Here is a 55,925-nt window from a genome sequence, read left to right as displayed (position 1 = left end):
CTAGGGGGCGCTCAGAGCCCGAGCAGCTTCTTGAGGTTCTTGGTGTCGGCCGGGGAGATGACCTGGTCCTGGTCGAGCCGGCGCTTGCGACGCGAGGACTTGTGCTCGAACTTGTGCTGGTTGTTGGCCTGCTCGCGCATGAGCTTCCCGCTGCCCGTCACGCGCACTCGCTTGACGGTGCCCTTGTGCGTCTTCTGCTTCGGCATGTCCTCGGTCCTCGTTCGTGTGGGGCGGCGTCGGGGCACGTCGACGCCGCGGCAGCCTGGGAGCTGCCGCGACGTCCTCCGGTCACGGCGCCGGTGCGTCTGGTGGTGCGGTCCTCGGCCCTCCTGCAGGGCCCCGCCGCGAGCTGGCGAGTGGTGGGGGCAGGAAGGTCCTCCTTCAGGCCTGCGGGGCCTGTCCCTCGGCGGCCCTGTCGGCCTTGGCCTGCCGGCGGGCGCCGTCGGTCGCGGCCTGGTTCCGGTGCGGGGCGATCACCATGACCATGTTGCGGCCGTCCTGCTTGGGGTTGGACTCCACGACGCCGAGCTCGGAGACGTCCTGGGCCAGCCGCTGCAGCAGCCGGTAGCCCATCTCCGGCCGGGACTGCTCGCGGCCGCGGAACATCACGGTGATCTTGACCTTGTCGCCGCTCCGCAGGAAGCGCTCGACGTGGCCCTTCTTGGTCGCGTAGTCGTGCGGGTCGATCTTCAGGCGCAGCCGCATCTCCTTGATGACGGTGAGCGCCTGGTTCCGCCGGGCCTCGCGGGCCTTCTGGGCGGACTCGTACTTGAACTTCCCGTAGTCCATGAGCTTGGCGACGGGCGGCCGGGCCATGGGCGCGACCTCGACCAGGTCCAGTTCGGAGTCCTGGGCCAGGCGCAGCGCCTCGCCGATCGGCACGATGCCGACCTGCTCGCCCTCGGGACCGACCAGGCGGACCTCCGGGACGCGGATACGGTCGTTGATACGGGGCTCGGTGATGGCCTCTCCTCTGCTGCTGCATGGGGAGGGGCTCGCTCGGTCACCGGACGCCGACACGAGAGAGGCCCCACGAGCGGCTGCTCGCGGGGCCCACTCGCCGGGGCACGACGGGCCCGGGGGCTCGTCGCACGCCGCGGGCCCGGCCGGTGGGCCGGGCTCCGCGATCCGGGACCTGGACGCCTCGACGGCGCCAGGTGGGAGCGGGCTCCTCTTGGTCGAGCGGCCCGGGGCGGGGCCGCTCAGTGGTTCGCGCGCCTCGTGTAGCGGGGAGGCACGCCCATGCTACAGCGTCACGGCGGTCGAGGTCATTCCCCCCGGTGAGGTGCTGGAACGGCCGCCCTGCAGGTACAAGGAACCCCCTGCTCCCCACCCCTCGCAAGCTCGGGGCGGGGCCCTGCAGGGGGCCGGAACGAGGCGTGGGCGAGGGGGGTCCTCCCTCAGTCGTCGTAGAGCAGCGGCGGCGACGGCGGAGGCGGGGGCTGCTGCGCGCGGTCGGCCGCGAGCAGCGCCCGCAGTCCCTCGACGGCCTCGACCGCCCGCTCGCCGTCGGCCCCCTGGACGGCCAGCACCGCGAACTCGTCGTCGTTGGTGAGCAGCAGCGTGGCCCACCGGAACCGGCGGTCGAACCGGATGGCCTGCACCGCCGTCCAGGGCAGCGTGCGCTCGCCGAGGATGTTGCGCACCCGGATGCCCCGGTGGTCGGCGTCCACCCGCGGCCGGCCCAGCGCCAGCAGCCCGGCGCCGAGCACCAGGCCCAGGCCGACGATGGCGACCTGGTCGGCCACGGTGAACCGCGCCACGCCGGTCGCGTTCTGCGGCAGCGTCACGCCCACGTAGGTGAGGACGGCGGCGACGACGACGGCGGCCGCGGCGCAGAGCAGCCGCCACCGGCGGGGGACGGCGGAGACGGCGGGAGGCACGGCCCCATGGTCCCAGGCCGGCCCGGTCCGGCCGCACTGTGCGGCTGCCGACCCCGGGACGACACATCCTCGCAACGGAGACGACGCACCATGGTCGCCAGCGCCGTCGACGAGGGGGAACCGTGACCGATGCCCAGCCCGAGGGGGCCGAGGCGCCGCTGCCCCTGGCCGGCTACACCGTCGCGGTGACCGCGGCCCGGCGGCGGGAGGAGCTCGGGGCGCTGCTGGCCCGCCGCGGCGCCCGGGTGGTCTACGCGCCGGCCATCCGCATCGTGCCGCTGGCCGACGACGCCGAGCTGGTCGCGGCTACCCGGGAGGTGCTCGCGCGGCCGGTGGACCTCGTCGTGGCCACCACCGGCGTGGGCTTCCGCGGGTGGCTGGAGGCGGCCGAGGCGTGGGACCTGCCGCTGGTCGAGCACCTGCACGACGCCCGGGTGCTGGCGCGCGGGCCGAAGGCGCGCGGCGCGATCCGCGGCGGCGGGCTGGTGGACGCCTGGTCGCCGGCGTCGGAGTCCTCGGCCGAGGTGCTCGAGCACCTGCTGTCGGGTGCCGAGGGACCGCTGCAGGGACGCCGCATCGCCGTCCAGCTGCACGGGGACCCGCTGCCGGACTTCGTCGCGGCGCTGCGGGCGAGCGGGGCCGACGTGCTCACCGTGCCGGTCTACCGCTGGGTGCTGCCCGAGGACGTCACGCCGGTGCACCGGCTGGTGCGCTCGGTGGTGGCGGGCACGGTCGACGCGGTGACCTTCACCAGCGCCCCGGCCGCGGCGAGCGTGCTCACCGTCGCCGAGGAGCTGGGGCTGCGCACCGAGCTGGTGGCCGCGCTCACCTCCGGCGTCCTCCCGGTGGCGGTGGGCCCGGTGACCGCCGGACCGCTCGACGCCGCCGGCGTCCCGTCGGTGCAGCCAGAGCGCGCCCGGCTGGGCGCCCTGGCCCGCGAGGTCGTCGCCCGGCTGCCCGAGCGCGACCCGGTGCTGCGAGTCGGGGGGCGGGAGCTGCAGGCGCGCGGCCACGCCGCGCTGCTCGACGGCCGCCTGGTGGAGCTGGCTCCGGGCCCGATGGCGGTGCTGCGGGCGCTGGCGGCGCGGCCGGGCGCCGTCGTCCCCAAGACCGACCTGGGGACCGGGCTGCCCGGCGGCGGGGACGGGCACGCCGCCGAGATGGCCGTGACCCGGCTGCGGGCCGCGCTGGGCCCCGGCGTCGTGGAGACCGTGGTGAAGCGGGGCTACCGCCTCGCGGTGTAGCGGCGAGATCGGCGATCTCGCACGGTTCGGATGCTCCGTCCGTGCGAGACCGCCGATCTCGCCGGGTCACACCCCGGACATGCGGGCCTGGGGCCGCAGGTAGACCGCCCAGGTGAGGGCGAGGCAGATCACGTAGAAGGCGATGAACACCAGGTAGGCCGAGTCGCCGGTGCCGGTGGTCAGGAACGACTGCCGGAAGGCGAGGTTGACCAGCACACCGCCGAAGGCCCCGACCGCGCCGGCGATGCCGATGAGCGCCCCGGACATGCGCAGCGCGTGCCGGTCGGCGGCGGCGCTGTCCTCGCCGGCGGCCACCCGTTGCTGGGCCTGGGTGCGGAAGATCGCCGGGATCATCTTGTAGGTCGAGCCGTTGCCGATGCCGCTGAGCACGAACAGCGCCACGAAGCCGACGACGAACAGCGGCAGCGACCCGACCTGACTGGCGGTCCACACGATCGCCGCGCCCCCGGCCATCGCCGCGAAGTTCCAGAACGTGATGCGGGCGCCGCCGAAGCGGTCGGCCAGCGAGCCGCCGAGGGGGCGGATCAGTGAGCCGAGCAGCGGGCCGAGCCAGGTGAGCGACGCCGCGGCGAGGGGCGTGGCGAACTCGGAGGTGAACTGGTTCTGCAGCACCTGGCCGAAGGCGAACCCGAACCCGATGAACGAGCCGAAGGTGCCGATGTAGAGGAACGACATGATCCAGGTGTGCGGCTCGCGGGTGGCCTCGCGCATGGCCCGCGGCTGGTTGCGGGCGGTCGTCAGGTTGTCCATGAGCAGCGCGGCGCCGACGGCGGCGGCGACTATCAGCGGGACGTAGACGAGCAGCACCAGGCGGGGGTGCTCGGCTCCCGCGGTGGCCAGCACGAGCAGCCCGACCAGCTGGACGACGGGGACGCCGAGGTTGCCGCCGCCGGCGTTGAGGCCCAGCGCCCAGCCCTTGAGCCGGTTCGGGTAGAAGGCGTTGATGTTGGCCATGGAGCTGGCGAAGTTGCCGCCGCCGACGCCGGCCAGGCAGCTGACGACGAGCAGGGTCGTGTAGTCGACGCCGGGCTCCAGGACGACGGCCGTCGCGATCGTGGGCACCAGCAGCAGGGCGGCACTGACGATGGTCCAGTTGCGCCCGCCGAACTTCGCGACGGCGAACGTGTAGGGCAGCCGCACGAACGCGCCCAGCGCCGTCGGCAGCGTGGTGAGCAGGAACTTCCCGGCCGGGTCGATGCCGTACACCGCCTCGGGCAGGAACAGCACGAGCACCGACCACAGGCTCCAGACCGAGAAGCCGATGTGCTCGGAGAAGACCGAGAAGAACAGGTTGCGGCGGGCGACCGGCTTGCCCGTGGACGCCCAGAAGGCGGGGTCCTCCGGGCGCCAGTCGTCGATCCAGCGACCGGGTCGCGTCGCGACGGCGACCGGCGCGGCCGGCTGGCGGGTGGTGGGGGTGGGGGCGGCCATGGGCCAGAACGGTGACGCGCCGTCGTTCCCCCGCCGTTGCTGCCGGGCAGACCTCGTGTTCCGTTGTGCTCACCGCCGCACCTCCGCTGTGGTGAGGCCGCCGGAGACCGGCGTGCGCACCGGCCCGGCCAGCGACGAGGATCGGTGCGTGACCGTGACCGAGGACCCCGCGGCTGCCGGCCGTGCCCTGTTCGACGACGGTGCCGCGGTCGCGGGTTCGATGAGCCGCAGCGCCGCCGCCCTGGTCTGGCCCGACCCGGCCGGCCGCGCGGCGGTGCGGCTCGAGGACCGGCTGGCGCGCTGCCTGCGGACGGCGGCCGACGACGCGGCGGGGATCGCCGTCCTCCGGGAGCGGGCCCGCGCCGGCGCCGTCCTCGCCTTCACCGTCGAGCACGCCGTGACCCTCGCCCACGGCGGGCGCCCGGTGCGCACCGACGGCCTCTTCTCCCCGCGGTCCGGCGGGCGCTCGGCCGCCGACGCGGTCACCGAGGCCGTGGTCGCCGCCGCCCGGGGCTCGCACGACGAGCGGCGGGTGCGGCACCTGGGGTACCTGCTGGCCGAGGTGGCGTCCTCCCCCGAGCTGGACGCCGCGCTGGTCGAGCGGGCGCTGACACTGGCCGCCGGGCTGACCTGGCGGCACCTGGTGCTCCTGGCCGGCGTAGGCCGCCGCGACCGCTCGCCGCTGCCGATGACGCCGCTGGCCGACGACCCCCGCGGCTGGGCGGCGTGGGGCGCCCGGGAGGACGTCGCCGACCTGCAGCGCGCCGGTCTGCTCGACCCGCCGCCGGCGCAGCCTCGGCCCGGCGGCGCGGCCCTCCCCCGGCTGCGCCCTGCCGACCTGCGGCTGACCCGCCGCGGCGTGCTGGTGCACCGGCTGCTGGCGCTGGGCTTCGTGCGGGACGACGACGTCGCCACCGCGCTGGCCGAGCTCGCCCCGCCCGGCTGACCCTCCCCGCTGCTCCTCCCCGGTGGGATCGTGACCTGCCCGTGATCCCCGTTGTGGGTCCGCGGCGCGGCTCGGGGCGTGTAGAGAGCAGGAGCCGGCAGAGGAGGCACGGTGGGCGACGGGGACCGGGGCTTCGCGGACTTCGTGTCCGCGGAGCAGGCCGGTCTGCTCCGCCTGGCCGTGCTCCTCTCCGGCGACCGCGGACACGCGGAGGACCTCGTGCAGACCGCCCTGCTCAAGACCTATCGGCACTGGGACCGGATCAGCCGGTCCGGGCCCCCCTCGGCGTACGTGCGCCGCGTGCTGGTCACCACGCACGCCAGCTGGCGGCGCCGGCTGGCCACAACCGAGCAGGTGGTGGAGTCGGTGCCCGACCGGGCGGCGGCACCGCACGAGGACGGCGACGAGCAGCTGCGGGCCGCGCTGCGCGAGCTGCCGGTCCGGATGCGGACGGCGGTGGTGCTGCGCTACTTCGAGGACCTTTCCGAGCAGCAGACCGCTGCCCTGATGGGGTGCTCGCCCAGCGCGGTCAGCACCCAGACCGCCCGGGGCCTGGCCCGGCTGCGCGCCGCGCTGACCGCACTGCAGCCGGCCGGTGGGGAGGAGCGGTGAGGGACGACGAGCTGCGGGCGCGGCTGACCGCGCTCGCCGACGCGACCGCGCCGCCGCCGCGCGCCGACCTGGCCGCCGTGGTCGAGCACCGGCACCGGGCCCGCCGCCGGACGCAGCTGCGGCTGGGTGCGGTCGGCGCGGTGGTCGTGGCCGCGGTGGCGATGGGCCAGGTGCTGGTGCCGGACGGACCGTCGGCGGAGCCGGCGACCGCGGCCGTGGCGCCGGACGTGCCGGACCTCCCGGCCTCGGACAGCGGGCCGACCCGCGGCTCGCTGGCCGGCGACGCGCAGTTCCTCGAGGCGGTGCGGCGGCTGTCCTGGAGCAACCCGGGGACCGGCGCGGCCGGGCCCGCGCCGGCGGGGTCGCAGGTGCTGTTCGCCGGCGACGTCCCCGGCGGGCGCTGGGCACTGGTGGCGCGCCCGCTGACCGTGCCGCCGCCGCTGATGGACGACGACGAGCTGGAGCGCGAGTTGGGCACCGGCTCGATGGCGCTGGCCTGGTTCGCCGGTCCACGGGGCGCGGCGCCGGAGGAGCTGCGGCTGCACCGCGCGCCGGTCGTCACCGGGCCCGGGCTGCCGGTTGCGCTGTGGGACCGGGCCACCGAGACGCTGGCCGTCGTCGCGGCGGACCCGGCCGCCACCGCCCGGCTGCTCGACGGGGGCGGCGCGCCGCTGGCCGAGCTGCCCGTTACCGACGGGCTCGCGGTGGACGCCGCACCCGAGGCGACGGCGACCGTCGAGGTCCGGGCCGCGGACGGCACGGTGCTGGCGTCGGTCGAGCCGCTCCCGAGCCGGGACCGGTGAGCGGCCCGCGGACCCTCGCGTGGGTCGCCGCCGTCCTCGCGCTGACCGGCTGCGACGGCGGCGGAACCCGGGCCTGCCCGGCGATCGCCTGGGGCAACGGCCTCACGGTCGAGCTGGCCGGCGCCCGGCCGCCCGAGGAGGGACGGTCGGTGCAGGTGAGCTGCCCAGGGGCGTGTCGTCCCGAGGCGTTGGAGGGAACGCCGTCCGGCTCGATCCGGGAGGGCGTCGCGCCGCTGGTCGGGGACCGCGCCACGGTGTCGTTCCTGATGGAGACCCCGGACGAGGTGCACGTCGCCGTCCTGGACCCGGACGGAGCCGTCCTGGCGGAGCTGACCGCCGACCCGGAGTGGGTGCTCGTCGGCGGCAGCGCGGAGTGCGGCGGTCCGCACGAGGCCACGGTGACCGTCCCGGCGCCCTGACCCGTCATGCGCGGCGGCGGGCCCGCAGCACGGTGTCGGCGACCGGCAGCTCGTGCCCGGCGGGGCCGCTCGCCGTCCGCGGGCGGTCCTCGCAGACGACGACCTCCCAGGCCGCCGGGTCGAGGGTGGCGGCGACCTGCCCGGCCGTGAAGAACATCTCCGGCAGGCCGGTGTGCAGCTCGCTGGGCCGGTGCCCGACGACGAGCAGGTTGCCGCCCGGCGCGACGGCGGCGGCCAGCCGGGCGAGCGCCGGGTCGCGGTCCTGCGGCGGCAGGTGGAAGTACTGGGCCGAGACCAGGTCGAAGGCGCCCGCCGGCGGCGTCCAGCGGGTCAGGTCGGCGTGCACCCAGTCGACCTCGACGCCCAGTCGCTCCGCCTCCGCGGCAGCGCGGCCCAGCGCGACGGTGGAGAAGTCGACCGCGGTCACCCGCCAACCGCGGCCGGCCAGCCACAGCGCGTCGCCGCCCTCACCGCTGCCGGCGTCCAGCGCCCGGCCCGGCGTCAGCCCGGCGGCCTCGGCCACCAGCTGCGGGTTGGCGCGGCCGCTCCACAGCGCCGGCGCCGCTCGGTACCGCTCCTCCCAGGAGGCCTCGTCGAACTGCATCTCACCGTGTGCACCGTGCTGCGCGTCCATGCCGGGCAGCCTCCCCAGGGGGACACCGACTTGACAAACGACGTTGCCGGAGCGGCAAATGACGGGCGTGGCGGAGGACGAGACGACCGATGCCGTGCTCACCGCCGTCGGCCCGCGGCTGCGCGCACTGCGCGTCAGGCGCGGGAACACGCTGGCGCAGCTGTCGGAGGAGACCGGCATCTCTGTGAGCACGCTGTCCCGGCTGGAGTCCGGGCAGCGCCGGCCGACCCTCGAGCTGCTGCTCCCGCTGGCCCGCGCCCACCAGGTGCCGCTCGACGAGCTGGTCGGCGCTCCGGAGACCGGGGACCCGCGCATCCACCCGCGGCCGGTGGTGCACCACGGCGTCACGTCGCTGCCGCTGACCCGCCGTCCGGGCGGGGTGCAGGCCTTCAAGCAGGTCTACCCGCCCGGCTGGCCCGGCGGCGAGCCCGAGCAGCGGACCCACGAGGGGTACGACTGGGTCTACGTGTTGTCCGGGCGGCTGCGGCTGGTGCTCGCAGAGCACGACCTGGTGCTCGGGCCGGGCGAGGTGGCCGAGTTCGACACCCGCACCCCGCACTGGTTCGGCAACCCCGGGCCGGAGCCCGCCGAGGTGCTCGCGCTGTTCGGCCCGCAGGGCGAGCGGATGCACGTGCGCGCCCGCCCCCGCCGCTGAGCGCGTTGTCCGCCCGCTGAGGGCGGTGCCACCATGCCGTCGTGCCCGGTTCCGCAGCCGACCGGCTGGCCCGGCTGGCCGACGGCTACCTGGTCACCCAGCTGTTGCACGTCGCCGTCGCGCTGGGGGTGCCCGACGCCCTGGCCGCCGGTCCGCGCAGCGCCGCCGACCTGGCGCGGGAGCTCGGCGCCGTGCCCGACGCCCTGCGCCGGGTGCTGCGGGGGCTGGCCGCCGAGGAGGTGCTCGACGAACTGCCCGACGGCCGCTTCGGGCTGACCCCGGTCGGCGAGCTGTTGCGGCCCGGGGTGCCGGGGGCGCTGCCCGGTGCGGTGTCCGCCCGGGGCGGGCTCTACTACCGGCCGGCCGCCGGTCTGCTCGCCGCCGTGCGGGACGGCGGGACGCCGTTCGAGGTCGTCGAGGGGCGGCCCTTCTTCGACGCGCTCGCGGCCGACCCCGCGCGGCTGGCGGCGTTCCGCGCGTCGATGGCCGACCGCTCGGCACGGGAGGCCCGTGCCGTGGTGGCCGCCTACGACGTGTCCGGCTTCGCGTCGGTGGTCGACGTGGGCGGCGGGCCCGGCGTGCTGCTGCGGGTGGTCCGGGAGCGGGCGCCGTCCGCCGACGTGCTGCTCGTGGACCGCCCGGAGGTCGTCGCCGGCTCGGACCTGCCCGCGGTCGGCGGGGACTTCTTCGAGCAGGTGCCGGCCGGCGCGGACGCCTACCTGCTGTCCCGCGTTCTGCACGACTGGGACGACGAGGCCGCCCGGCAGGTGCTGCGGGTGTGCCGGGCGGCGATGCGGCCGGACTCGGTGCTGCTCGTCGTGGAGGCGGTGCTGCCGGAGCGTGCCGTCGACGACCCGGCCGCGGTGCGGATGGACCTGCACGTGCTGGTGTTGCTGTCCGGCCGCGAGCGCACCGCCGCGGAGTACGCCGCCCTGTGCGAGGCGGCCGGGCTGCGGCTCACCCGCGACGTCCCGACCGACGCCGGGGTGCACGTGCTGGAGGTGCGTCCGGCGTAGCCCGCACCCACCGAGTTGATCATGGGGTTGTTGACGGCGACACGCGGGGACACGCCGCGGACACCGGCAACAACCCCATGATCCACGCCGTGGTGCGGTGCTGGAACGGCCATCCTTCGGGGGCCTGCGCCGAGCCTGCGAGGCGTGGGGTGCAGGGTGGTTCTTCGTCACACCTCGACGACGATCTCGCCCCCGGACTCGTGCACCGGGTACACGCGGATCGGCGCCGCTCCTGACGTGGCGGCGCCGTCGCTCCACCGGTAGGCGTAGAGGTGCAGCGGGCAGACGAGCACGTCGACGTCGGTCTGCCCGTCGGCGAGCGGCCCCCCGGCGTGCGGGCAGGCGGCCTGGGTGGCGTGCAGCGAGCCGTCCCGCAGCCGGAAGACCGCGACCTGCACGCCCCCGGCGACGAACGCCCGCCCCTCGCCGAGCGGGACGTCGTCCACCCGGCAGACGGCGTACGCCTCGCCCCGGACCGGGGCCGCCTGACCCGGGACGGCGACCCCGCTGGCCGACGTGCCTCGCTCGGTGCCCGGGGTGGTCGGCAGCTCGGCCTCGGTGGTGTGGTCCAGCCTCGTGGCGGTGCTCATCGGACCGGCACCTTCGGCAGCGCGACCAGCGGCAGCGAGGTGCGGAACTGGCCGGGGGTGGCCGGTTCCTTCCCGTCCTGGCCCCAGGGGTCGGTGTAGGCGTCCACCGACCGCTGCATGTTGGCGTCCAGGTCGGCCACGATCCCCTCGCTGTCCTCCAGCAGCACCGACCGGATCCGCTCCAGGCCGACCCGCGGCACGAAGTCGTAGGTGCGCTCCAGCCAATTGGCGTTCTCCCGGTAGTACTGGAGGAACCGGCCGGTCAGCCGGAGGACCTCCTGCGGCGAGTCGACCGTGGCCAGCAGGTCACCCTTGCGGACGGTGGCCCCGGCGGCGCCGCCGACGTAGACCTCCCATTTGCCGTTGCCGACGGCCACGACGCCGACGTCCTTCACGTAGGCCTCGGCGCAGTTGCGGGGGCAGCCGACGACGGCGAGCTTCATCTTGGCCGGGCTCTCGATGCCCTGGAACCGGGTCTCCAGGTCGATGCCGAGCTGGGTCGAGTCGCCGAGCCCGAAGCGGCAGAAGTCGCTGCCGACGCAGGTCTTCACGGTGCGGAAGCTCTTGCCGTAGGCGTACCCGGACGGCATGCCCAGGTCGTCCCACATCGCGGGTAGGTCCTCCTTGCGCACGCCCAGCAGGTCGATGCGCTGCCCGCCGGTCACCTTGACCATCGGGACCTCGTACTTCTCGGCGACCTCGGCGATCCGGCGCAGCTGGGCCGGGGTGGTGACGCCGCCCTTCATCTGCGGGACGACGGAGAAGGTGCCGTCGCGCTGGATGTTGGCGTGCACCCGGTCGTTGATGAACTCGCCGTCCTTCTCCGGGACGAAGTCCACGCCCCAGAGCATCTTCAGCAGCGAGGTCAGGCCCATCTTGGACTTCGCGTCCTCCTGCCCGCCGGGGGCGAGCGCGGTGAAGACGGCGGAGACGCTGCGCAGGTCCTGCGCGCGGATGGCGGCCATGAGCTCGGGCTTGGCCATCGGGATGCCCGGCACGTAGTAGGAGGCGGCCGGGTCCTCGGCGAGGTCGCCGTCGGCGGCCCACTCGACGATCTGCTTGACGAGCGACTTGCACGAGCCGCAGCCCTTGCCGGCGCGGGTGGCGTCCATGACCGCGCCGACGCTGCCGCAGCCGCCCGCGACGGCGCCGCAGATGTCCCCCTTGGACACCCCGTTGCAGTTGCACACCTGCGAGTCGGCCGGCATCTCGGCGACGCCCACCTCCGCGGCGCCGTCGGAGAGGTCGACCAGCAGCCGGATCCGCTCCTCCGGCAGCGGCGCGCCGCGGTCGAAGGCCTGGGTCAGGAAGGCGACCTTGCGGGTGTCGCCGAGCAGCGTGGCGCCGACGAGCACGTCGTCGCGGATGACCACCGACAGGTGCACCCCGCGCTTCGGCTCCGAGATCACCAGGAACTCGTCGTCGTCCCGCTCGGGGGTGTTCACGCCCATCGTGGCGACGTCGACGCCGGCGACCTTGAGCTTGGTCGCCGTCCGGCTGCCGTGGTACTCGGCGGCCGGGTCGGCGCCGGTGAGGACGTCGGCGAGCACGCGGGCGTGCTCCCAGGCCGGCTGCACCAGGCCGTAGACCGAGCCGCGGTGCTGGGCGCACTCGCCGATGGCGTAGACGTCGGGGTCCTCGGTGCGCAGCTGGTCGTCGACGACGATGCCGCGCTCGACCTCCAGCCCCGAGCGGACGGCGATGTCGCTGTTGGGCCGCACCCCGGCGGCGACGACGAGCAGGTCGGCATCCAGCCGGCGGCCGTCCTTGAGGACGACGCCCTCGACGTGCTCGCTGCCGAGGACCTCGGTGGCCAGGACGTCGCAGTGCACCGTGATGCCCAGCGACTCGACGCTCCGCTTGAGGATCGCGCCGGCCTCGGCGTCCAGCTGCACGTTCATCAACCACGGCATGGCGTGCACCAGGTCGACCTGCAGCCCGTGGCCCTGCAGCGCGCGGGCCGCCTCCAGGCCGAGCAGGCCACCGCCCATGACCACCGCGCGCCGGCAGCGGCCGGTGGCCTCGAGCAGGGCGCGGGTCTCGTCGATGGTCCGGAAGCCGTACACCCCGGGCAGGAGCTCGCCGTCGTCGCCGCGGACGCCGGTCATCGGCGGGATGAACGAGTAGCTGCCGGTGGCCAGCACGAGGTGGTCGTAGGGGACGACGCTCCCGTCGTCGGCGTGCACCTGCTTGGCCGCCGTGTCGATCCGCGTCGCCCGGACGCCGGCGCGCAGGTGCACGCCGTTGTCGGCGTACCAGTCGTGGCTGTTGAGGACGATGTCGTCCTCGTGCGACTCCCCGGCCAGCACCGGCGAGAGCATGATCCGGTTGTAGTTGCCGTGCGGCTCGTCGCCGAGGACGGTGATGCGGAACTGCTCGCCGCCGCCGCGCTCGAGCACCTCCTCGACCAGCCGGGCGCCGGCCATGCCGTTGCCGACGACGACCAGCCGGCCGCGCCGGTCGAGTTCGTCGTCGAGGTGCAGTGAGGTCAGCCCCTCGGGGCGACCACCGAGGACGAGGGTCATCAGACCTCCACCAACCCGAGGTCGACGACCAGCTCGCCGGTCACGCCGATCGGCGCGGCCGCCTGCAGCTCGACGACGGTGCCGCCGGGCAGGTCCTCGACGACGCGCAGCGGGACGTGCACGTCGCCCTTGGCCCCGATCGGGAACCAGCGCACCGGCACCCCGTCGCGGACCAGCAGCACGTACACCAGGTGGTCTATGGAGTTGCCGCCGCGGAAGTACAGGGCCTGCGCGGTGGCACCGGAGGGCACGGTGTAGCGCAGCGCGGGGTCGACCGGGCCGGGCTTGTCCAGGCCCTCCCCGGTGACCGGGTACACGCCTTGCAGGAAGCGGGGTGTGCTCTTCACGCGGGGGGTCCTCCTCGGGACGGGGCGGGACGGCGGGAGCGGGGTGCGCGCCGCGGGCTGCTCGTGGGGGCGGGTCTCGGGCTGGGTGGCGGCGTCGGGGGCGGGCAGCAGCTCGACCGGGCCGGCGACGCGGGTGACGGCGACCGCGCAGACCTTGAAGGCCGGCATCCTCGACGTGGGGTCCAGCGCCGGGTCGGTCAGCGCGTTGGCCGACGAGCCGCCGCCCCAGTGGAAGGGGGCGAAGACGACGTCGGGCCGGATGTCGGCGGTCAGGTGCGCCGAGAAGCGGGCGCGGCCGCGGCGGGTGGCGAGCTCGACGACGTCGTCCGGGCCGATGCCGAGGTGCCGCGCGAGGTCGGGGTGCAGCTCGGCGCGCGGCAGCGGGGCGACCAGCTGGAGGCTGCGGGTGCGGCGGGTCTGGGTGCCCGACTGGTACTGCGCCAGCACCCGGCCGGTGGTGAGCACGTAGGGGTACTCCGCGTCGGGCCGCTCATGGGCCTCGACGTGCTCGACGCGCAGGAAGCGGGCCCGCCCGTCGGGGGTGGCGAAGCGGTCCAGGAACAGCCGCGGGGTGCCCGGGTGGTCGGGCGCCGGGCAGGGCCAGAACACGCCCTGCTCGTCGTCGATGCGCCGGTAGCTGATGCCGGCGTAGTCGGCCGCTCCCCCGGCGCTGGCCCGGCCGAGCTCGGCGAAGACGGTCTCGGCGTCCCCGCTGAAGCCCGGCGCGCCCAGCCGCTCCGCCAGCTCGGCGAGCAGCTGCAGGTCGTCGCGGACTCCCTCGGGCGGGTCCAGCGCGCGCCGGCGGCGGATGACCCGCCCCTCGACGTTGGTCATCGTGCCGTCCTCCTCGGCCCACATCGCGCTGGGCAGGACGACGTCGGCGAGCTCGGCGGTCTCGGAGAGGAAGAAGTCGCTGACCGCGAGGAAGTCCAGGTCGGCCAGTCGCCTGATCACCCGGCGGGCGTCGGGGGCGGAGACCGCGACGTTGGAGGCGAGCACCAGCAGGGTCCGCACGCCGCCGTCGGTGCCGAGCGCGTCGAGCAGCTCGAACGCCGACGAGCCCGGCTGCGGCAGGTCGTCCGGGTCGACGCCCCAGACCGCGGCCACGTGCGCGCGGGCGGCAGGGTCGGCGAGCCGCCGGTAGCCGGGCAGCTGGTCGGCCTTCTGCCCGTGCTCGCGGCCGCCCTGCCCATTGCCCTGGCCGGTGACCGTGGCCCAGCCGCTCCCCTCCCGGCCGGGCAGGCCGAGGGCCAGCGCCAGGTTGATCCACGCCTGCGCGGTGTCGGTGCCGCTGCGGTGCTGCTCGGCGCCGCGGGCGGTCAGCACGATCGCCCGCTCGGCGCGGGCGAGGGCGAATACGGTGCGCCGCTGGTCGGCGACGGGGACGCCGGTCAGCCGCTCGACCCGGTCGGGCCAGTAGCCGGCGACCCCCTCCCGCACCTGCTCGAACCCGGTGGTGCGCGCCGCGACGTAGTCCTCGTTGACGAGGCCCTCGGCGACCGCGATGTGCAGCAGCCCGTTGGCCAGCGCCAGGTCGGTGCCCGGCAGCGGCTGCAGGTGCAGTGCGGCGTTGCGGGCGGTCGCCGTCCGGCGGGGGTCGACCACGACGTGCTGCGCGCCGCGGGCCCGGCCCTCGTCGAACCACTGCATCGCCGGCGGCATGGTGTCGGCGGGGTTGGACCCCACGAGGACGACGACGTCGGCCTGCGCGATGTCGGACAGCGGGAAGGGCATGCCGCGGTCGAGGCCGAAGGCGCGGTTGGCCGCCCCCGCGGCCGAGGACATGCAGAACCGGCCGTTGTAGTCGATGGCGCTCGTCCGCAGCGCCACCCGAGCGAACTTGCCGAACTGGTAGGCCTGCTCGTTGGTCAGCCCCCCGCCGCCGAAACAGCCGACGGCGTCGCGGCCGTGGTCGGCCTGGGTCCGCTCGATCGCGCCGACGAGCCGGTCCAGCGCCTCCTCCCAGGTCGACTCCACCAGCGGGCTGGTGCGGTCGCCGGCCACGGCGCGGACCAGCGGGCGGGTGAGCCGCTCGGGGTGGTCGAGCAGCTCGGTCGCCGACCAGCCCTTGGAGCACAGGCCGCCGCGGTTGGTCGGGAAGTCGGCCGGCTGCAGCGTCGCCGGGCGGTCGCCGGCGGTCATCGTGACCCCGCACTGCAGGGAGCAGTAGGGGCAGTGCGTCTGCGTCGTCCGGGTGCGCGGGCCCACCCCGGCGAGCGCTCCGGGGAGGGCGGTCGCGGTCACGCCGACGAGGTTCCGGGGCTGCGGTTTCCCGGCCGCGGCATCGGCGTCAAGCCTGCGTTCCGTGGACCTCACGCCGTCCCGGCGGCGGTTGTTAGGGCGCGCCTACCCTGGCCGGGTGGCCGACCGCGTGATCACCGTGCACCTCGGCGCCCCGTCGGTCCGCCCCGCCGAGCAGCGCGACGTGCCCCGGATCGCCGCGACCCTCACCCTGGTGCAGGCCACCTCGCGGTGGGCCCGCTGGGCGCTGCCCGACGACGGCCGGGTGCAGCGGCTGACCCGGCTGCACGAGCTCGACGCCGGCCACCGGGCGGTCGCGACGGGCACCGCGTGGGTCACCGAGGACGTCGGCGCCGTGGCCGCGTGGGAGGCACCCGAGGGCGGACCGGGCACCCGGCCGACCCCGGACGACGTGCGGGCCGCGCTGGCCGCCGAGCTCCCGCACGTGCACGGCTCCCGCTGGGACGCCGTCCGGCGGACCCGCGAGCTGGTCGACGCCGCCCGCCCCGCCGGCCCGCACTGGTGGCTGTCCCACCTGGGCACCCGGCCCAGCAACCGGCGCCGCGGCTACGGGACGGCGCTGCTCGAGCCGGCGCTCGAGCGGTGCGACGCCGACGGCCTGCCCGCCGCCGCCGTCGTCGCGACCTGGGCCGCGGTCCGCTTCCTGCGGCGGCTCGGCTTCGAGGTCGACCGGGCGATGGACAGCTCGGACGGCACCCTGCCGCTCTGGCTGCTGGTGCGCGCACCGCAGGACTGACCGCTCCCCGGGGCTGTCACCGACCCCGCATCGACGACGCGGTCGCCTTCGACGAGCTCGTCGAGGCGCTGGTCTCCGGCGCCCGCTACGAGCGGTCGCCGGACCTGTCGTCCCGGCTGGCGTTGCCGGCCCCGTCCCCGGGCGACTGCTCGCGGACTTCCTTGAGCGCGTTGAGCGCAGAGACCATCGAGGTGGCCGCCATGGCGATGACGACCAGGAAAGCGCCGATGAGCACCCAGCGTTCCACGTCGAGCCGGAAGCCCGACGCCGACATGATGACGGCCGCAGTGACGAGGATGAGTGCCACCACGGCACCGACGACCAGGGACCAGAGGATGGTCGATCTCATGACGTGCCTCTCTCATGAGGAACGGGTGAGGGATGCGTGGAAGAGCGTCCTTTCCGGTACCACGGTGGCGCTCGTCGGGTGTGCGGGCTCGGCCCGGGGCGTGCCCGGTCGCGCGCGCCGTGGGGTGTCGTGCGGATACGAGCAGCGGGAGCGCCCGGCATGATCCTCCCGGAGGTCCGGGACCCTCGCTTCGTGACGATCCGCCGAGGTGGGACCCTCACCGATCCCGATCACCATCTCCTCGCTCTCTGGGCGGCATCGTGCGCGGAGCACGTCCTCGACCTCTTCGAGTCGGCTCAGCCCGAGGACCTCCGGCCGCGTCGGGCGATCGAGCACGCCCGCGCCTGGGTGCGTGGTGAGGTCACGATGACCCAGGCTCGCGCGGCGGGCGGCCATGCGATGGGCGCGGCCAGAGACCTCCGTGGGGCGCCGCGGCACGCCGCATACGCTGCTGGCCAGGCCGGGGTCGTTGCGCACGTCGCCGCGCACGAGCTCGGGGCGGCCGCGTATGCGATCAAGGCCGCACGTGCTGCCGCGCCGGAAGGCGAGGGCGAGGCAGCAGGGCGACGCGAGTGCCAGTGGCAGCGCGATCAGCTCCCGCAGGCGATCCGCGAGCTCGTCCTCGACGACCAGCGCTTGCGGAACGACATCTGCTGGTCGCTGTTCGACTGCTGAGTGCGTCGAGGCGCCAGCACCGACCCGGCTCGACGTCCGCTGCGGCAGGGGTGCGAGATCTGCGGAGGATCCTCGCGAGGAGCTGTCGATCTGCGGCCGGGTCGTTCGTACAGGGGGTGAGCGGCCGGTACGGTGCCGGCCGCCGCACCCGAGGAGACAGTCATGGCGCAGTACCTGCTCAACCTGGTCCAGCCGGTCGGCGACCCGCCCCCGCCGGAGGTGCTCGAGCCGATCATGCGCGACGTGCAGGCGGTGTCCGAGGAGATGCGGGCCGCCGGCGCCTGGGTGTTCGCCGCGGCCCTGCACGCGCCGGAGGCCAGCACGGTGCTCAAGCCGCAGGGGGACGAGGTGCTCGTCGTCGACGGCCCCTACGTCGAGGCCAAGGAGTTCGTCGGCGGGTTCACCGTCGTCGAGGCCGACGACCTCGACGCCGCGCTGGAGTGGGGCCGGAGGTACGCCCGCGCCACCGGGCTGCCGATCGAGGTCCGTCCGGTCGCCGACCGCGGTGTCTGACGTCGAGGCGGTCTTCCGCGAGTCCTACGGGCGCGCGGTCGCCGTCCTCACCCGCCTCCTCGGCGACATCGACGCCGCCGAGGAGGCGGTGCAGGACGCCTTCCTCACCGCCGTGCAGCGCTGGCCGGCCGACGGCGTGCCGCCCAGCCCTGCCGGCTGGATCGTCACGACCGCGCGCAACCGGGCCATCGACCGGCTGCGCCGCGAGTCCACCCGCACCGACCGGTACCGGGCCGCGGCGCTGCTCGCCGACCCCGGTCCCCCGCCCGAGGAGGGCGCCGTGCGCGACGACCGGCTGCGCATGCTGTTCACCTGCTGCCACCCCGCCCTGGCGCCCGCCGCCCGCGTGGCGCTCACGCTGCGGCTCGTCGGCGGGCTGTCCACCGCGGAGATCGCGCACGCGTTCCTGGTGCCCGAGGCGACGATGGCCCAGCGGCTGGTGCGGGCGAAGGGCAAGATCCGCGCTGCCCGCATCCCTTACCGGGTGCCGGCCGCGGCCGACCTGCCCGACCGGCTGGCCGGCGTGCTCGCGGCCGTGTACCTCGTCTACACGGAGGGGCACACCGCCTCGGCCGGCGACCGGCTGGTGCGCACCGACCTGTGCGTGGAAGCGGTCCGGCTGGCCCGCCAGCTGGCCGAGCTGATGCCCGACGAGCCCGAGGTGCTCGGCCTGCTGGCGCTGCTGCTGCTGAGCGAGTCGCGCCGGGCCGCCCGGGTGGCGCCGGACGGGTCGCTGGTGCCGCTGCCCGAGCAGGACCGGTCCCGGTGGGACGCCGCCCTCGTCGCCGAGGGGCAGGAGCTGGTGCGCCGCTGCCTGCGCCGCGGCGCACCCGGGCCCTACCAGGTGCAGGCGGCGATCCAGGCGGCGCACAGCGACGCCGCGACCGCGGAGCAGACCGACTGGGCGCAGGTGCTCGCGCTCTACGACCACCTGCTCGCGCTCGCGCCGAGCCCGGTGGTGGCGCTCAACCGTGCGGTCGCGGTGGCAGAGGTGCGCGGCCCGGCGGCGGCGCTGGCGCTGCTCGAGCCGTTGGACCTGCCGCGCTCCCACCTGCTGCCCGCCGTCCGGGCCGACCTGCTGCGGCGGCTGGGCCGCACGGCCGAGGCCGCCGCGGCCTACGACACGGCGCTGGCAGTGGCCGGCAACGCCACGGAGCGGGCCTTCCTGGAGCGGCGACGGGCGGAGCTGACGGGCGCCGACTGAGCCCCGACCAGGTGCTCCGCTGGGAGCTCAGCCCCTGCTCCCGGAAGGGGGCAGGGGCTGACCGTCGCGGGAGCGACCGTGCCCCGGCCGGCTGTCGCGGGCCCGCAGCGGAACAGCGACCTCCCGGTGCGACGGAGCGAGGGCCCCGGCTAGTCCTCGATGACGTCCAGTCCCTGCTGCCGCAGCCGCGCCAGGCTGTCCAGCATCCCCTGCAGCACCTCGGGGTCGTGACCCTGCCAGTCGTGCAGCTCGCCGACGACGCGCAGCGGGGAGCGGGTGCGGTAGGACCGGGTGGGGTTGCCGGGGAACCGTTTGTCGGTCACGTTCGGGTCGTCCTCGAAGGGGCCCAGGGGCTCCACGACGTAGATGCGTCCCCGCTCCCCGCTCCCGGCCAGCGCGGTCGCCAGCTCCGCTCCCCAGGCGGCGGTGTCCACGAGCGCGGTGAAGTAGACGTGGTTGGACACCCGGCCCTCCTGGAAGTTGGAGCCGTGGCCGGGGACCAGCTCGTCGCCGGCCACGAGCGCCGACTTCGTCCCGTGGTAGAAGGGCCCCTCGACGTGCGCACCGCGTCCGGAGGTCCCGGGGACCTGGCTGTCGGTGTCCTCGCCCATCGCCGTCTCCTCCTCGGACACCAGCCGGTCAGTCCCAGCGGCGACGGGCGCGCTTGAGCTCGCCGCGCTGCTTCTTGGCCTGGATCCGCCGCTCCTGCGACCCGCGCGTGGGCTTGGTGCGCCGGCGGGCCGGGGGCGGTGGGGCCAGCGCCGCCCGCAGCACGGCGGCCAGCCGCTCCCGGGCGGCCTGCCGGTTGCGCCGCTGCTGCCGGTGCTCGCCGGCGGTCACCGTCAGGACGCCGTCCACGAGCCGGCCGGCCAGGCGATCGGCCAGCCGCTCCCGCTGGGCGCCGGTCAGCCCCGGCAGCTCGAGCGGGGTGACCGACAGCTCCACCCGCGAGTCGGCGGTGTTGACGCCCTGCCCGCCGGGGCCCGACGAGCGGGAGAACCGCCAGTGCAGCGCGGCCGCGGGCACGACGAACGCGCCGGTGACCGGCAGGTCCCCGGAGGCGTCGTCGGTGCTCGGCACGCCGCCAGTGTCGCCGAGGACCTCAGGCCGCGGCGGGCACGGGGTCCGGGCCACCGGTCGCGGCGGGCCGGCAGCGCACCAGCCTGCGGAGGGTGAGCCAGCTGCCGCGGCCGGCGCCGTGCCGCTCCAGCGCCTGGAGGGCGTAGGCCGAGCAGGTCGGCTCGAACCGGCAGCACGGCGGACGGCGCGGGCTGACCTCGCGCTGGTAGACGCGGACGGCGGCCACCAGCCGGTCCCGCACCCGCGTCCCGCGCCGGCCGGCGCCGGCGGCGTGCACGTGCCGCACCGTCGTCGGCACCAGGAACAGCCCCTCGACGCCGCAGCCGATCGCGTTGGCCAGGCAGCAGCCGGTGTTGAGGAACAGCAGGTCGCGCAGGCAGGAACCGTCCCGGTCGTACCCGCGGCGGCGGCGCCCGTACCCCGGGCCGTACCCGTACCGCGGGCCGTAGCGGTACCGCGGCCCGTAGCGGCGGCCGTACCCCGGTCCGTGCCGGCGTCGTCGCGGGCCCCAGCTGCTGCTCCAGATGAAGACCATGCCCTGATCCTCCGGTCGGGCGGCGGGCGCCGCAGACCGAGCGGGCGCATCATCGGGCATGCCCGACTTCCCCCTCGCCACCGCGCTGGCCGTCGGGACGGTGGTCCTCGACGGCGGCCTGGCCACCCAGCTGGAGGCGCAGGGGCACGACCTGTCCTCGGCGCTGTGGTCGGCGCGGCTGCTGCACGACGACCCCGAGGCGGTCGTCGCCGCGCACGCCGCCTTCGCCGCGGCCGGCGCCCAGGTGGCGACGACGGCCAGCTACCAGGTGTCGGTGGAGGGGCTCGCCGCCGCCGGGCTGGACGCGGCCGAGGCCCGGCGGCTCGTCGTCCGCTCGGTGCACCTGGCCGAGCGCGGGGCCCCGGAGGCGTGGGTCGCCGGGTCGGTGGGGCCCTACGGCGCGGCCCTCGCCGACGGGTCGGAGTACACCGGCGACTACGCCGACGAGATCGGCGTCGAGGGGCTCCGGCAGTGGCACCGGCCGCGCATGGAGTGGCTCGCCGACGCCGGCGCCGACGTCCTGGCCTGCGAGACGGTCCCCGCCGCCGCCGAGGCCGAGGCGCTGCTGGCGGAGGCCGACATGCTCGGCGTCCCGGTGTGGCTGTCGCTCACCACGGTGGTGGACGGCGACGGCGTGGTCCGCACCCGCCGCGGCGAGCCGGCCCGTGAGGTGTTCGCCATGGCCCGGGACGTCGACGCCGTGGTGGCCGTCGGCGTGAACTGCACCGACCCGGACGGCGTCCTGGCCGCCGTGGGCGCCGCCACGGCGTCGGGCAGGCCCGTCGTCGTCTACCCGAACAGCGGCGAGCGCTGGGACGCCGCGGCGCGCCGCTGGGCCGGGACGGCCGGTATCTCCCCGGCCGGCGCGCTGGGCTGGGTGGACGCCGGCGCGCGGCTCGTCGGTGGCTGCTGCCGCGTCGGACCCGCCGACATCGCCGGCCTCGCCGCCACGCTGGCCGTCGATGATCAGCTGAGCTGATCGTCCGGCGTCCTGGCTCAGCGTCGACCGTGAGCCAGGACGCGCGGGGGTGAGCTCAGCTGATCATCCGATGGGCACGGCTACAGGATCGGCTTGCCGCCGGTGACCGCGACGCGGGCGCCGGAGACGTAGGACGCCTCGTCGCTGGCCAGCAGCACGTACACCGGCGCCAGCTCGGCCGGCTGGGCGGCGCGGCCCATCGGCACCTGCTCGCCGAAGCTCTCGACCTTCTCCTCGGGCATGGTCGCCGGGATCAGCGGCGTCCAGACCGGGCCGGGGGCCACGCTGTTGGCGCGGATGCCCTTCTCGGCCAGCATCTGCGCGAGGCTGGCGGTGAAGTTGGCGATGCCCGCCTTGGTCATCGCATAGGCGATGAGGTTGGGGCTCGGGTTGTCGGAGTTCACCGACGACGAGTTGATGATCGACGCCCCCGGCTGCATGTGCGGGAGCGCGTCCTTGGTCAGCGTGAACATCGCCGTCAGGTTCAGCGCCACCGTGTGGTCCCACTCCTCGTCCGAGATCTCCTCGATCGAGTCGTGGCTCATCTGGAACGCGGCGTTGTTGACCAGGACGTCGACCCTGCCGAACTCCTCGACGGCCTTGGGGATGACCGTCTTCTGGTGCGCGCGGTCGGCGAGGTCACCGGGCACCAGCACGCACTTCCGGCCGGCCTCCTCGACGTACTTCTTGGTGTCCTCGGCGTCCTCGTGCTCGTCGAGGTAGGAGATCAGGACGTCGGCACCCTCCCGGGCGAACGCGATCGCGACCGCGCGGCCGATGCCGCTGTCGCCGCCGGTGATCACCGCCGCCTTGCCGGTCAGCCGGCCGGAGCCGCGGTAGCTCTCCTCGCCGTGGTCCGGCTTGGGCGTCATCTCCCCCAGCGTCCCGGGGACGTCCTGCTGCTGCGCGGGCTGGGACTCGGGGCGGGGCTCGGACACGGGGTCCTCCAGGTTCGCGGTGGGCTGCCGCGGACGGCCTACCCGGCCGCCGCGCGGCGGAACCGGGGCACCTCGCCGGGAAGCGAACCGGCGTCGGGCACGCTGTCCCCCACGATGACCGCCACCGCCCCTCCCCTCCTCGACGACCCGTCCGACCTCTCGGCCCTCCGGGCCAGCGGCGCCGACCCCGACGAGCTGTTCAGCTCGTTCGCGGCCTGGGCCGAGGCGAACGGCACGGTGCTCTACCCGCACCAGGAGGAGGCGCTGATCGAGCTGGTCAGCGGCGCCCACGTCGTCCTCGCGACGCCGACCGGCTCCGGCAAGTCGCTGGTGGCCACCGGCGCGCAGTACGCCGCGCTGGCGGCCGGACGGCGGAGCTACTACACCGCGCCGATCAAGGCGCTGGTCAGCGAGAAGTTCTTCGCGCTGTGCGGCGTCTTCGGCGCCGAGAACGTCGGCATGCTCACCGGCGACGCCGCGGTCAACCGGGACGCGCCGATCGTCGCCTGCACCGCGGAGGTCCTGGCCAACATCGCCCTCCGCGAGGGCGCGGACGCCGACGTCGGCCTGGTCGTCATGGACGAGTTCCACTTCTACGGCGACCCCGACCGCGGCTGGGCCTGGCAGGTGCCGCTGCTCGAGCTGCCGAGGGCGCAGTTCCTGCTGATGAGCGCCACGCTGGGCGACACCGGCTGGCTGCGCGAGGACCTCACCCGCCGCACCGGCCGCCCCACCGCGCTGGTGGCGAGCGCGGAGCGCCCGGTGCCGCTGCACCACTACTACGCGACGACGCCGATGCACGAGACGATCCAGGAGCTGCTCGACACCAGGCAGGCGCCGGTCTACGTCGTCCACTTCACCCAGGCCTCGGCGCTGGAGCGCGCCCAGGCGCTGATGAGCGTCAACGTCTGCACCAAGGAGGAGAAGGCGGCGATCGCCGACATGATCGGCGGCTTCCGCTTCACCACCTCCTTCGGGACGACGCTGTCGCGGCTGGTCCGCCACGGCATCGGCGTGCACCACGCCGGGATGCTGCCGAAGTACCGGCGGCTGGTGGAGCAGCTGGCCCAGGCGGGCCTGCTCAAGGTCATCTGCGGCACCGACACCCTGGGCGTCGGCATCAACGTGCCCATCCGCACCGTCGTGTTCTCCGCGCTGTCGAAGTACGACGGCACCCGCACCCGGCTGCTCAACGCCCGCGAGTTCCACCAGATCGCCGGGCGGGCCGGCCGCGCCGGCTTCGACACCGCCGGCACCGTCGTCGTCCAGGCGCCGGAGCACGAGGTGGACAACCTCCGGCAGTTCGCCAAGGTCGGCGACGACCCCAAGAAGCGCCGCAAGCTGGTGCGGAGGAAGGCGCCCGAGGGCATGGTGCCGTGGTCGGAGGCCACCATGCGCCGGCTGGTGGAGGCCGAGCCCGAGCCGCTGACCAGCAACATGCGGGTGTCGACGGCGATGGTGCTCGACGTCGTCGACCGGCCCGGGGACCCGTTTGTCGCGATGCGCCGGCTGCTGACGGAGAACCACGAGCCGCGCAGGCGGCAGCTGCGGCACATCCGCGAGGCGATCGGCATCGCCCGCTCGCTGCTGCAGGCGGGGGTGCTGGTGCGGCTCAGCGAGCCGGAGCCCGACGGTCGGCGCTACGACCTGACCGTCGACCTGCCGCCGGACTTCGCGCTCAACCAGCCGCTGTCGACCTTCGCGCTGGCCGCCATCGACCTGCTCGACCCCGAGTCGGACACCTACGCCCTGGACGTGGTCAGCGTCATCGAGGCCACCCTCGACGACCCGCGGCAGGTGCTGGCCGCGCAGCTGAACAAGGCCAAGGGCGAGGCGGTGGCCCAGATGAAGGCCGAGGGGATCGAGTACGAGGAGCGCATGGAGCTGCTCGAGGACATCTCCCACCCGAAGCCGCTGGAGGAGCTGCTGCAGCACGCGCTGGAGGTCTACACCCGCTCCAACCCGTGGGCGGCCGATGCGCACCTGTCGCCGAAGTCCGTCGTCCGGGACGTGTGGGAGAACGCCTACACCTTCCGCGAGCTGGTCAACAACTACGGGCTGACCCGTGCGGAGGGCGCGGTGCTGCGCTACCTGTCGGACGCCTACAAGGCGCTGCGCTCGGGCGTGCCCGCCGCCGCCCGCACCGACGAGGTGACCGACCTGGTCGAGTGGCTCGGCGAGCTGGTCCGCCAGGTGGACTCCTCGCTGCTCGACGAGTGGGAGCAGCTGACCAGCCCGGACCAGCCGCTGGACGCGCCCGTCGCCGTCCCGGTGCGGCCGCGGCCGCTCACCGGCAACGAGCGGGCGTTCACCGCGATGGTGCGCAACCAGCTGTTCCGCCGGGTGGAGCTGTTCGCCCGCCGCCGCTGGTACGACCTCGGCGAGCTCGATCGCGGCTCCGGGTGGGACGCCGACCGGTGGGGCGGGGTGGTGCAGGCCTACTTCGCCGAGCACGCCGAGCTGGGCACCGGCGCCGACGCCCGGGGCCCGGCGCTGCTGATCTGGGACAGGGGTGAGCCCGGGGTCTGGCGGGTGCGGCAGATCCTGGACGACCCGGCCGGCGACCACGACTGGGGCTTCGACGTCGAGGTCGACCTCGAGGCCTCGGACGAGGAGGGCGCCGTCGTCCTCCGCCTGGTCGACGCCGGTCGCCGGGATTAGTCGCCTGACCGTCCACTGCTGTCGATCACGGGGTTGTCGCCCGCGACACGGGTGGACACGCCGTGGGCGCCGGCGACAACCCCATGATCAACGCCGGGGCGGGAGCGGGGTAGAACGGAGGGGAGGGTGAAGGACCTCGCGCACCGGACGACGCCGCGGCTGCAGCTGGACGCCGTCGTCCCGGCCGACCTCGACGACCACTTCGCGCTGATGAGCGACCCCGGCACCTGGGCGCACCTGCCCTCGGGCCGGCACACCTCACCGCAGCGGACGGCCGACGGCATCGCGCACAGCGAGGAGCACTGGGCCCGCGACGGCCTGGGCTACTGGACCGCCCGGCTGCGCGCCGACGCCGACGTCCCGGGGCTGCGGCCGGGCCAGGTGGTGGGCACCGGCGGCTGCGCGGTCCGCCTGGGCACGTGGTGGTGGAACCTCTTCTACCGGTTCACCCCGCCGGCGTGGGGCCGCGGGCTGGCCGCCGAGCTGGTGGCCGCCGCCCTCGACGCGGCGCACGCCGTCGCGCCCGACCGACCGGTCGTCGCCTACCTGCTCGAGCACAACGTCGAGTCCCGCGGACGGGCCGAGCGCGCCGGGCTGTCGCTGCTCTGGCGGGGCCCGGACGCCGGCAACCCCGACCCGGCCGCCGTCCGGCTGATCTACGCCGACCGCCCGCTCGACCGGGCGCTGCTGGAACAGGTGACCGCCCTGCCGTGAGGCCCGCCACGGGCGCGTGGCACCCTGCCCGGTGGTGACCGCATGACGGTGTGGGAGATGCTGGCGGTCGCCGCGGCCGGGCTGGCCGCGGGCGCGATCAACGCCGTCGTCGGCTCGGGCACGCTGGTGACCTTCCCGGTGCTGCTGGCCGTGGGGCTGCCGCCGGTGACCGCGACGATCAGCAACTCCCTCGGCCTGGTGCCGGGCAACCTCGCCGGCTCGCTGGGCTACCGGCGGGAGCTGGCCGGGCAGCGCTGGCTGCTGCTGCGGCTGCTGCCCGCGTCGGTGCTCGGCGCGCTGACCGGGGCATTCCTGCTGCTGCACCTGCCGGCGAGCAGCTTCGAGGCGATCGTGCCGGTGCTCGTGGGGCTGGCCGTCGTCCTCGTCGCCGTGCAGCCGCTGGTATCACGCGCCCTCGCGCGCCGGCGGGCCGGCGACGAGCCGTCCGGCCGGATCGGCGCCGGCCGGCTGGCCGCGCTCTTCGCCGGCGCGTACGCCACCGGCAGCTACGGCGGCTACTTCGCCGCCAGTCAGGGCGTGCTGCAGATCGGCGTCTTCGGGCTGCTGCTGCGCGAGTCGCTGCAGCGGCTCAACGCCCTCAAGAACGTGCTCACCCTCGCCGTGAACGGCGTCGCCGCCGGGGCCTACGTGGTCGTGGCGACCGACCGCGTCGACTGGCGCGCCGCCGGGCTGGTGGCGGCCGGCTCGCTGCTGGGCGGGTACGTCGGCGCCCGGTTCGGCCGCCGGCTGCCCTCGGCCGTGCTGCGGGGCGCGATCGTCACGCTCGGGTGCGTCGCGATCGCCGTGCTGCTGACCCGGTGACCCGCACGGACCGGCCGGTGTCGTAGTCGTCGGCGCGGCCCGGCAAGCTGGACCCATGACCGGGAGTGCTGCCGAACGCTTCGACAAGGCCCTGGCCTCCGCACCGGCGGACCTGGCCGGTCCCGAACTGCTGCCCGCGCGGCTGGCGCGGGCCTGCGCCGCCGCGCTGGGCGTCGACGGGGCCGGGCTGAGCCTGCACGTGGGGGTGCTGCGGACGCCGATCGGCGCCAGCGACGCGCAGACCGCGCACGCCGAGCGCCTGCAGTTCACCGTCGGCGACGGCCCCTGCCTGCGCGCGCAGGACAACGGCACGGTGATCGCCTTCTCGCTCGAGGACATCGCCCGCAATTGGCCGGCGCTGTGGGCCTCGATGCTGAACGAGACCACCTACCAGGGCGTGCTCTCGGTTCCGTTGCCGCCGCCGATGGGGCCGCTGGTGGTGCTCGACCTGTACGTGCGCGACCCCGCGGGGCTGACCTCCCTCGACCGCGCCGACGTGGCGGAGGTCGCCCGCGTGACCACCCAGGAGCTGGCGGTCACGGTGTCCGGGGCGGAGTTCCCCGACGACGGCAGCGACTGGCTGGAGGGACCCGACGCGCAGCGGCGGGGCAACGTCTGGCAGGCCATGGGCCTGGTCGGCATCTCGTTCGGGCTGGACGCCGAGGACGCCATCGCCACGATGCGCGCCTCGGCGATCGCGGCGGGCCGGGTGGTCGACGACATCGCCGCGGACATCGTCGCCGGCCGTCTCGTGCCCGCGGACCTGCGGAGCGCCCCCGACCGCGACGCCGGGTGACCGCTGCCGAGTTCGCCCTCCTCGTGCTCGCCGGCGTCGGGGGCGGCCTGACCGGGAGCGTCGCGGGGCTGGCGTCGCTGGTCAGCTACCCGGCGCTGCTGGCGGCCGGGCTGCCCCCCGTGGCGGCCAACGTGACCAACACGGTGGCGCTGGTCCTCAACGGCGTCGGCTCGGTGAGCGCCTCCGGGCCGGAGCTGCGCGGCCAGGGACGCCGGCTGCTGCGGCTGGCGGCCGGTGCGGTGCTCGGCGGCGCGGCCGGGGCGGCGCTGCTGCTGCTCACGCCGTCGGACGCCTTCGAGGCGATCGTGCCGTGGCTGATCGCCGGGGCCGCGATCGCCCTGCTGGTGCAGCGGCCGCCGCGGGAACTGGCCGCGCGCGGGGCCGCCGCGCACCCGACGCACCGCGACCCGTGGTGGCTGCCCTTGGTGACCATGGTGGTCGCCGTCTACGGCGGGTACTTCGGCGCGGCGGCCGGCGTCATGCTCCTGGCGCTGTTCCTGCTGTCGACCGGCGAGGGGCTGGCGGTCGGCAACGCGCTGCGCAACGTGGTGCTCGGAGCGGCCAACCTGACGGCGGCGGTCGGCTTCGCCGTGTTCGCGCCGGTCGCCTGGTCGGCGGCGCTGCCCCTGGCGATCGGCCTGTTCGTCGGCGGGCGCCTCGGCCCACGGGTGGTGCGCCGCGCGCCGCAGACGCCGCTGCGCCGGCTCATCGCCCTCGCCGGGCTGGTCCTGGCCGTGCACCTGGCGGTCCAGGCCTACGGCTGAACAAGGACCCCCTGCCCCCCGCCGGTCGCGGCGGGACCCTGCAGGGGGCCGACCGGCGGCGGTCAGTTGCTGACGTAGGCGGCCAGGAAGAGGACGAACGCGCTGGCCAGCAGCAGCAGCCGGGCCGGCGTGAGCCCGTTGATCAGGTTGGCCGTTGCCTCGACCCAGGCCGGCCGGATGCCGGCCTCCCGCGCTCCGCGGCGCACCAGGCGCACCTCGTCGGCCAGCAGCGCGCCCGAGGCACCGAGCATGCCGAGGCCGACGGTGAGGAAGACCAGCGCCAGGCGCTCCTGGAACGCCTCCGCGACCCCGCCGAGCAGCAGCGCGACGGCCAGGCCGGCGAGCAGGCCGATCACCGCACCGGCGACCGGCGCCCACGGGCCCATCCGGGTCAGCGGGAACGGGTTGCGGGCGCCGATCCGCGGGCGGCGGGCGACCGGGACGGTCGGCTGGGCGCCCTCCTGCGCCGGGGCGGGCGTCGGTTGCGGCGGCGGCGTGCCGACCGGGATCGGCCCGGTCGCCGTCGGGGCGGGCGCGACCGGGCCGGACGGCTCCGGGCCCGACGGGGCGGGGCCGGTGGGCGCCGGGCCCGATGGGGCGCCGCCGGAGGGCACCGGGCCCGATGGGGCGCCGCCGGACGGCGCGGCGCCCGCGGAGGTGGCACCGGACGGCGTGACACCGGACGGCGTGGCACCGGACGGCGTGGCACCGGCCGGGGTCGCGTCTGCGGGCGCCGCGACGGGCAGCTCGGTGGTCACGGGGGACGACGGGGTGCGGGGTGCCTCGGACATCGCCGTCCACGCTAGGCGCAGGGGACGACGGCGGCAGGGAGGCCGGTCCGCTGGCGGGGCGTCGGCACGGGCAGGGTCCCTGGTCCCGGGCCGTCCGGACTACGCCGGATGTGGGATGGAGGAGACACCTCCCCGTCACCCAGACTGCTCCCACCACACCGGCTGCCCGTCGACCGTGGTCCCCTCGACGGGGTCGGCCGGCCGAGCACGGGGGGAACCCATGGTCGTGTCCGTCCCGCTGCGGGCGACCCGCGCGGCACCGGTCCACGGACGGCCGCCCTGGCCGCGGTCGGGGCCGGACCCGGCGCCGCTGCCGGGGGTGTGCCAGGTGTGGTGGGCGCGGCCGGGCGACGTCCGCCCCGAGCACGACGCGCTGCTCGGCGAGGCCGACCTGGAGCGACGGGCGCAGCTGGCCGTGCCGGCCGACCGGCAGCGGATGACCGCCGGCGCGGTGGTGGCCCGGCTGGTGCTGGGGACCGCGCTTGGGACCCCGCCGGCCGACCTGCGGATCGTCCGGACCTGCCCCTCCTGCGGCTCGCCGCACGGCCGGCCCCGGCTGGCCGGCGCCGGCGGCCTGGAGTTCTCGATCGCCTCCGCCGGCCACTGCGTCGCCGTCGCCGTCCTCCCCGGAGGCGTGGTCGGCGTGGCCGTCGAGGACCACCTCCGGGGGGCCGCCGAGCCGGCCGTCCCCCGAGTGCGCAGGCAGGCGGTGCTCGACGCCACCGACCAGGGGCTCGACGTGCCGGTGGAGGCGCTGGTCCTCACCCCGCCGCCGGTGCTGCACCGCCACCGGCAGGACCCGGTGTGGCTGCGCGACCTGCCCGCGCCGCCGGGCTTCGTCGCCGCGCTGGCGGGGCCCGGCACCGCACCCGACGTCCTCGTCCACCGGGACGCCGGGGCGCTGCTGCGTCAGACCAGCCGGCGGCTGTCGGGTGCCACCACCCGCAGCCAGCGGTACCCGTAGCCGTCGAGGGTCAGCTCGACGCCGCCGTCGCCGTCGACCGGCTGCTCGCCGTCCTGCAGCAGGTCGACCAGCAGGTGGTCGGCGTCGCAGCCCTCGAGGGTCAGCGGGACGGTGCGCGGCTCCGCGCCGAGGTTGTGGACGGCGACGAGCGCGCCGTCGTCCCAGCTGCACAGGTGGGCCAGCACCTCGGGGTGCGGCTGCTCGAGGAGGGTGAACGCACCCCACCCCAGCTCGGGCGACTCGCGGTACCGCTGGATCAGCAGCTTGACGAACGACAGCAGCGAGTCGGGGTCGCGGCGCTGGTCGGCGACGTTGACGAAGCGCGGCGCGAACCCGCCGTCGACGACCGGCCCGGGCAGCCGGTCGGGGTCGGCGGTGGAGAAGCCGCCGTTGGGTCCCGACGTCCACTGCATCGGCGTCCGGACGGCGAGCCGGCCCTCGGCGGAGAGGTCCTCCCCCATGCCGATCTCCTCGCCGTAGAAGAGCACCGGGGTGCCCGGCAGCGAGAACAACAGGCTGTAGACCATCCGCACCCGGCGCGGGTCGCCGTCGAGCATCGGCGGCAGCCGGCGGCGCAGTCCGCGGCCGTAGACCTGCATGCGCTCCTCGGGACCGAAGGCGGCGAACACCTCCTGGCGCTCGTCGTCGGTGAGCTTGTCGAGGGTGAGCTCGTCGTGGTTGCGCACGAAGGTGGCCCACTGGTTGTCCGGGTTGATCGCCGGGCGCTGGACCAGCGCGGTGGTGAGCGGACCGGCGTGGCCGCGGGCCAGCGAGAGGTAGAGGGCCTGCATGCCGATGAAGTCGAACTGCATGGTCAGCTCGTCGCCGTCGGTGCCGCCGAAGAAATCGAGCTGCTGCTCGTAGGGCAGGTTCACCTCCCCGAGCAGGACCCCGCTGCCCGAACGCCGCCCGACCAGGGAGCGCAGGCTGCGCAAGTAGTCGTGCGGCTCGGGGAGGGCTCCGCCGTCGGCGCCGACGGTCTCCAGGAAGAAGGGGACGGCGTCGACGCGGAAGCCCGACAGCCCGAGCTGCAGCCAGAACCCCATGATCTTCGCGACCTCGTCCCGGACCCGCGGATTGGTGACGTTCAGGTCGGGCTGCTCCTTGTAGAACTTGTGCAGGTACCACTCCCCCGTCTGCTCCGACAGCGTCCAGATGCTGTCCTCCTGATCGGGGAAGACGACCTGGTCGGAGGTGTCCGGCGGCTCGTCGGACCGCCAGACGTAGAAGTCGCGGAACGGCGACTCCTTCGACGCCTCGGCCGACCGGAACCACGGGTGCTTGCGCGAGGTGTGGTTGACGACCAGGTCGGCGATGACCCGCATGCCGCGGTCGTTGGCGGTGCGGATGACCTCGACCAGGTCGCCGTGGGTGCCCAGCCGAGGGTCGACGCCGTAGAAGTCGGTGATGTCGTAGCCGTCGTCCCGCTCGGCGGTCGGGTAGAAGGGCATCAGCCACAGGCAGGTCACGCCGAGGTCGGCCAGGTGGTCGATGCGCTGGGCGAGGCCCGCCAGGTCGCCGCACCCGTCGCCGTCCCAGTCCATGTAGGTCTCGACGTCCAGGCAGTAGACGACGGCGTTCTTCCACCACAGGTCGGCGGTGTCGGTGATCCGCATGGGGGCGTCCCTACCGCATCCCGGGCTCGTGCAGCAGCTGGAACAGCACGTGGTCCTGCCACCGGCCGGCGATGCACGGGTACCGCGGGGCGACGCCGACCGGCGTGGAGCCGCCCTTGGGGAGCACCCGCTGCGAGGCGGCGTTGTGCAGCAGGGGGCCGGCCCGCAGCCGGTGCAGGCCGGCCTCGCCGGGCAGGACGGCGCCGAGCCGGTACAGGTCGAGCAGCCGGGCGGTGTCGTGCCGCTGGAACTCCTCGGTCCAGTGCTCGTCCGGGCGCAGCGGGTCCCACGGCGCGAGGTGGTCGCGGTCGGCCGCGAGCGGAGCGGTCAGGGCCGGGACGTCGTCCAGGGTGAGGGGCCGGACGGCGACCTGGCCGCTCACGGGAGCACGGCGGGCTGCGGTGCCTGGTCGGGACGGCGTGGCTGCGCCGGGCCGGCCGGGTCGATCGCGACGGCCGGCGCCGGGCGGGTGACGTCGAGCTGCGGGAGGACGTGCTCGCCGAACGCGTCGAGGAAGGGCAGCTGCTCCTTGCCGACGTGGTGCAGGTAGACCTCGTCGAACCCGAGGTCGACGTACTCGGCGATCCACTCGGCGTGCTGCCCGAGGTCGGAGCTGACCAGGACGGCCCCCTCGACCGCCTCCTGCGGCACGTGCCGGCTGGCCTGCTCGAAGGCCTCCGGGCCGTCGATGTCCCAGCACAGCGGCGGCGGGAACGTGTTGGTGCGCCACTGCTCGTAGGCGATGGCCTTCGCGCGGTCCGGGTCGGGGTCCCAGCAGAGGTGCACCTGGAGCGCGAGCCGGCCCCGGCCGCCGGCCTCCCGGTAGGCGCCGGTCAGCTCGCGCAGCGTCTCGTGCGGCTGGTTGATGGTGATGAAGCCGTCGGCCCAGTCGGCGTGCCGCCGCGCCGTGGGCACGCTCATCACCGGGCCGATGAGGGCGGGCTGCTGCTCGGGCAGGGACCAGATCCGGGCGCGCTCGACGTCCACCAGCCCGCGGTGGGTGACCTCCTCGCCGGCCAGCAGGGCGCGGATGACGTCGACGCACTCGCGCAGCCGGGCGTCCCGGACCCGCTTCGGGGGCCACGCGTCGCCGGTGATGCGCTCGTTCATCACCTGGCCGCTGCCCAGGGCCATCCAGAAGCGCCCGGGGAACATGGCCGCCAGCGTCGCGGCGCCCTGGGCGATGATCGCCGGGTGGTAGCGCTGCCCCGGCGCGTTGACCACCCCGAGCGGCAGGTCGGTGGTGGCGAGCGCGGCGCCCAGCCAGGACCAGGCGAAGCCCGAGTGCCCCTGCGCCTTGTTCCACGGTGCGAAGTGGTCCGAGCACATCGCGGCGGTGAAACCGACCTCCTCGGCGTGCTGGACCGCACCCAGCAGCTCGGCGGGGTGCACCTGCTCGTGCGAGTTGTGGAACCCGATCACCGTCATGCCGGGCCCCCTACCCCGCCGTCGACGCCTCTACCTGCGGACTCAGCGGAGCCGCTCCCAGGTCGCGTCCCGGATCGCCTCGCGCGGGGGCTCACCGCGATCGCAGCGGAGGGGCCCGGTGCGCCCAGCTCGGCGGGGGGAGCGCGGTGCGCCCACCCCGGGGAGATGATCATGGGGTTGATGCCGGCGACACGCGCGGCCGCGCCGCAGCAGGCAGCCACAACCCCATGATCACCGCCACGGCGAGGCCGAGACGGCGGTGCGGCCCGTGCGGCCCCGGGGACGCCGGCGTCAGGCCGGAGCGGCGGTCCCCGTGCCCTCGGTGGGCGTGCTGGCGCCGCCGAGCAGCAGCAACCCGGCGTCGGTGTGGTCCAGGGGCGCGGCGAACAGGTAGCCCTGCGCGAGCGCGACCTGTCCGTCGCGCAGGTGCGTGCGCTGGCGCTCCTGCTCGATGCCCTCCGCGACGATCTCCAGGTCGAGGGTGTGCCCGAGGTTGATCAGCCCGCGCAGGATCGCGGGCATCGACTCGGCGTCGTCGATGGTGCTGACGAACGACCGGTCGATCTTGAGGATGTCGACGGCGAACTGCCGCAGGTGCGACAGCGACGAGTAGCCGGTGCCGAAGTCGTCGAGGGCGACCCGCACGCCCAGGCTGCGCAGCTCGTGCAGCCGCTCGGCGGCCAGCACCGGGTCGCGCACCAGCACCGACTCGGTCAGCTCCAGCACCAGGGCGGCGGGCGGCAGCCCGCTGCTCTCCAGCGCCGTCCGCACGACCTCGAGCAGCCCCGGCGACCCGAGCTGCGACGGCGAGACGTTGACCGCCATCGACAGGTCGGCCGCGGCCGGGTGGTCGCGGCGCCAGGCGGCCGCGGCGGCGCACGCCTCGCCGACGACCCACCGGCCGATCTCGGGCACCAGCCCGATCTCCTCGGCCACCGGCAGGAACCGCTCGGGCAGCACGACGCCGAGGGTCGGGTGGTCCCAGCGGAGGAGCGCCTCGAAGCCGGTGACCCGCTCGCTGCCCAGGTCGACGACGGGCTGGTAGACCAGCCGGAACTGCCCGCCGGCCACCGCCGCCCACAGGTCGGCCTCGAGCTGGCGGCGCTCCGCGGCCGCCGAGCGCATCTGCGGGTTGAAGACGACGTAGCGGCCCGGCCCCGAGCCCTTGGCCCAGTACATGGCGTTGTCGGCGTCCCGCAGCAGGGACGACGCCGTAGCCGCGACGTCCCCGGTGGCGATGCCGATGCTCGCCGAGACGGTGACCCGCTGCCCGCCCAGGTCGACGGGGACGGTGAGCGCGGCGAGCACCCGCTCGGCGATCCGGATGGCCTCCTCCACGCCGGGCGAGCGCTCGACGAGGATCGCGAACTCGTCGCCGCCCAGCCGCGCCAGCGTGTCCTCGGTACGGACGGCGGACTGCAGCAGCCGGCCCACCTCGCGGATGAGCCGGTCCCCGGCGGCGTGGCCGAGGCTGTCGTTGACGCTCTTGAAGCCGTCGAGGTCGAGGAAGACGACGGCCACCTCGCCGCCGCTGCGCGCGGTACGGCGCAGCGCGAGTTCCAGCCGGTCGGTGAACAGCGCCCGGTTGGCCAGGCCGGTCAGGACGTCGGAGAAGGCCAGCCGGGCCAGGTCGGCCTCGGTGCGGCGGACCCGCCCGGCGGCGAGGGCCGCTGCGCCGGCGGCCGTGGTGCCGCTGACCAGCAGGTGCAGCAGGACCTGCTCGAAGCCGGTCGCCGCGGACCCGACGGCGACGTGCGCGGCGGCCAGACCGGCCGCCAGCACCCCGGACAGGACCGCGATCTGGAGGCCGCGGGCGGGGGGCCGTGCCGGTGCGTCGTCCACTGCTGGCCTTCCGTCGGGGGTGTACCCGCCGGTCTTCGGCCACGGGAGGTGCCGGCTCCAGCGGTCCGGACCGGCCGTCACCCCCAGGGGTGAGCGCGATCAGCCGAGCAGGTGCGCGACCCGGCCGGGGTCGTTGGCCACGTCCAGGTGCGCGCCGGTGCCGTCGCCGACCACCGTCCAGCCGCGGGCCCGCGCGGCGGCGGCCTCGGCGCCGTAGGCAGCCGACAGGTGGACGTAGCGGACGTCGTCGTCCGGCCACTCCCCCGGCACCGGGACGGCGACGTCGTAGAAGTCGGCCGGCAGCTCGTGGCCCTCGGCCAGCACCGCCGTCCGCACCCGCTCGTCGGGCACCAGGCCGGTCATCGCGTCGGGCCCCCACCAGGTGGTCCAGTCGGCGATCCGGCCGTCGCGCACCCGGGGCCCGGTGAGCTCCCGGATCTCCTCCGGCCAGGTGCCGGTCGGCAGGACGGCGTCGAGCCACACCACCCGCCGCGCGCCGGCCGCGGCCGCGACGGCCGGGAGCACGATGCCCGCCCCCGAGAACCCGACGACGACCTCCGCCGGCCCGGCCGCGGCGGCGGCGGAGACCCAGCGCTGCGGCCAGCCGGGCGCGGTCGCCACCGCCGCGCGCAGGTCCGGGACGGCCACCGTGTCGCCTCGCCGCCGCAGCTCCTCCGCGAGCGGCTGCAGCACCGCCGGGCCGAGCAGCGGCGGGTGCACCAGCAGCCAGACGGACACGCCTCAGTCTGCCCCGCGCAGCGCGGCCGTCCACCACTCGACGGCCGGGACCGACGGCTCGAACGGCGGACAGCCGTTGAGGATGCCGAGCAGCTGCCAGTAGCGCTCGACCCGGGCGTCGGTGAACGTGGCCAGCCGGTCGGCGAGCTGCCGCCGTCGGCCGGCGTCCTCGCCGAGCCACTCGGCGACCAGCGCCTCCGCCTCCGGGCTGCCGGGGTCGACGCCGTCCGCCAGCGCCCGCCGCCCCAGCGACACCATGCGCCCGGCGTGGGCGCCCAGCGGGTCCGGTTCCTCCGGGGTCGCCCCCGGGCCGGCGAGCGCCATCTCCCGGACGCGGTCGGCGAAGGCGGGGTCGGCCACCAGTCGCGCCAGCTCCAGCCAGGCGCCGACCTGGTCGGGCGTCGGCTCGTCGGGCAGCTCGGCCGGGAGCGTCCGCATCCCGGCGGCGATGCCGGCGCCGGGCGCGTCCTCGGGCACCCCCTCGAACGCCCGCCCGACGAACTCGTCGATCAGCTGCTGCCGCTCGCGGGCCGACAGCGTGGCCAGCTCGTGCACGATCCCCATCTCCTCCGTCGTCGTCCCCGCCGCGGCCACGAACCGCAGCAGGGTGCGGCGCAGCCGCAGCAGCCGGATCTCGGCGTCCAGTGCGCGCATGTGCTCGGCGGCCACGTCGGCCACCGTGCGTCGCCGGGCCAGCAGCTCCCGGATGGCGGGCAGCCCCAGGCCCAGCTCGCGCAGGGTGCACACCAGGTCGAGCCGGGCCACGGCCGCGGCGTCGTAGAGCCGGTAGCCGCCGGCCGAGCGCGCCGGCGGGTCGACCAGCCCCTCGTCGGACCAGAACCGGACCGTGCGCACGGGGACGCCGAGCCGCGCCGCCAGCTCGCCGATGGTGAGCACCGTCCCGGTCACGCCGCCGACGGTGCACCCTCCAGCCGCTGGAGGGTCAAGAGGCGACCGGGCGCCGCCGGTACCAGCGCGGCGAGCTGGACGGCGGCGGGGTGAGCGCGGCGCGCACCACGAGGACGTCGGGGCCGGGGGCCTCGACGCTCTCCGCCAGCGCGGCCGCGAACTCCGCGCCGAAGCCGTCCACCGCCCGGGCCGGGACGCCGAAAGACCGCGCGAGCGCGACGAAGTCGGGGGTCACCAGGTCCACGCCCCGTGTCGGGACGCCGGCGTGCACCTGGTCGAACCGCAGCATCCCGTACCCGCCGTCGTCGACGAGGACGGTGGTGACCGGCAGCTGCTCCTGGGCGAGGGTGGCCAGCTCCCCGCAGGCGAACAGGAAGCCGCCGTCCCCTACGAGGACCACGGCCCGGCCCCGGCCGGCGACCGCCGCCCCGATGGCGGCCGGGAAGGCGTAGCCCAGCGTTCCCCAGCCGAGCGCGTAGGCCAACCGACGCGGTCCGGGCACCCGGGCGAAGGCGGCCGCCCAGTAGCCGGCGATGCACATGTCGGCGAGCAGCACCCCGGTCCGGTCGGACACCCGGTCGAGCGCGTCGAGCAGCGCCCGCGCCTGCGGCTCCTCGGCCGCCACCAGGGCCCGCACCTCGTCGGCCAGGGCGGCGCGGGCCGCGCGGAGGGCGGGCAGGCCGTCCCGCTGCGGGAGGCCGTCGAGCAGCCGGCCGAGCACGGCGGCCACGTCGCCGGTCACCACGGCGTCGGCCGGGTAGTTCTTCGCGGCGTCGGCGGGGTCGACGTTGACCGCCAGCAGCGCCGGCGGGCGCGGCATGGCCCAGTTCTGGGTGTTGGTGCCGTCGAGGTCGCTGCCCAGGGAGACCACCAGGTCCGCCTCGTCCCACAGCCGGCCGACCGCGGGGACGTGCGGCGGGCCGGGCACCAGGCACGGGTGGTCGGGCGGCAGCAGGCCGCGCCCGCCGAAGGTGGTGACGACGGGCGCGGCCAGCCGCCCGGCGAGCTCGCCGACGAGGTCGCCGGCGCCCGACCGGAGCGCCCCGCCGCCGGCCCAGATCAGCGGGCGGCGGGCGCGGGCGAGCAGCTCGCGGGCGCGGGCCAGCTCGTCGTCGTCCACCGGCCGCTCCGGGGTGGGCGGCACCGGGGCGCGGGCCACGTCGCCCGCGGGTGCGCCGAGGAGGTCGGTGGGCACGCCGAGGTGGACCGGCCCCGTGGCCGGGCGCAGCGCGGCCGAGCCGGCGCGGACGGTGTCCGCGTACAGCTCCCCGGCCGCCGAGGTCACCACGGTGGCCTTGGTGACCTGCGCGAACAGAGCCGCCTGGTCGCGGGTCTCGTGCAGCACGCCCCGGTAGACGCCGGGACGCCGCAGCGTCGACGGGATGTCGGTGGCGACCACGAGCACCGGCGCCCCCGACGCCATGGCCTCGCCCGTCGCGCCGAGGGTGTTCGCCGCGCCGGGGCCGGTCGTCACGACCGCCACCCCCAGCCGGCCGGTCGCGCGGGCGTACCCGTCGGCCGCGTAGACGGCGGCCTGCTCGTGCCGGACGCCGAGCACCCGCAGCCCGGCCGCGGCGGCCGCCTCCCAGACGGCGAGGTTGTGCACCCCGGGCAGTCCGAAGAGCGTCTCCACGCCGAGGTCCTGCAGGGCCGCGACGAGGTGGTCCGCGCCCGTCGCGGTGGCGGTGCGCTGGGGTCTCATCGCTCTCCTGGGGCCGCCGGGACGTCGGGTCGATGCTGTCGGACGCGGGCCGGGCGGCGCGACCGGACCGAGAGCGGCACCACTCCCGGCCTGCCGTGTGGGCGGCGGGTGCGCTGGGGAGTATCGGGGACGTGACGCGCACTCCCACCACCGACGAGTGGGGCATCGACGCCAGCTGGCTCGACGCCCTCGACGAGGAACACCAGGTCGCCGAGGCCACCATCGAGCGGCTGCGCGAGGTGATCGGCACCCCGCCGGCCGACCTCGAGGACCGCGCCCCCATCGTCGCCCGCCCCGGCGACGCGCTGGAGGTCGACCAGGCCGAGGTGACCCTCGAGGACGGCTCCACCCGGCACGTCGACGGCGAGCTGCCCGACGACTTCCCGCTCGGCTATCACTGGCTGCAGGCCCCGGGCGGGTCGCGCCGCCGGCTCGTCGTCTCCCCCGGCCGGTGCTGGCTGCCCGACGACCGCGCCTGGGGCTGGGCGGTGCAGCTCTACGCCACCCGCAGCGGGAGCAGCTGGGGCATCGGCGACCTGGCCGACCTGCGCGCCGTCCGGGAGATGGCCGCGGACCAGGGCGCCGGGTTCGTCCTCATCAACCCGCTGCACGCCGTGGCCCCCACCCCGCAGCAGGAGGCCAGCCCGTACCTGCCGGCCACCCGCCGGTTCCGCAACCCGGTCTACCTGCGGGTCGAGGAGGTGCCCGGCGCGGACGGCGTCGACCTCGACGGCGAGGCCGGCCGGTCGCTCAACGACGGCGGGCTCATCGACCGCGACGCCGTCTGGGCGCGCAAGCGGGAGGCGCTGCGCCGGGTGTTCGACGCCGCCGGCCGCGACGACCCGGCCTTCCCCGAGTGGTGGTGGCACCAGGGCCAGAAGCTGCAGGACTGGGCGACCTGGTGCGCGCTGGCCGACGTCCACGGCCCGGACTGGCACACCTGGCCCGAGGAGCTGCGCGACCCCCGCAGCGACGCCGTCGGGGACTTCGTCGCCGAGCACGAGCGCGACGTCGCCTTCCACGCCTGGCTGCAGTGGTGCCTGTCCCTGCAGCTGGAGCGGGCCACCGAGGGCATGACCGTCATCCAGGACCTGCCGATCGGGGTCGCCGGCGGCGGCGCCGACGCCTGGACCTGGCAGGACGTGCTGGCCCAGGGCGCCAGCGTCGGCGCCCCGCCGGACGCCTTCAACGCCCAGGGCCAGGACTGGGGCTCCCCGCCGCTGGTCCCCTGGCAGCTGCGCGCCGCCGACTACGAGCCGTTCGTCGAGTCGATCCGGGCCACGATGGCCGGCGCGGGTGGCCTGCGCATCGACCACGTGATGGGCCTGTTCCGGCTGTGGTGGGTGCCGTCGGACGCGGCCAGCCCGGCCGACGGCGCCTACGTCCGCTACCCCGCCGAGGACCTGCTCGACATCGTCGCGCTGGAGAGCTTCCGGGCGCAGGCCGTCGTCGTCGGCGAGGACCTGGGCACCGTCGAGGAGGGCGTCCGCGAGGCCATGGCCGAGCACGGCATCCTCAGCTACCGGCTGCTGTGGTTCGAGGACGACGACCCTGCCGAGTGGCCCGACGAGGCGATGGCCGCCATCACCACGCACGACCTGCCCACCGTGGCCGGGCTGTGGACCGGCGCGGACCTCGAGGAGCAGCGCGAGCGCGGCACCGGGACCGACGAGGAGCTCGAGCGCGGCCGGGCGTCGCTGCTGGAGAAGCTGCCGGGCCTGCGGAAGAACGCCCGGCCCGAGACGGCGGTGCGGCGGGCGCACGAGCTGCTCGCCCAGGCGCCGTCGCTGCTGCTCTCGGCCACCCTGGACGACGCCGTCGGCGAGCGGCGCCGGCCGAACATGCCCGGCACCACCGACCGGCCGAACTGGTCGCTGCCGCTGCCGGTGCCGGTCGAGGACCTGCCTGGGCACCGGCTGCTGCAGGAGGTGGCCCGGACGCTGGCCGAGGGCGTCACGGGCTCCTGAGCGACCCGCCGTCCGGCGGGGAAGGAAGGCTCGCGCCGGCCGGGTGACGTGATGGAACGGCCCTCCTGCAGGGGCCCGCCGTGAGCCTGCGAGCGGTGGGGGGCAGGAGGGTCCTTCGTCAGGACTCCGGGCCCTCCAGCTGCCGGGTGCCGCTGCCCCGCCCCTGCTCGAGGGCGTCCTGGCCGGGACCGCCGACCAGCGTGTCGTCACCGTTGCCGCCGTCGAGGGCGTCGTCGCCCAGGCCGCCGAGCAGGACGTCGGCGCCGTTGTCCCCGGCGACGGCGTCCGCACCGGCCCCGCCGCAGAGGACGTCGTCCCCGTTGCCGCCGCGCAGCACGTCGTCCCCGCCCAGGCCCATGACGACGTCGACGCCGTCGGTGCCGGTGAGCTCGTCGTGGCCGGGGGTGCCGCGGACGGTCGGCACCAGGCCGTGGCACCGCTCGTCGAGGTCGATCCCGACGACCAGCGAGTCGTGGTCGCTGGACCGGTACGGGTCGGCGGCGTAGAGCGCCGGGTCGCCGTCGTACTGGTAGGCCGACGACTCGACCGAGTTGACGTCCCAGTGCGCGACGCCGGTGACCTTGCCGGTCAGCGCCGCGGTGGCCATGGCGTGGTCCAGCGAGCCCGACAGCCCGTCGAAGACGTAGCTGTAGCGGCCGGGGTCGAACCGCTCGCCGAGGTCGGTGTACCCGGCCGCGCGCAGCTCCTCGACCGGGTCCTCGCGGCTGTAGGCGTTGAGGTCGCCCATCAGGACGACGTCCGGGTCGCCGGTGCGCTGCGCCAGATCCGCGGCGAAGGCCGCGACGGAGCGGGCCTGCCGGACCCGGTCGCCGTTCCACTGACCCTGCCCGTCACCGGTGTCGACGTTGTCGCCGGTGGCGTCACCGGGGCTCTTGGACTTGAAGTGGTTGGCCACCACGGTGAAGGCGTCCCCGTCCGCGACGAATGTCTGCGCCTGCGGCTCGCGGGCGTTGGCCCACACACGCTCGTCGACCAGACCGGCCGGGTCGCCCACCGGCTGGACGCGGTCGGTGCGGTAGACGATGCCGCTGCGGATGGCGTCGCGCGGGACGGCGTAGGGCTCCTCCGGCAGCGGCACGTACGCCCACACGTCCGCGTCCGCGGCGTCGTTGAGCCGCCCGACGAGGTCGGCCAGCGCGGTGTCGGCGTCGCCGGGGGTCAGGCCGGTGGAGTCGGTGTCCTCGATCTCCAGCAGCGTGACGACGTCGGCGCCCAGCGCCCCGATGGCCGGGACGATCTTGCCGGCCTGGTCCTCGAACTCCTCCGGCGTGTCGGCGCCGCGACCCCCACCGCCGAGGGTGAGGAAGTAGTTGAGCACGTTGAAGGTGGCCAGCCGGACGTCGCCGCCGACCACGCGGGGGGCCTCGGTGCGGGTGTCCTGCGGCGCGAACACGCCGTCCGCCGTGCCGTCGGCAGGCTGGAACCGCCACCGGCCGAAGCCGTAGCCGAGGACGAGCGGCTCGGTGAGGTCCAGGACGTCGCCGACGCGCACCGGGCTGTCCGGGGACAGGTACGGCCGGTCGGTGAGGGACCGGGAGTCGTCCCGGCCGTCGTCGAGCAGCACCCGGCGCGCGGCGTTCCCGGTGGCGACCGCGGCGGCCTCCGGGGTGCCCGGCCGGGCGACCTCGGTGGGCTGCACCAGCACGCCGCCCTCCGAGAGGGTCAGCTCGCCGAACCGGGTGAGCGCGAAGACCTCGCTGACGGTCAGCGCGTCGACGGGCTCGACCAGCATGCCCTCGAGCTGCTCGCGGGCGGCGTCGTCGGCGGGCAGGTCGAGCGACGCCGGCACGGGCCCGGGCAGCAGGTCGTCGGCGCAGGTGGCGACGCCGGTGGGCGCGGTGAGCTGCGTCTGTCCGAAGGACTCGCTGGGCACACCGGTGACCGCGACCTCGTCGCCGAGCGCGACCGGGACGGTGCTGAGCACGAAGACGCCGTCGGACGTGGCGGGGTCGCCGTCCCCGGCGTCCTGCAGGTGGAAGCCCTCCAGGCCGTCGGGCCCCTGCAGGTCGCCCACGACCGTGCCGCGGACGGTGACCGTCCGCCCGGCCAGCGGCGTGCCCGGGCCGCTGCCCTGGACCGCGCCGACCGGGTGCGTCGGGGGCACGGCGCAGGGGTCGGTCGGCGGTGGGCTCGTCGTGGTCGGGTTGACCGTGCCGCCGGCGCCGGGCGCCGCGGCCTGCCAGACCAGCTCGCCGGTCCTGGTGTCGACCAGCCGGGACAGCGAGTGCCCCTCCGGGACGCCGTTCTCCGCGACGCCGATGTCCGTGCTGGTCGCACCGCCCGCCCGCCCGGCCGTGGCGGTGAGGACGCCCTCGTAGGAGAGGAACTCCAGCACCGTGGCGTCCCGCACCAGGGCCAGGCCGTCCGGGCTGCCGTTCTGGAGCCCGGCGGCGGGGACCGACACCGCCGCCCAGCCGTCGGCCGGCGCGGTGACGTCCTCCGGGTCCAGCGTCGCGTAGGGCGTGCCGTCGGAGCCGTTGTAGAGGACGACCGTCAGGCCCGCCGACGTGGTGCCGGGCGGGAGCGTGATCTCGACGAACTCGCCGGCGTCGGCACCGGCGTCGTCGTAGTGGAGCTCCGAGGTGTACGGCTCGGACGGCGCGGCCGACGCCACGGCCGGCAGGCCGGCGACGGCGAGGGAGACGGCGGTGACGCCGACGGCGGCGTGTGCGGCGCCGCGGCCCGGACGGATCGGTGGGTGCACGGGGACTGACCTCCGGTGGACGTCGGTGACGATCCGATGCGGGCAGCGCCGCGTGGATACGGTCGTCACGTTTACGTGACCGGTTGATGACGCGCCTCTCGGCGGACTGTCGTCCCCGTCGGGGGAACCCGCGGGAGTTCCGGCGCGGGCGTCGTCCGGCCCGGTCCCCTTCGGCTCCGACCGGTCTCTCGTGTCGAACAGGCGTTCGACCTCGTGCAACACTCTGCGCGTGGCTGGCGGCATGCACCCCGGGCGGTCCGGGCGCTCCCTCGGTGAGCGCGCGGCGCGGTCGGGGGTGGGCACGCAGGAGCCCCCCGCACCTCCACCCCCGTCGACCCCCGCGAGCCGGCCGGACCGGGCGCGCGGCCGACACTGCTGGGTCCACGACCCGCCCGGCGCGCCCGGCGTGTGGCCGGGGCTGCTCGTCGAGTGGCGGCAGGGCGAGAGCGGCTGGTCCGGCCGGGTCACCTACGCCGTCGCCGCGCCCCAGGGCACCGTGCTCGTCGAGGCCTGGGTGCCCGCCGCTCTGCTCGAGCAACGCTGAGCACGGGTTACCGCCGTCCCCGGGTGGCTATGGCCTCTCCCGACGCACCACCCCGACGAAGGACGCACCACCCCGACGAAGTGGAGAAGACCGTGAGCGAGCCCGACCGCCCGAACCTCGACGACGTCATGGACACGTCCGAGTCCGCCCCGCGCGACCGCCAGGAGCACGCGGGGGGCTACGCGCGGCCCAACGACGACGCCCTGCAGCACCGCACCGAGCAGGAGCGGCAGATGGTGGACGCCGACGACGCCGACCCCGCGGGCGCCGACCTGCACTCGGCCACGGACTGAGGGACGCCGTCGCCCGCCTGGGGCCGGGGGACGTCGCCTGCTGGGTGCTCAAGTCCACCCGCCCGCCGGAGCTGATCGAGCCCGGCTGGCGGGTGGGCGCGGCCCACGAGCTGACCCGCTGCGTGCGCCGCTCCTACCGGCTGGACCTCCTGCGCCCCGGCCAGCCGTGCCTGCTGTGGGTGAGCGGCCGGACCGCTCCCGGCGTGCACGCGCTCGGCGGGGTCACCGGCGGGCCCGAGGAGCGCGACGGCGGACCCGTCGTCCCCGTCCGCCTCACCCGGCTGCCCTCCCCCGTCGCCCGCGCCGACCTGCTGGCCGACCCGGCCGCCCGCGATGCCGAGGTGCTGCGGATGCCCGCCGGCAGCAACCCGTCCTGGCTGTCCCCCGACCAATACGCCGCCGTCCTCGCGCACCTGCCCCCGGGCACCGACGCCGCGCTGGGACCATGGCCGGTGTGACTCCCACCCGGTACCGCTGGGGCGCGATCGCCTGGCTGCTGACCCTGCAGTTCTTCGTCGTCGAGACCGTCGTGCAGCTGCGGACCGGGGGCGGCTACAGCCGCGCCGACGACCTCATCAGCGACCTGGGGACGCCGGCCTCCGCGGCACCGCTGCTGATGAACGCCTCGTTCGTCGCCCAGGGCGTGCTCATCGGCGCCGGCGCGGTCCTCCTCCGCCCCGCGCTGACCGGACTCGGCGGCCGGCTGGTGCCCGCCTTCCTCACCGCGGCCGCCGTCGGCGTCGTCCTCGTCGGGCTGTTCCCGCTCGGCGGCCAGGAGGACCTGCACCAGGCCGGTGCCGGGCTGCACTTCGTCGGCGGCGGGCTCGGCCTCCTCGCGCTGGCCTACGCCGTCCGGCCGCGCTCGGAGGGCCTCGGGACGGCGCTGGCGCTCCTGGGCCTGCTGAGCACCGCGATGACGGTCTTCTTCGCCCTCGGCATCACGTCGTTCCTCGGCGAGGGCGGCACCGAACGGGCCTCGGCGTACCCCATCCCGATCGGCCTGGCACTCGCCGGCGCCGGGCTGTGGGCGCTCGGCCGGCGCCCGGCGACCCGGCCGGGGCCCTCCCTTCGGGAGCTGCGCGCCCGGGAACGCGCCGAGCGCGCCGAGCGGGACCGCGAGCGGGACGCCGCACTGGAGGCCGCCACCCGCCCCGAGCCGACCCGGCCGCAGCCCGACGTCGAGCCCGACGACGACTTCGACCCCGAGGACCCCTGGGCCGCCTCCCGCCGCCGCGATTGAAAGAAGGACCCCCTGCCCCCCGCCACTCGCGAGCTCGCGGCGGGCCCCTGCAGGGGGCCGCTGACGTCACGTCGCGGGCTCGAAGCGGAGCACCTCGCCGACCGGGCGCCGTCCCGAGACGGGGCCGTCGGACGTCGACGGGTACCCCATCCGCAGCAGCATCTGCGGGTAGCCGACCAGCGAGAGCCGGGCGCGCATCCGGGTGCGGGTCGCCGGCCAGTCCAGTGCCTGGGTCAACGGCGAGGTGGCCAGCCCCTCGACCGTCGCGGTGAGCAGCAGCCGGCCCAGCGCCCGCCCGGCCAGCAGCCATGCCGTCCGGTCGTCGCCCTCGGTCCCCAGCAGGACGACGGTGGGCCGCTCCACCTCCGGCGGGGGCGCCGCCGGGTCGCCGGCCGGGAGGAAGGTGTGCGGCGCGCGGTGGCCGGCGACGAAGTCGCGGACCAGCCAGTTCGACGGCCGCGTCGTGGGGTCGTCCTCCGGGACGGCGCCGACCGGGATGCCGTCCACCGCCGCCGGGTCGGTGCGCAGCCACCGCTCGAGCTCGGCGAGGTACTCGGGATCGCCGCGCTCGAGCTCCTCGGCGCGGGAGACGAGGAAGGCGGTGGCGACCTCCGCCTCGGAGCCGGTGACCGTCTTGACCCAGACACCGAGCGGCCCGGCGTCGACCTGCATCCGCTCCAGCACCCCCTCGGGGACGGCGCGCGGCAGGAACGGCGCCCGCTCGGTGTGCCGCCGGCCGATCGCCTCGGCCAGATCGGCGTCGGGGGGCGCGACCTCGCGCGGCGCCCCGGCGCGCACGGTCGCCAGGTGGTCGGGGCGCGCCGCCGTCGGCAGCAGCTCGACCTCCGCCTCGACGCCGGCCGCGCGCAGCGCCACGGCGGCGAACTCGGCGGCCACGCCGCAGCTGATCACCTGCTGCCGGCCGGTCGGGTCCAGCACCGGCAGCGCGCGCTCCGGATCGCGGTGCAGCTCCAGCCGGTCGCCGGAGGCGGTGAACCGCCAGGGCTGGGTGTTGTGCACCGACGGCGCTCGGGTGGCCGCCGCCACCACCGCCGTCCACTGCTCCTCGGTCATCCCGCTCCTCAGCGTCCAGAAGCTCCACTCCCCTGCCTAGTGCATCCGCCGCCGCAGGTCGACTGTCCCGGGGCCCTCCCGGGAACGCGCCGGACGGAGCAGGATGCCGCCATGAGTGCACCTGACACGGGTGTCCGGACGCTGCACGTCCTGGTCGGCTACGACGGTTCGCCCAGCGCGGTGAACGCGATCGAGGCGGCTGCCGCGCTCCTGCCCTCGGCCACCGCGTCGATCCTGAACCTGTGGGAGCCGCCGTTCACCTCCCCCGAGCTGCGGCACCGCGTCATGGAACGCGCCGCCAACGCGGAGGCGCTGGGCCGGCTGCTGGAGACCGAGGGCAGGGCCGAGGCCGACCGGCTGGCCCGCAACGGCGTGAAGCTGGCGCAGGCCGCGGGGTGGGACGCGGAACCCCTGGTCAAGCGCACCTTCGGTGGGGACGGCTACCAGTTCGCCCGCACCGCCGAGGAGCTCGACGCCGACCTCATGGTCGTCGGCTCGCGCGGGATGAGCGGCATGCGCGCCTCCATGGGCAGCGTCTCGGAGCTGGTCGTGCACGTCAGCCCCGTGCCGGTGCTCGTCGTCCCGCACCCGCTGACCACGGTCGAGTGGACGGCGGTCGAGTCCGGACCGGTCGTCGTCGGCACCGACGGCTCGGAGCACTCCCGTCGGGCACTCACGGCGGCCACCGAGCTGCTCTCCCACCGTCGGCGGCTGATGGTCGCCGTGGAGGAGTCCGAGGGCTCCCCCGCCCCGTCTCCCGTCGAGGGCACCGAGCTGGTCACCGTCCGCTGCGCCGGTCGGTCCGGCCGGCCGCGGGCCACCGCGTCGACCCTGGCCGACGAGGCCGCGCGCCGCGGTGCGGCGGTGGTCGTCATGGGGAGCCGCGGCCGCGGGGGCTCGCGCGACACCCTGGTCGGGCACGTGACCCGCGCGCTGCTGCACTGCGCGCACCGGCCGGTGCTCGTCGTCCCGTCGCGCCCGGCCGGCTGAGCTCAGACGCTCGCGGCGGCCCGCCGCACCTCCGGGTCGGGCCGCCGCGCCGCCGGGCGCAGGCGCGACAGGGCCACGCCGGCCAGGCACACCGCCCCGCCGGCCACGGCCAGCGCGGCCGGCACCTCGTCGAGCAGCAGCCAGCCCATCAGGACGACCAGCGGCGGCACCAGGTAGGTGGTCACCCCCAGCCGCCCGGCGTCGGTGCGGGCCAGCGCGTAGGCCCACGTGCTGAAGGCCAGCGCGGTCGGCACCACGCCCAGGTAGACCAGGCCGGCCACCGAACCGGGTGAGGCGGTGCCCAGCTCCGCGACCAGCGACCCGGCCCAGGGCAGGCAGCACAGCGCCCCGATGGCGCACGCCGTGGCCGTGACCTGCAACGGGGGCAGCCGCCGCAGCACGGGCTTCTGCGCGACGACCCCGGCGGCGTAGGTGACGGCGGCGACCAGGCACAGCACCACGCCGAGCACGTCGGCCTCGGCGCCGCGGGTGGCCAGTCCGATGAGCAGCACGCCCGTGAACGCGACCGCCAGGCCCGCGACCAGCCACCGCGGGAAGCCCTCGCCCAGCAGCAGCCCGGCGAGGACGGCGATGAGGATCGGCCCGACGTTGACCAGCATCGCCGTCGTCCCGGCGTCCAGGTGCTGCTCGGCCGCGTTGAGCGCCACGTTGTAGACGCCGAACCAGCCGACCCCGCAGACCGCGAGCAGACCCCACTCCCGCCGGGTGGGCGCCACCCACGGCCGGCCGGCGGCGGCGAGCAGCAGGCCGAGCGCCGCGGTGCCGACCAGCAGCCGGCCCAGCGCCAGCGCCCCCGGTGAGAGGTCGGCCCCCACTGCGCGGATGGCGACGAAGGCCGACGCCCAGGCGAACACGGTGACGACGACGGCGGCGAGCACGGGGACGGCGGCACGGCGGGGCACGCAGTGACCCTAGGTCGGTGCCCCCGCCCGCCACCGGCGGTTTCCGGACGCCGTCCTGCCCGTTGCGGTTTCGGGCAGGAGTGCTGCTATCCGGCGCGCAGGTGCTCGGCGTAGGTGCGCCGCCCGCGGGCGCCACGCGTGGGCAGCGCACCCCCGTCGCGGATCGCGGCCGAGAGCCGGCCGGGCACCGGGGTGGCCACCACGTGGGCGTTCGGCTCGCGGATCGCCGCCCACGCCCGCGCGACCTCCGCCGCGGTCAGCTCCTCGGGCCCGCCGTACTCGACGACGTCCCCGGCCGGCGCGCCGAGTGCCACCTCCGCGGTGTGCGCGGCGACCTCGCCGACGTCGACCGGCTGCAGCCGCCAGCCCATCGGCACCGGCAGCACCGGGCCGCGCCGGGCCGTGGCCAGCAGCTGGTCGACGAAGTCGTGGAACTGGGTGACGCGCAGCAGCGTCACCGGCAGCCCCGAGGCCAGCAGCACCTGCTCCGCGGCGTACTTGGCGTGGTAGTAGCCGTAGGGGATGCGGTCGACGCCGACGATGGAGACGAACACCAGGTGCCGCAGCCGGTCCCGGTCCACCGCCTGCACCAGCCGCCGGGTGCCGGCGACGTCGGCCTCCCAGTAGTCCCCCCGCGCGTCGCTCGCCGCGTGCACGACGACCTCCGCGCCGGCCAGCGCCGCGGGCAGGTCGCGGCCGGTCGCCAGGTCGCCGCGCACGCCGCCGGGGCCGGTCCCGCGCCGCGACATCTGCCGCACCCGGGAGCCGCCGTCCCCCAGGCGCTCGACGACCAGCCGGCCGAGCCGCCCCGTCCCTCCCGTCACCAGAACGTCCATGCCCGGCAGTCTGGCCGGACCGGTCCGTCCCGGCGCGGCGGACCCGCCGCCATCTCACAGGCGAGATACCGTGACCGCTCGTGACGGCCACCGAACCGACGACCTCCACCCCGGCCCCCGAGGCGACGGCCATGCAGCGCATCGGCACGCTCGTCCGCGACGCCCGGCGGCACCGCGGGCTGACCCAGCAGCAGCTCGCCGAGCGGCTGGGCACCAGCCAGAGCGCCGTCGCCCGCATCGAGCAGGGCGGGCAGAACCTCACCCTCGAGCTGCTCGGCCGGCTCTCCGAGGCCCTCGAGCGCGAGCTGTTCAGCGTCGGTCCGTCCGGGCCCACCCACCTGCGGGTCACCGGCGGCGTGCCGCTGCGCGGCAGCGTGGTCGTCAAGTCCTCGAAGAACGCCGCCGTGGCGCTGCTGTGCGCGGCGCTGCTCAACCGCGGCCGGACGACGCTGCGCAACGTCGCCCGCATCGTCGAGGTGGAGCGCATCCTCGACGTGCTCCGCTCGATCGGCGTCTCGGCGACCTGGGACGGCGCCGGCCGCGACCTCACCCTCGCCGTCCCCGACGAGCTCGACCTCGCCGGCATCGACGCCGACGCCGCCCGCCGGACCCGCAGCATCATCATGTTCCTCGGCCCGCTGCTGCACCGGGCGCCGTCGTTCGACCTGCCCTACGCGGGCGGCTGCGACCTGGGCACCCGCACCGTCGAGCCGCACATGATCGCGCTGCGCCCCTTCGGCCTGGAGGTCGAGGCCCGCGGCGGTAGCTACCACGCCGCGGTCACCGCGCCCGGCAGCTTCGACCGCACCATCGTGCTGACCGAGCGGGGCGACACCGTCACCGAGAACGCGCTGCTGGCCGCCGCCCGCACCGACGGGACGACGACGATCCGCAACGCCAGCTCCAACTACATGGTCCAGGACCTCTGCCTGTACCTGCAGCTGCTCGGCGTCGGCATCGAGGGGCTGGGCACCACCACCCTGGTCGTCCGCGGGCGGCCGGTGCTCGACGCCGACGTCGACTACACGATCAGCGAGGACCCGGTGGAGGCCATGAGCCTGCTGACCGCCGGCATCGTCACCGACTCCGAGCTGACCGTCTGCCGCGCACCCATCGAGTTCCTCGAGGTGGAGCTGGCCACCCTCGCCGAGATGGGGCTGCGCTACAGCCTCTCCCCGGAGTACCTGGCCGCCAACGGGCACACCCGGCTGGCCGACGTCACCATCTCGCCGTCGCCGCTCAAGGCGCCGATCGACAAGATCCACCCGATGCCGTTCCCGGGCCTCAACATCGACAACCTGCCGTTCTTCGCCGTCATCGCCGCCGCGGCGACCGGCTCGACGCTCATCCACGACTGGGTCTACGACAACCGGGCGATCCACCTCTCCGACCTGACCCGGCTCGGCGCCGACGTCCGGCTGCTCGACCCCCACCGGGTCCTGGTCAGCGGCCCGACGCGCTGGTCGAGTGCCGAGGTGGTCTGCCCGCCGGCGCTGCGCCCGGCGGTCTGCATCCTGCTGGCGATGCTCGCGGCCAAGGGGACGTCGGTGCTGCGCAACGTCGACATCATCGCCCGTGGCTACGAGCAGCTCTACGAGCGGCTGGTGGAGATGGGCGCCCGCATCGAGGTCTTCCACGACTGAGGAAGGCTGCGCGAGTCTGCACAGTGGCGGGCATCAGCGCCTCGATGACGGCCACTGTGCAGATCTCGCGCCCGGGGCGCCGACCGCTCAGCGCTCCTGGTCCGTGGGACGCACGAGCACCTCGTTGACGGCCACGTGCGGCGGCTGGGTGACCACGTAGACGACCGCGCGGGCGACGTCCTCGGGCTGCAGCGAGCGCATGCCCTCGGTGTGCGCCAGCGCGGCCGCCCTCGCCTCGGGCTGGGTGATGTGCGAGCGCAGCTCGGTGACCACCGCGCCGGGCTCGACGAGGGAGATCCGCACCCCGCGGGCGGTCACCTCCTGGCGCAGCGACTCGCTGAAGGCGTTCACCGCCCACTTGCTCGCGTTGTAGACCCCGGCGCCGGCGCGGGCGGTGCGGCCGGCGGTGCTGGAGATGTTGACGACGTCGCCCGAGCCCTGCTCGAGCATCCCGTCGATCGCCGCGTGGGTCATGTACATCAGCCCCATCACGTTGGTGTCGACCATGCGCCGCCAGTCCTCGGGGTCGGCGCCGACGATCGTGCCCAGCAGCATCAGGCCGGCGTTGTTCACCAGGACGTCGAGACCGCCGAGCCCGCTGCGGGTGCGCTCGACGGCGTCGCGGCAGGCCGCCTCGTCGGTGACGTCGAGGTCCAGGGTGAGCACCCGCGCGCCGGCCTCGCCGAGCCGTGCGGCCAGGTCGTCGAGCCGGTCGCGGCGACGGGCGCCGATGGCCACCGCGGCACCGGCCTCGGCCAGGGCGACGGCGGTGGCCTCGCCGATCCCCGACGACGCGCCGGTGACCAGCGCGACCCTCCCGGACAGCGGACGGGCGACCTCGCTCACTGCTCGACTCCGGGCTCGTTCCGCTCCTCGCTCGCTGGCGCTCGCTGCGATGCTCGCTCGCCCGTCGTCTTCGCGGCGCTCATGCAGTTCCTCCTCGTACGGCCGCCGGGCGCGGCCGTCGTCCCAGCCTCGCCGATGCCGGCCGGCCCGGCAGCCTCAGCCCGGCGGCAGCGTGACGCCGAAGCCGCGGACGGCCAGCCGCACCAGCACCGGGCCGGGGCGCAGCAGGTCGTCGACCCGCGCCGCGGCGGCCGCCTCCAGGTCGGCCACCCGGCGCGCGTACGCCTCGGGGCCGCGCCGCCGGGCGGCGTCGAGCTGGGCCGCGTTGGCCCACACCCGCCGCCGGGACTCGCGCAGGAAGACCTGGCTGGCGGTGCGGTTCACCGGGGCCAGCAGCCGGTCCAGGCGGGTCCGCCGTCCCCCGGCGCGGTGCAGCTCGCCGTCCTCCGCGGTGACCCGCGAGGCCAGCACCCGGTCGATCCGCGCGTGGTCGCGCCAGCGCATCGCCAGCGTCGCCGGGGTGTCGAACTCGGCGGGCGGGATGACCCGCACCAGTGACTGCGGCAGGTCGTAGTTGATGTGCGCGTTCACGCCGAGCAGTACGTGCGCCTCCGGCGGCAGGTCCGGCCGCGCGCCGAAGGCCAGCTGCCACGGCCGCGGGGCGGACGCCGGGTCCCGGCGGTGGGCGGTCAGCGCGTCGAGGTAGAGGCCGGCGAAGTCGACGTCCCACTCCTCGACCCAGGCGGGGTCCTCGAACGCGCCCGCGTCGATGGCCGCGCCCACCGCGGCCGTCGTCCGCAGGTACACCCCCAGGAAGAAGCGGGCCGGGTCGCGGTCGGCCTCCAGCGGCGCCAGCAGCTCACCCATGCGGTCGACCAGCGCCGCGATGCTCCTCCCCACGGCGCGCTCAGACCAGCGCGTCGAGGCCGTCGTCCGGGGGCAGCGTCATCCCGGCGTCCACCGGCGGCCGGTGCGGCTGGTCCAGGCCCCGCATCCGCGCCGCGTGCAGCGCGAGCAGCAGGTTCAGCCGCAGCGTGGGGTCGGTGGTGAAGGGCCCGAGCAACCGCTCGAGCTTGCCGATCCGGTAGCGCATCGTGTTGTAGTGGAAGTGCAGCCGGCGCGCGGACTCCGCGACGTTGAGGTTGGTCTCCAGCAGCACCCGCAGCGTCTCCCGCAGGTCGGCGGAGTCGGGGTCGGCGGCGTCGGCCAGCGTCCCCAGCACCTCGTCGACGTAGGTGCGCAGCTCGGTGCTGTCCGGGATCAGCGACAGCAGCCGGAAGACGCCGAGCTGGTCGAAGTGGGTGACCGCCTGCGGCCCGTGGATCTCCTGGCCGACGCCGAGCGCCCGGGAGGCCTGCTGGTGGGCCTCCCCCAGCGCCGACAGCGAGCCCGCCGGACGGCCGATGCCGGTGCCGAGCACCCGCCCGACGCGGCGCACCCGCGCGTTGACCCGCCCGGTCACCGCGGACACCAGCGAGGTGATCTCCTCCGGCGTCCGCCCGTCGAGCGGCAGCACGGTGACGATCTCGGTCGACAGCCCCGCCACAGCCGCACCGGAGACCTCGCTCTCCAGCGCGGCGCGCCAGCCGTCGGCCAGCCGGTCGAGCACGTCGAGGGCCCGGGTGGGGTCGGCCTGCGGGTCGGCGACGGTCTCGGTGGCGGTCACCAGGACGACGACCGGGCCGTCGAGCCGCCAGCCGAAGGAGCGGGTCTGGGCCAGCGCCCGCTCGGTGTGCCGCAGCGACCCGGCGACCAGCCGGCGCACCAGGTCGCCCTGGAAGCGCAGCTCGACCGAGTGCACCGCCTGCTGGCGGATCACCGACAGCGCCGCGACCACCGCGGCGCGCTCCAGCAGGGCGCCGGCGCCGACGAGCAGCGGCCCGGCCCGGTGGACCGCGACCAGCCAGCCGTGCCGCTGGTCGCCGGCCATGATCGGCGCGACCGCGTACTCCCCCAGGCCGCCGGGCAGCTCGTGGTGCCCGGGGACGAGCAGGATGCCGTCGGCCGGGGAGAGGTCCGCGTCGGCCAGCACGTCGGCCGGGGTGACGACCGTCTGGTCGGCACGCAGGCCCGAGAGCCGGCGGGACGGCGCCATCATCGCCATCTCGTCCTCGGCCTCGGCGTCCAGTAGCCACAGCCAGTCGCTGATCTCGGCGACGTCCTCGACCGGGCCGGCGCTGGTGACGATCTCGCGGTCCGGCCCCAGGCCCAGCACGGCGGCGCCCGCGAGGGAGACCGCGAGCTGCTCGGTGACCTCGGCCAGCCCGCCGCCGCTGAGGGCGACGTCGATGAACTGGTCGTGCATGCGGCTGGACAGCGCCAGCGCCTCGCTCTGCCTGCCGACGACGGCGCCCAGCACCTCCGAGACCACCTCGCCCATCCGCACCGTCGCGGGCAGGGCGAGCACCGGCAGCGCCCGGTGGTCGGCCTCGACCAGCACGTCGGCCGGCACCGGCGGGGGCCCCTCGGCCCGGCGGAAGGCCAGCCCCGCGGTGCCCATGGAGTCCAGCCGCTCCACCAGGGCCCGGCAGTTGGCGGCGTCGGCCGGCGGCAGGCGCGCGCCGAGGACGACGAGGACGTCGGGACCGGCCACGGCCAGGGGGTCGGCGGGGTCGTCGACCACCATGTAGCGGACGACGCGCTCGAGGCCGCCGCCCCCGGCGACGACCTCCGTCCCCGCGAGGCCGGGCAGCCGCAGCGCCTCGGCCAGGCTCAGGCCCATGCGCTCCTGCCAGCTGGGCCGCTCGTCGCGGCTCTCGGTCACCGGCGCCTCCGCTGCCGACAGGGGACGCCGGGACGGAACCATGCCCTCACCCAGCGTGCGGACGACGAGGGAGGCTTCACCCGGGGTCACGACACCAACTTCCTCCGTTGCCGATGCACACGGCTACACCACAGCACCCTGTCAGGAGTGCCTGGACCTGCCCTCCCATTCTTGGCGACTTCCGCCATACTTGGGCGTGCGACGCGCCGCATAGGTTCGAGACCCGGTTCCACTCCGCCCGGTGGATGGTAAGCCGGTTCCCCGCGAGGGTGCCGACCAGCCTCCTCCAGCGGGTGGACGGGCCCGGGCGGGGGGTCCCGAGCCGACGGTGCTCCCCGTGGTCTTCCAGCGTGAAGAGGGTCGCCATGCGCACCATCGACGAGACCGCAGGCCCGGGCGGGAGCCGCCCCGGGGCTCCGACCTCCCCGCGTGGCCGCGCCGCGCGGGCCGGACTACCGACCATCCCGCTGCCGCGCGAGTCCGCCCAGGCCACCGCGCGCACCGCTCCCCCCGCCCGTGCCGCCACCGCCGTGCCCGCCTCCGCGAGCACCGGTGTCGCCGACCTCCTGCGCGGCCCGGTCCGCCCGGCGCGCGTCCTCCTGAGCGTCCCCGCCGCCGTCTACCTGCAGGTGCCCACCGAGCGCGGCGGCGACGTCGTCGGCGTGCTCACCAGCGACGCCGCCCGGCTGCCGCTGGCCTGCATGCTCTTCCGTCCCAGCAACGGCCGCCCGCTGGTGGCGCTGCCGCCGGACGCCCCGGCCGAGGTCGGCGGCGGGCGGATCGTCGTGGGCGACCTCGCCGTGAGCGCCGCCGCGTGGTGGAACCCGCGCCCCCGGCTGCCCCGCCCCCGCCCGGCCCTGCTCCCCGAGGGCGTGCGCCAGCTGCGCAACGCGCTCTACGGCGAGGGCGTCCCGCACAGCGCGTTCACCCTCCCCGGCCTGCCGGTCGGCCCGGGTGGCCCGCTGGCCGCCCTGCGCGGCGCGGTCCGCCGGGCCGACCTCGACGCGGCGCTGCGCACGGCCACCCGGCTGATCGGCCTCGGCCCGGGGCTCACCCCGGCCGGGGACGACGTCATGGCCGGCACGATGGCCGGGCTGGTGCTGCTGGGCCACCCCGCCGCCGAGCGGTTCGCCGCCGCGGTCTCCGCGCTGGCCGCCGGCCGGACGACGGAGCTGTCGCGGGCGCTGCTGCGGCACGCGTCCGCCGGCCGGGTCAGCGCCGAGTACGCCGCGGTGCTGCACGGGCTGGTCGGCGAGCGGCCGCTGGCGCCGGCGATCGACGGGCTGCTGGCGACCGGCGCCACCAGCGGCCGGGCGATGGCGCTGGGGCTGTGCACCGCGATCGACCTGGTCGACCGCACCATGCGGGTCCGCTGATCGAGGACCCGTCCTCCGCGCGAGCTCAGGGTGGACCCGGGACGGGGCCACCCGGTGGAACGCGCGAGAGCCCCCGTCCACCGCGGACGGGGGTTCTCGCGCGTCCGGCAGCCGTGATCACCAGTAGTCGGGACCACCACAGGCCGCGGTCCCTGGGAGCGGGGGGCCGGAGGCTCCCCCGAGCAGGGACGGGAGTCTGGGGCTCAGCGACGGCCGGGGAGGGCCATTGGCCGCGGTGCGGTCCGGAGGACCGCAGTGTCACGATCTCAGAGCCGGCAGGCGTGGATGCTCGTGACGAGGATGGCGCGGGCGCCGAGCTCCCACAGCTCGTCCATCACCCGGTTGGTCTCGTGCTGCGCGACCATCGCCCGCACCGCCGACCAGCCCGCCGTCTGCAGCGGGCTGACCGTCGGCCCCTCGAGGCCGGGGGTCAGCGCGGTCGCCTTCTCCAGCAGGTCGTTGGGGCAGTCGTAGTCCAGCATCACGTACTGCCGGGCCACCAGGACCCCGCGCAGCCGGCGGCGCAGCTGGGCGACCGCGGGGATCTCCTCCGCACCGGC

The 55,925-nt window shown here is 75.9% G+C and carries 55 protein-coding genes (1 of these 55 cut by a window edge); 26 read left to right on the top strand and 29 right to left on the bottom strand.

The features are described from left to right. Nucleotides 1-11: 11 nt before the first annotated feature. The 3 genes from rpmI to BLW63_RS12285 form a co-directional block, all read right to left on the bottom strand. The gene (rpmI, locus tag BLW63_RS12295) at nt 12-206 is read right to left on the bottom strand and encodes a 50S ribosomal protein L35 (RefSeq protein WP_091156063.1); all 195 of its coding nucleotides are present in this window, start codon (nt 204-206) and stop codon (nt 12-14) included. 175 nt (nt 207-381) lie between these two features. Continuing rightward, the gene (gene infC, locus BLW63_RS12290; RefSeq protein WP_091156059.1) at nt 382-1,020 is read right to left on the bottom strand and encodes a translation initiation factor IF-3; all 639 of its coding nucleotides are present in this window, start codon (nt 1,018-1,020) and stop codon (nt 382-384) included. A 380-nt stretch (nt 1,021-1,400) separates the two neighbouring features. After that, a complete protein-coding gene (locus BLW63_RS12285) occupies nt 1,401-1,883 on the bottom strand; it encodes a PH domain-containing protein (RefSeq protein ID WP_091156056.1) in 483 nt (160 codons plus the stop codon). A 122-nt stretch (nt 1,884-2,005) separates the two neighbouring features. On the opposite strand from BLW63_RS12285, the gene BLW63_RS12280 reads away from it, so the two are divergent. Then, nucleotides 2,006-3,127, top strand: a complete 1,122-nt coding sequence (locus BLW63_RS12280) for a uroporphyrinogen-III synthase (RefSeq protein ID WP_091156054.1) — start codon at nt 2,006-2,008, stop codon at nt 3,125-3,127. 66 nt (nt 3,128-3,193) lie between these two features. Here BLW63_RS12280 and BLW63_RS12275 read toward each other — a convergent pair whose 3' ends face one another. Then, nucleotides 3,194-4,579: a nitrate/nitrite transporter gene (locus tag BLW63_RS12275; RefSeq protein ID WP_091156051.1), complete on the bottom strand. Its 1,386-nt coding sequence runs from the start codon at nt 4,577-4,579 to the stop codon at nt 3,194-3,196. Nucleotides 4,580-4,727: 148 nt separating this feature from the next. Here BLW63_RS12275 and BLW63_RS12270 point away from each other — a divergent pair, with 148 nt between their 5' ends. The 4 genes from BLW63_RS12270 to BLW63_RS12255 all read left to right on the top strand — a co-directional run bounded on the left by BLW63_RS12270 (nt 4,728) and on the right by BLW63_RS12255 (nt 7,359). After that, nucleotides 4,728-5,525 (top strand): hypothetical protein, encoded by a 798-nt coding sequence (locus BLW63_RS12270; RefSeq protein ID WP_091156310.1) that lies wholly within the window; start codon nt 4,728-4,730, stop codon nt 5,523-5,525. Nucleotides 5,526-5,636: 111 nt separating this feature from the next. Continuing rightward, complete coding sequence (locus tag BLW63_RS12265) at nt 5,637-6,137, top strand: SigE family RNA polymerase sigma factor (RefSeq protein ID WP_091156048.1); 501 nt, start codon at nt 5,637-5,639, stop codon at nt 6,135-6,137. Further along, nucleotides 6,134-6,940, top strand: coding sequence for a hypothetical protein (locus BLW63_RS12260; RefSeq protein ID WP_091156046.1), 807 nt, complete (start codon nt 6,134-6,136; stop codon nt 6,938-6,940). The genes BLW63_RS12265 and BLW63_RS12260 overlap by 4 nt, the downstream gene beginning before the upstream one ends. Beyond that, nucleotides 6,937-7,359, top strand: a complete 423-nt coding sequence (locus BLW63_RS12255; RefSeq protein ID WP_091156043.1) for a hypothetical protein — start codon at nt 6,937-6,939, stop codon at nt 7,357-7,359. The genes BLW63_RS12260 and BLW63_RS12255 overlap by 4 nt, the downstream gene beginning before the upstream one ends. A 4-nt stretch (nt 7,360-7,363) precedes the next feature. Here the strand turns inward: BLW63_RS12255 and BLW63_RS12250 are convergent, their stop codons facing one another. Then, entirely contained in the window at nt 7,364-7,993 is a 630-nt protein-coding gene (locus BLW63_RS12250; protein ID WP_211517094.1) for a class I SAM-dependent methyltransferase, read from the bottom strand. Between the two features lie 58 nt (nt 7,994-8,051). Between BLW63_RS12250 and BLW63_RS12245 the strand changes: the two genes are divergently transcribed. Next, nucleotides 8,052-8,648 carry a helix-turn-helix domain-containing protein gene (locus tag BLW63_RS12245; RefSeq protein ID WP_091156041.1) on the top strand — a complete coding sequence of 199 codons (597 nt, stop codon included), beginning with the start codon at nt 8,052-8,054 and terminating at the stop codon, nt 8,646-8,648. A 41-nt stretch (nt 8,649-8,689) separates the two neighbouring features. After that, nucleotides 8,690-9,664 carry a methyltransferase gene (locus tag BLW63_RS12240; protein ID WP_091156036.1) on the top strand — a complete coding sequence of 325 codons (975 nt, stop codon included), beginning with the start codon at nt 8,690-8,692 and terminating at the stop codon, nt 9,662-9,664. Nucleotides 9,665-9,831: 167 nt separating this feature from the next. Here BLW63_RS12240 and BLW63_RS12235 read toward each other — a convergent pair whose 3' ends face one another. Genes BLW63_RS12235 through BLW63_RS12225 form a run of 3 tightly spaced genes read right to left on the bottom strand, consistent with a single transcriptional unit; the run spans nt 9,832 to nt 15,370 of the window. Beyond that, the gene (locus BLW63_RS12235; protein ID WP_091156034.1) at nt 9,832-10,254 is read right to left on the bottom strand and encodes a Rieske (2Fe-2S) protein; all 423 of its coding nucleotides are present in this window, start codon (nt 10,252-10,254) and stop codon (nt 9,832-9,834) included. Beyond that, nucleotides 10,251-12,779: a nitrite reductase large subunit NirB gene (gene nirB, locus BLW63_RS12230; RefSeq protein WP_091156031.1), complete on the bottom strand. Its 2,529-nt coding sequence runs from the start codon at nt 12,777-12,779 to the stop codon at nt 10,251-10,253. The genes BLW63_RS12235 and nirB overlap by 4 nt, the downstream gene beginning before the upstream one ends. Beyond that, on the bottom strand, nt 12,779-15,370 hold the full coding sequence (locus tag BLW63_RS12225) for a molybdopterin oxidoreductase family protein (RefSeq protein WP_091156026.1): 2,592 nt from the start codon (nt 15,368-15,370) through the stop codon (nt 12,779-12,781). Before BLW63_RS12225 ends, nirB begins: the two co-directional genes overlap by 1 nt. A gap of 115 nt (nt 15,371-15,485) precedes the next feature. Here BLW63_RS12225 and BLW63_RS12220 point away from each other — a divergent pair, with 115 nt between their 5' ends. Then, complete coding sequence (locus tag BLW63_RS12220) at nt 15,486-16,124, top strand: GNAT family N-acetyltransferase (protein WP_244522531.1); 639 nt, start codon at nt 15,486-15,488, stop codon at nt 16,122-16,124. A gap of 85 nt (nt 16,125-16,209) precedes the next feature. Here BLW63_RS12220 and BLW63_RS12215 read toward each other — a convergent pair whose 3' ends face one another. Next, nucleotides 16,210-16,473, bottom strand: a complete 264-nt coding sequence (locus BLW63_RS12215) for a hypothetical protein (RefSeq protein WP_091156022.1) — start codon at nt 16,471-16,473, stop codon at nt 16,210-16,212. A 192-nt stretch (nt 16,474-16,665) separates the two neighbouring features. On the opposite strand from BLW63_RS12215, the gene BLW63_RS12210 reads away from it, so the two are divergent. The 3 genes from BLW63_RS12210 to BLW63_RS12200 all read left to right on the top strand — a co-directional run bounded on the left by BLW63_RS12210 (nt 16,666) and on the right by BLW63_RS12200 (nt 18,865). Next, a complete protein-coding gene (locus tag BLW63_RS12210) occupies nt 16,666-17,148 on the top strand; it encodes a putative immunity protein (RefSeq protein WP_211517093.1) in 483 nt (160 codons plus the stop codon). Between the two features lie 162 nt (nt 17,149-17,310). Further along, nucleotides 17,311-17,661 carry a YciI family protein gene (locus tag BLW63_RS12205; protein ID WP_091156014.1) on the top strand — a complete coding sequence of 117 codons (351 nt, stop codon included), beginning with the start codon at nt 17,311-17,313 and terminating at the stop codon, nt 17,659-17,661. Next, entirely contained in the window at nt 17,654-18,865 is a 1,212-nt protein-coding gene (locus tag BLW63_RS12200) for an RNA polymerase sigma factor (RefSeq protein WP_091156009.1), read from the top strand. Before BLW63_RS12205 ends, BLW63_RS12200 begins: the two co-directional genes overlap by 8 nt. A 149-nt stretch (nt 18,866-19,014) precedes the next feature. On the opposite strand, the gene arr is transcribed toward BLW63_RS12200, so the two are convergent. From arr to yidD, 3 genes are read right to left on the bottom strand one after another with little or no spacing between them, the layout of a single operon-like run. Next, nucleotides 19,015-19,476 (bottom strand): NAD(+)--rifampin ADP-ribosyltransferase, encoded by a 462-nt coding sequence (gene arr / locus BLW63_RS12195; protein WP_091156004.1) that lies wholly within the window; start codon nt 19,474-19,476, stop codon nt 19,015-19,017. Between the two features lie 28 nt (nt 19,477-19,504). Further along, entirely contained in the window at nt 19,505-19,945 is a 441-nt protein-coding gene (gene arfB, locus BLW63_RS12190; RefSeq protein WP_091156304.1) for an alternative ribosome rescue aminoacyl-tRNA hydrolase ArfB, read from the bottom strand. 22 nt (nt 19,946-19,967) lie between these two features. Next, the gene (gene yidD / locus BLW63_RS27940; protein WP_244522530.1) at nt 19,968-20,480 is read right to left on the bottom strand and encodes a membrane protein insertion efficiency factor YidD; all 513 of its coding nucleotides are present in this window, start codon (nt 20,478-20,480) and stop codon (nt 19,968-19,970) included. A gap of 58 nt (nt 20,481-20,538) precedes the next feature. Between yidD and mmuM the strand changes: the two genes are divergently transcribed. Then, a complete protein-coding gene (gene mmuM / locus BLW63_RS12180; protein ID WP_091156000.1) occupies nt 20,539-21,459 on the top strand; it encodes a homocysteine S-methyltransferase in 921 nt (306 codons plus the stop codon). Nucleotides 21,460-21,539: 80 nt separating this feature from the next. Here the strand turns inward: mmuM and BLW63_RS12175 are convergent, their stop codons facing one another. Further along, nucleotides 21,540-22,397 carry an SDR family oxidoreductase gene (locus tag BLW63_RS12175; protein ID WP_170856741.1) on the bottom strand — a complete coding sequence of 286 codons (858 nt, stop codon included), beginning with the start codon at nt 22,395-22,397 and terminating at the stop codon, nt 21,540-21,542. 114 nt (nt 22,398-22,511) lie between these two features. Between BLW63_RS12175 and BLW63_RS12170 the strand changes: the two genes are divergently transcribed. The 5 genes from BLW63_RS12170 to BLW63_RS12150 all read left to right on the top strand — a co-directional run bounded on the left by BLW63_RS12170 (nt 22,512) and on the right by BLW63_RS12150 (nt 28,154). Next, entirely contained in the window at nt 22,512-25,058 is a 2,547-nt protein-coding gene (locus BLW63_RS12170) for a DEAD/DEAH box helicase (RefSeq protein ID WP_091155998.1), read from the top strand. A gap of 126 nt (nt 25,059-25,184) precedes the next feature. Continuing rightward, nucleotides 25,185-25,772, top strand: coding sequence for a GNAT family N-acetyltransferase (locus BLW63_RS12165; RefSeq protein ID WP_091155994.1), 588 nt, complete (start codon nt 25,185-25,187; stop codon nt 25,770-25,772). A 42-nt stretch (nt 25,773-25,814) separates the two neighbouring features. Next, nucleotides 25,815-26,594, top strand: a complete 780-nt coding sequence (locus tag BLW63_RS12160; RefSeq protein ID WP_091155991.1) for a sulfite exporter TauE/SafE family protein — start codon at nt 25,815-25,817, stop codon at nt 26,592-26,594. A gap of 55 nt (nt 26,595-26,649) precedes the next feature. Continuing rightward, the gene (locus tag BLW63_RS12155) at nt 26,650-27,390 is read left to right on the top strand and encodes a hypothetical protein (protein WP_091155988.1); all 741 of its coding nucleotides are present in this window, start codon (nt 26,650-26,652) and stop codon (nt 27,388-27,390) included. Beyond that, nucleotides 27,387-28,154 carry a sulfite exporter TauE/SafE family protein gene (locus BLW63_RS12150; protein ID WP_091155985.1) on the top strand — a complete coding sequence of 256 codons (768 nt, stop codon included), beginning with the start codon at nt 27,387-27,389 and terminating at the stop codon, nt 28,152-28,154. Before BLW63_RS12155 ends, BLW63_RS12150 begins: the two co-directional genes overlap by 4 nt. Before the next feature lie 62 nt (nt 28,155-28,216). On the opposite strand, the gene BLW63_RS12145 is transcribed toward BLW63_RS12150, so the two are convergent. Next, complete coding sequence (locus BLW63_RS12145; RefSeq protein ID WP_244522529.1) at nt 28,217-28,945, bottom strand: hypothetical protein; 729 nt, start codon at nt 28,943-28,945, stop codon at nt 28,217-28,219. A 220-nt stretch (nt 28,946-29,165) separates the two neighbouring features. Between BLW63_RS12145 and BLW63_RS12140 the strand changes: the two genes are divergently transcribed. After that, on the top strand, nt 29,166-29,909 hold the full coding sequence (locus tag BLW63_RS12140) for a 4'-phosphopantetheinyl transferase family protein (RefSeq protein WP_091155980.1): 744 nt from the start codon (nt 29,166-29,168) through the stop codon (nt 29,907-29,909). Here the strand turns inward: BLW63_RS12140 and BLW63_RS12135 are convergent. The 7 genes from BLW63_RS12135 to BLW63_RS12105 all read right to left on the bottom strand — a co-directional run bounded on the left by BLW63_RS12135 (nt 29,855) and on the right by BLW63_RS12105 (nt 38,144). Then, complete coding sequence (locus tag BLW63_RS12135) at nt 29,855-31,525, bottom strand: alpha-amylase family protein (RefSeq protein WP_091155976.1); 1,671 nt, start codon at nt 31,523-31,525, stop codon at nt 29,855-29,857. The two genes, BLW63_RS12140 and BLW63_RS12135, sit on opposite strands and share 55 nt — an antisense overlap. A gap of 10 nt (nt 31,526-31,535) precedes the next feature. Beyond that, nucleotides 31,536-31,907 (bottom strand): GNAT family N-acetyltransferase, encoded by a 372-nt coding sequence (locus BLW63_RS12130; protein ID WP_091155973.1) that lies wholly within the window; start codon nt 31,905-31,907, stop codon nt 31,536-31,538. After that, the gene (locus tag BLW63_RS12125) at nt 31,904-32,953 is read right to left on the bottom strand and encodes a TIGR03885 family FMN-dependent LLM class oxidoreductase (protein WP_091155970.1); all 1,050 of its coding nucleotides are present in this window, start codon (nt 32,951-32,953) and stop codon (nt 31,904-31,906) included. Before BLW63_RS12125 ends, BLW63_RS12130 begins: the two co-directional genes overlap by 4 nt. 291 nt (nt 32,954-33,244) lie before the next feature. Then, a complete protein-coding gene (locus BLW63_RS12120) occupies nt 33,245-34,795 on the bottom strand; it encodes a putative bifunctional diguanylate cyclase/phosphodiesterase (protein ID WP_139263529.1) in 1,551 nt (516 codons plus the stop codon). 99 nt (nt 34,796-34,894) lie between these two features. Further along, nucleotides 34,895-35,533, bottom strand: coding sequence for a hypothetical protein (locus BLW63_RS12115; RefSeq protein WP_091155965.1), 639 nt, complete (start codon nt 35,531-35,533; stop codon nt 34,895-34,897). A 3-nt stretch (nt 35,534-35,536) separates the two neighbouring features. Then, on the bottom strand, nt 35,537-36,442 hold the full coding sequence (locus tag BLW63_RS12110) for a helix-turn-helix domain-containing protein (RefSeq protein WP_091155961.1): 906 nt from the start codon (nt 36,440-36,442) through the stop codon (nt 35,537-35,539). Nucleotides 36,443-36,476: 34 nt separating this feature from the next. Next, complete coding sequence (locus tag BLW63_RS12105; RefSeq protein WP_091155957.1) at nt 36,477-38,144, bottom strand: thiamine pyrophosphate-binding protein; 1,668 nt, start codon at nt 38,142-38,144, stop codon at nt 36,477-36,479. A 131-nt stretch (nt 38,145-38,275) separates the two neighbouring features. Here BLW63_RS12105 and malQ point away from each other — a divergent pair, with 131 nt between their 5' ends. Continuing rightward, nucleotides 38,276-40,111, top strand: coding sequence for a 4-alpha-glucanotransferase (gene malQ, locus BLW63_RS12100; protein ID WP_091155954.1), 1,836 nt, complete (start codon nt 38,276-38,278; stop codon nt 40,109-40,111). Between the two features lie 118 nt (nt 40,112-40,229). Here the strand turns inward: malQ and BLW63_RS12095 are convergent, their stop codons facing one another. Then, nucleotides 40,230-42,836 (bottom strand): ExeM/NucH family extracellular endonuclease, encoded by a 2,607-nt coding sequence (locus BLW63_RS12095; protein ID WP_244522528.1) that lies wholly within the window; start codon nt 42,834-42,836, stop codon nt 40,230-40,232. Nucleotides 42,837-43,065: 229 nt separating this feature from the next. On the opposite strand from BLW63_RS12095, the gene BLW63_RS12090 reads away from it, so the two are divergent. The 4 genes from BLW63_RS12090 to BLW63_RS12075 all read left to right on the top strand — a co-directional run bounded on the left by BLW63_RS12090 (nt 43,066) and on the right by BLW63_RS12075 (nt 44,913). Beyond that, nucleotides 43,066-43,380: a hypothetical protein gene (locus BLW63_RS12090; protein WP_244522527.1), complete on the top strand. Its 315-nt coding sequence runs from the start codon at nt 43,066-43,068 to the stop codon at nt 43,378-43,380. A gap of 92 nt (nt 43,381-43,472) precedes the next feature. Next, nucleotides 43,473-43,673: a hypothetical protein gene (locus tag BLW63_RS12085; RefSeq protein ID WP_091156287.1), complete on the top strand. Its 201-nt coding sequence runs from the start codon at nt 43,473-43,475 to the stop codon at nt 43,671-43,673. A 44-nt stretch (nt 43,674-43,717) separates the two neighbouring features. Continuing rightward, on the top strand, nt 43,718-44,131 hold the full coding sequence (locus BLW63_RS12080; protein ID WP_244522526.1) for a hypothetical protein: 414 nt from the start codon (nt 43,718-43,720) through the stop codon (nt 44,129-44,131). After that, nucleotides 44,119-44,913, top strand: a complete 795-nt coding sequence (locus tag BLW63_RS12075) for a DUF998 domain-containing protein (protein WP_091155945.1) — start codon at nt 44,119-44,121, stop codon at nt 44,911-44,913. The genes BLW63_RS12080 and BLW63_RS12075 overlap by 13 nt, the downstream gene beginning before the upstream one ends. Nucleotides 44,914-44,979: 66 nt before the next feature. Here the strand turns inward: BLW63_RS12075 and BLW63_RS12070 are convergent, their stop codons facing one another. Next, nucleotides 44,980-45,987: an Acg family FMN-binding oxidoreductase gene (locus tag BLW63_RS12070; protein WP_091155942.1), complete on the bottom strand. Its 1,008-nt coding sequence runs from the start codon at nt 45,985-45,987 to the stop codon at nt 44,980-44,982. A gap of 111 nt (nt 45,988-46,098) precedes the next feature. Between BLW63_RS12070 and BLW63_RS12065 the strand changes: the two genes are divergently transcribed. Beyond that, nucleotides 46,099-46,977 (top strand): universal stress protein, encoded by an 879-nt coding sequence (locus BLW63_RS12065; protein WP_091155938.1) that lies wholly within the window; start codon nt 46,099-46,101, stop codon nt 46,975-46,977. Nucleotides 46,978-46,979: 2 nt separating this feature from the next. Here BLW63_RS12065 and BLW63_RS12060 read toward each other — a convergent pair whose 3' ends face one another. Both BLW63_RS12060 and BLW63_RS12055 read right to left on the bottom strand, forming a co-directional pair. Further along, nucleotides 46,980-47,900 (bottom strand): DMT family transporter, encoded by a 921-nt coding sequence (locus BLW63_RS12060; RefSeq protein WP_091155934.1) that lies wholly within the window; start codon nt 47,898-47,900, stop codon nt 46,980-46,982. A gap of 86 nt (nt 47,901-47,986) precedes the next feature. Beyond that, nucleotides 47,987-48,736, bottom strand: coding sequence for an SDR family oxidoreductase (locus BLW63_RS12055; RefSeq protein WP_091155930.1), 750 nt, complete (start codon nt 48,734-48,736; stop codon nt 47,987-47,989). A gap of 80 nt (nt 48,737-48,816) precedes the next feature. On the opposite strand from BLW63_RS12055, the gene BLW63_RS12050 reads away from it, so the two are divergent. Further along, a complete protein-coding gene (locus tag BLW63_RS12050) occupies nt 48,817-50,379 on the top strand; it encodes a helix-turn-helix domain-containing protein (protein ID WP_244522525.1) in 1,563 nt (520 codons plus the stop codon). 87 nt (nt 50,380-50,466) lie between these two features. Here the strand turns inward: BLW63_RS12050 and BLW63_RS12045 are convergent, their stop codons facing one another. The 3 genes from BLW63_RS12045 to BLW63_RS12035 form a co-directional block, all read right to left on the bottom strand. Then, nucleotides 50,467-51,225: an SDR family NAD(P)-dependent oxidoreductase gene (locus tag BLW63_RS12045; protein ID WP_091155925.1), complete on the bottom strand. Its 759-nt coding sequence runs from the start codon at nt 51,223-51,225 to the stop codon at nt 50,467-50,469. A gap of 156 nt (nt 51,226-51,381) precedes the next feature. After that, complete coding sequence (locus tag BLW63_RS12040) at nt 51,382-52,125, bottom strand: DUF5995 family protein (RefSeq protein WP_091155921.1); 744 nt, start codon at nt 52,123-52,125, stop codon at nt 51,382-51,384. 7 nt (nt 52,126-52,132) lie between these two features. Next, a complete protein-coding gene (locus BLW63_RS12035) occupies nt 52,133-53,989 on the bottom strand; it encodes a PucR family transcriptional regulator (protein WP_091155918.1) in 1,857 nt (618 codons plus the stop codon). Between the two features lie 350 nt (nt 53,990-54,339). Between BLW63_RS12035 and BLW63_RS12030 the strand changes: the two genes are divergently transcribed. Continuing rightward, the gene (locus tag BLW63_RS12030; RefSeq protein ID WP_244522524.1) at nt 54,340-55,365 is read left to right on the top strand and encodes an oxamate carbamoyltransferase subunit AllH family protein; all 1,026 of its coding nucleotides are present in this window, start codon (nt 54,340-54,342) and stop codon (nt 55,363-55,365) included. Nucleotides 55,366-55,631: 266 nt separating this feature from the next. Here BLW63_RS12030 and hisG read toward each other — a convergent pair whose 3' ends face one another. Continuing rightward, a protein-coding gene (hisG, locus tag BLW63_RS12025; protein ID WP_091155914.1) for an ATP phosphoribosyltransferase crosses the window boundary here: on the bottom strand, nt 55,632-55,925 show its 3' portion. Its footprint extends 573 nt past the window's final position; 294 of the gene's 867 nt are visible here — the last part of the coding sequence; its start codon lies beyond the right edge, outside the window — the gene reads right to left on this strand; the stop codon is at nt 55,632-55,634.

The sequence above is a fragment of the Geodermatophilus africanus genome (assembly GCF_900107105.1).
In the GTDB taxonomy this organism is placed as follows: Bacteria; Actinomycetota; Actinomycetes; order Mycobacteriales; family Geodermatophilaceae; genus Geodermatophilus; species Geodermatophilus africanus.
Note: the sequence above shows the minus strand (reverse complement) of the source record. Positions and strands in the feature narration are given on the sequence as shown.

What these genes read in the sequence shown, in the direction of transcription:
- rpmI (WP_091156063.1), bottom strand. Translation starts at nt 206, where the DNA reads ATGCCGAAGCAGAAGACGCACAAGGGCACCGTCAAGCGAGTGCGCGTG.
- BLW63_RS12275 (WP_091156051.1), bottom strand. Translation starts at nt 4,579, where the DNA reads ATGGCCGCCCCCACCCCCACCACCCGCCAGCCGGCCGCGCCGGTCGCC.
- BLW63_RS12250 (WP_211517094.1), bottom strand. Translation starts at nt 7,993, where the DNA reads ATGGACGCGCAGCACGGTGCACACGGTGAGATGCAGTTCGACGAGGCC.
- BLW63_RS12245 (WP_091156041.1), top strand. Translation starts at nt 8,052, where the DNA reads ATGACGGGCGTGGCGGAGGACGAGACGACCGATGCCGTGCTCACCGCC.
- BLW63_RS12235 (WP_091156034.1), bottom strand. Translation starts at nt 10,254, where the DNA reads ATGAGCACCGCCACGAGGCTGGACCACACCACCGAGGCCGAGCTGCCG.
- nirB (WP_091156031.1), bottom strand. Translation starts at nt 12,779, where the DNA reads ATGACCCTCGTCCTCGGTGGTCGCCCCGAGGGGCTGACCTCACTGCAC.
- BLW63_RS12215 (WP_091156022.1), bottom strand. Translation starts at nt 16,473, where the DNA reads ATGAGATCGACCATCCTCTGGTCCCTGGTCGTCGGTGCCGTGGTGGCA.
- BLW63_RS12205 (WP_091156014.1), top strand. Translation starts at nt 17,311, where the DNA reads ATGGCGCAGTACCTGCTCAACCTGGTCCAGCCGGTCGGCGACCCGCCC.
- arr (WP_091156004.1), bottom strand. Translation starts at nt 19,476, where the DNA reads ATGGGCGAGGACACCGACAGCCAGGTCCCCGGGACCTCCGGACGCGGT.
- yidD (WP_244522530.1), bottom strand. Translation starts at nt 20,480, where the DNA reads ATGGTCTTCATCTGGAGCAGCAGCTGGGGCCCGCGACGACGCCGGCAC.
- mmuM (WP_091156000.1), top strand. Translation starts at nt 20,539, where the DNA reads ATGCCCGACTTCCCCCTCGCCACCGCGCTGGCCGTCGGGACGGTGGTC.
- BLW63_RS12170 (WP_091155998.1), top strand. Translation starts at nt 22,512, where the DNA reads ATGACCGCCACCGCCCCTCCCCTCCTCGACGACCCGTCCGACCTCTCG.
- BLW63_RS12160 (WP_091155991.1), top strand. Translation starts at nt 25,815, where the DNA reads ATGACGGTGTGGGAGATGCTGGCGGTCGCCGCGGCCGGGCTGGCCGCG.
- BLW63_RS12155 (WP_091155988.1), top strand. Translation starts at nt 26,650, where the DNA reads ATGACCGGGAGTGCTGCCGAACGCTTCGACAAGGCCCTGGCCTCCGCA.
- BLW63_RS12145 (WP_244522529.1), bottom strand. Translation starts at nt 28,945, where the DNA reads ATGTCCGAGGCACCCCGCACCCCGTCGTCCCCCGTGACCACCGAGCTG.
- BLW63_RS12140 (WP_091155980.1), top strand. Translation starts at nt 29,166, where the DNA reads ATGGTCGTGTCCGTCCCGCTGCGGGCGACCCGCGCGGCACCGGTCCAC.
- BLW63_RS12135 (WP_091155976.1), bottom strand. Translation starts at nt 31,525, where the DNA reads ATGCGGATCACCGACACCGCCGACCTGTGGTGGAAGAACGCCGTCGTC.
- BLW63_RS12125 (WP_091155970.1), bottom strand. Translation starts at nt 32,953, where the DNA reads ATGACGGTGATCGGGTTCCACAACTCGCACGAGCAGGTGCACCCCGCC.
- BLW63_RS12105 (WP_091155957.1), bottom strand. Translation starts at nt 38,144, where the DNA reads ATGAGACCCCAGCGCACCGCCACCGCGACGGGCGCGGACCACCTCGTC.
- BLW63_RS12075 (WP_091155945.1), top strand. Translation starts at nt 44,119, where the DNA reads ATGGCCGGTGTGACTCCCACCCGGTACCGCTGGGGCGCGATCGCCTGG.
- BLW63_RS12070 (WP_091155942.1), bottom strand. Translation starts at nt 45,987, where the DNA reads ATGACCGAGGAGCAGTGGACGGCGGTGGTGGCGGCGGCCACCCGAGCG.
- BLW63_RS12065 (WP_091155938.1), top strand. Translation starts at nt 46,099, where the DNA reads ATGAGTGCACCTGACACGGGTGTCCGGACGCTGCACGTCCTGGTCGGC.
- BLW63_RS12055 (WP_091155930.1), bottom strand. Translation starts at nt 48,736, where the DNA reads ATGGACGTTCTGGTGACGGGAGGGACGGGGCGGCTCGGCCGGCTGGTC.